This is a genomic window from Glycomyces sp. NPDC048151 (assembly GCF_043202775.1).
Taxonomy (GTDB): Bacteria; Actinomycetota; Actinomycetes; order Mycobacteriales; family Micromonosporaceae; genus Glycomyces.
Map to the genome: position 1 here is coordinate 1 of NZ_JBIDBB010000002.1, position 56,548 is coordinate 56,548.

Sequence of the window (56,548 nt, forward strand, 5' to 3'; positions counted from 1 at the left end):
ACGACCGGGAGCGACGCGCCGTAGGTGAGGACGACGGCCATCTGGAGGAGCGTGCGCATGTTCGCGAGGACGTGGTGCTCGGTGTTGTCGATGAAAGTCTCGGCGCAGTCGCCGCCCTGCATGAGGAAGGCGCGTCCCTCGCAGACCTCGGCGAGGCGCTCGCGGAGGTGCTCGACCTCGTAGGGGGCGACGATCGGCGGGACGGCGGCGAGCACGCCGGTCACCTCTTCGACCTCGGCGTAGTCGTCCCACGGGGGAACCTGCTCGCGGGGCAGGTTCCGCCAGGCGTCGAGCTGATAGCGCTCGGCTTCCTCCGCGTCGGCGACGACGGGGACGAGGCCAGGGTTTCGCAGGTCATGCCATTGGCGGTTCACGCGGTAATGGTACGTGGCGGCGGTGCGGGCCAACCACGATGATTTGCGTGTCTCATTGGGTGAACCCTCACAGGTCCGGGACGGGCGGCGCGACACACCGGGACGAGCGCAGACATCCCACCTTTACTGCCGCGTCTAGGCTGGCCGGGTGCGCAAGACGACTATCGAAGACTGGCTGACCGACCTCGCCTCGGAGCTTCCGGCGCCCGGCGGCGGCGCGGCGGCGGGGATGAGCGCCGCTACGGCCGCCGCCCTGGTGTCCATGGTGTGCAACCTGACCATCGGCAATCCGAAGTTCGCCGAGCATGACGCGGTGATGCGGGAGGCCCTGGCCGAGGCCGAGCGGCTGCGGCTGGAGGCGCTGCAGCTCGCGGAGGACGACGCCGAGGCGTTCTCGGGCGTGATCGCGGCCTACAAGCTGCCGAAGTCCTCTGACGAGGAGAAGGCGGCGCGGACCGCGGCGATCCAGGCGGGCCTGGTCGAGGCCGCGGCGGTGCCGCTCGCGGTGGCGCGGGTGTCGGCCGAGGTGATCAAGCTGTCGGGCCGGATCCTGGAGGGCTCCAACCCGAACGTGATCTCCGATGTGGCCGTGGCCGCGTCGGCGGCGAAGTCGGCCCTGGAGTCGGCGGCGCTGAACGTCGACATCAACGTGGTCGCGATCAAGGAGCCGGCGGAGCGGGAGCGGCTCGCGAGCACGCTCAACGAGGCGCTCCAGGCGAAGGTGCAGGCAGAGGCGATCATGCAGATCGTGGCGAAGAGGATTCGGGCATGAGCGACATCGACGGGCGCGCGGTCGCCTCGGCCATCCGCGCGGAGGTCGCCGCGGACGCGGCGCGGCTGCGTGAAGAGGGCATCGTGCCGACCCTGGCGGTCGTGGTGCCCACGGACGACGAGGGCACGGCCTGGTACGTGCGCTCCATCCGCAAGGCCGCGGAGAAGGAGGGCATCGACTGCAGAGTCGAGCACCTGAAGGACCCGGGCAAGGACGAGATCGTCGCGAAGCTCCAGGAGCTGTCGGCTGATCCGGCGGTCCACGGGATCATCTGCCAGACCCCGCTCCCCGAGGGCGTGACCCTCTCGGAGGTCGGCGGGTACATCAGCCCGTACAAGGACGTGGACGGCGCGAACTCGGAGAGCCTGGGCCGCTTGGCCGCCGGGCTGCGGACCTTCGCTCCCGCGACGGCCGCGGCGGTCCTGGAGCTGCTCAAGCGCGAGGACCTGGTCCTGGAAGGCGCGAAGGCGGTCGTCGTCGGACGGTCCACTGTGGTCGGCAAGCCCGCGGCGCTGCTGCTGCTGGGCGAGTCCGCGACGGTGACCGTGTGCCACTCCCGCACGAAGGACCTGGCGGCGGTCTGCCGCGAGGCCGACGTGCTCGTCGCGGCCGTGGGCCGCGCCGGGATGATCACCGCGGACTTCGTGAAGCCCGGCGCGACGGTGATCGACGTGGGCACCAACCCGACCGACGACGGCGGCCTCGTCGGCGACGTCGACTACGACGCGGTCGCCCCCATCGCCGGAAGGCTCACCCCGGTCCCCGGCGGCGTCGGCCCCGTGACCACCGCGCTCCTGCTGCGCCACACCGTGGTCGCGGCGGAGCTGCCGAAGACCCACGGCTGAGCCCCGGAAATCGCTTTGCCGGCGAGGCCGATTGCCCTTTCGGGCAGTCGGCCTCGCCCTTTCCTCTCGCCTAATGTCGTATTCCCGACACAAGTGCAACGCAATTGTCGACGTTCCATGGAATTGCCCGGAACCGCCGGGACCCGGTCGGCCGAATAATGCACCGGGAAAAAGCGCTGGTCTCGTTATGCTCCAAGCATGAGCGACTCCCCCTCGAAGAACTTCTGGACAGCCGTCGGCTCAATGGCGGCGGTAGCCGGCGTCATCGTCACCGTCATGATGTGGCAGGAACGAGAAGCAGACGGCGAAGAACCGGACGCGAACGCATCCACGAGCGACGACAACGGCGGCGAAGACCCGAATCCCGGTGGAGGCGGCGACCCCGACCCCGAGTCCACCGACGACGGAAGCGAAGGCACCTGGGAGGTGTCCGACTCCTACACCGTCTACCTTGAAGCGACCGTCCAAGAGGACCACTGCTGGGACTTCCACTACGACCTCGACGACAGCTACGGCGAAGCGGCCGACGGCAGCAGCGAGGCCCCCGAGTCGGTGGACCTCGTCTGGTACTCGTGCGGCGGCAACAACGACGCCTACCTTTATGCGGCCTCCGAAGTCTCGGCCGCGGTCCCGAACGGAGAAAGCCAGGACGCCTCGGTCTGCTCCGAAGCTGTCGGCGACGATTCGGAATTCGGCGTCTACGTCAGCCCTAACTACCAACCGGATGCCGAAGGGTGCCTGCTCACCGACACCGGCGCGATGGCCGGAGTCGCAGTCACCTATACGCAGTTCTACAACGACGCGGTCGAGGCGGAATTGACCGTGACCCTTTGGAAATGGACCGAATAGCGATCCGGCCGGAGCGGCCGCGCTATTCGGCCGCTGCGCTGTCGAGGCAGTCCGCAAGGGCGGGAACGAAGTCCATGAAGCGGGTGCGCTGCTGGTGCGTGTCCGCGCCGGTGCCGTCGCTCTTCCAGGTCACGAGCCAGCCGTCCTTCGCGGCCCAGGACCAGCGGAACAGGTCCAGGCCCGCGAGCTCGGCGGCCGCCGCGACGGCCCCGGCGTGGACCGGGTCGTCGGTGTGGAGCTGCCGGGGCACCGGCCGGAAGAACCGGTCGAGCGCGTCGGCGGTGAACCGGCCGATGCGGCCGCGCTGGCGCGGCTGCGGGCGCGGCAGGTCCGGCAGCACCACGGTCGTGTACCGCGCGCGGTGCGGATGCCAGTTCGCGGCCATCGCGGCGTCGCCGTCGAGGAGCCGGTGCTGCACCACGTCGGGGCCGTTGCGCCGCAAGCGGACGGCCTGGCACCGCAGCTGGTAGATCGAGCCCGCGGCGGTCGCGTCCAGCGCGCTGAACCCGTATCCGGGCCGCCCGCCCCACACGCCGTGCGTCCACCCGCGCACGCGCGCGACCGGGAACCCCAGGCGCCCAAGGGCATCCAGGACTTCGGCGGTCTCGCCGCCCAGGTCCTCGGGCTGGAGTTCCGCTCGGAACGCGAGCCGGTACTTGCGGGCGAACTGCTGCCATCCCGCGAGCGCCGCACGGGCCTCGCGTTCCGCCGCCGGGGCGAGCCCGGTCCCGGTGTCGAGCACAGCACCTGCCCCGGTGCCGCTCTGGCCGACCTGACCCACCACAGGTTCCTCCCACTGTCGCTTCACGAGCACTGTATGGCGGCGCGGCAAGGAGGTCCTCCCCCGTTTCGGGCCGGGCGGAGCCCCGGAACGGGCCGTCCTCGCGACCACCGCCGACCACGGCCCCGTGGCCTCGGAAAATAACCCCAAGTGGCGGATACCCGACAGACATGGGCGACTACCGGACGTAGCGTTAAGGCTTCCCACGCAGAGGAGGTAGCGCATGACACGTCGTCTCGCATTCGTGGCGACCGTCGCCGCCATGATCGTCTCGGTCTCGAGCCCGGCGATGGCGCTCCAGCACGACAGGGTGCAGAACCCCGTGGTGCACTGGGCACTCGACATCGCGACCCTCGCCATCGTGGTGGCTCCGATCTGGACGGCGCTGCTCTGGGGCAAGGGACGCAGCAAGTGGCTGCTGGTCGGACTGATCGCCTTCGTGCAGCTGCCCGTGGCGATCCTGGGGTTCTCACCGCAGGCCTCGGCACTGTTCGCCGGCACCGGGCTGTACCTCGGCCTCGGCATCACGGCCGCGGCGATCGTCTACACCCGCAGGGTGACCCGCCAGGAGCGGGCCAGAACGGCCCTGCTGCAAGAAGAAGCTCCGGGCGAGCACGCCTGAGCCGAGCTCGAAGCCGCGGAGGCGACCGCGCTCGCGCACGAGCCGGAACACGGGGCAGCCCTGGAAGGGGCCGTCGAAACCGCCGGTCGCGGGGTTCCTGTAGGCGTGCCATGAGCAGTGCTCTTCGCCGACCCAGCCCCAGGCCCGGTGCGTCTCGGCCCCGCCGAAGCGGTACACGCCGACACTGAGCGTCCGGTCGCCGACCGGCCTCCGGTAGAACTCGGCGTCCAGGCCCGGCACGGGGACCGACTCGAAGTCGATGTCCGGCAGGGTCTTGTGATACGTGAAATCGGCGAGATGCGGGATCTCGCCGATTTCCTCTAGAGAAGCCACGGGCACACCTGGTCTAACGACCGGGCGTGCCCGTGGTTGCGCTCTGACAGTGCTTTATGGCCGGTCCGGCTTCAGCTCCCCTTCAGGTTTCCACCGCTACCGTTGAAAACCGGGGGCCCTTACCCAGTCGACCGCACCGCTGTTGGAGTGCCCGTCGGCTAGACGCCGAAGAAGACCTCGGCGTCGGCGTACCGCTCGACCGGGACGGTCTTCAGGACGTCGGTGCCCTCGTTGATCGGGATGCGCACGACGTTGGTGCCCTGGAGCGCCATCATCTTGCCGAAGTCGCCCTCGTTCACGGCCGCGGCGGCCTCGAGGCCGAGGCGGGTCGCGAGCACGCGGTCGAACGCGGTCGGGGTGCCGCCGCGCTGCAGGTGGCCGAGGATGATCGCGCGCGTCTCGATGTCCGCGCGCTCCTTGATCTCCTTGGCGACCCAGTCGCCGACGCCGCCGAGCTTGACGTGGCCGAACGCGTCGACCTCGCCGTCCTTGAGGACCATGCCCTCCTTGGCGTGCGCGCCCTCGGAGACGGCGACGATGGTGGCCTTGCCGGCCTCCTTGCGCTCCTTGACGAAGTTCGCGACCTTCTCGATGTCGAACTCGACCTCGGGGATGAGGGTGGCGTTCGCGCCGCCGGCGATGCCCGCGTGCAGGGTCATCCAACCCGCGTGGCGGCCCATGATCTCGACGACAATGCAGCGGTCGTGTGAGTCGGCGGTCGTCCACAGGCGGTCGATGGCCTCGGTCGCGATGTTCACCGCGGTGTCGAAGCCGAAGGTGTAGTCGGTGCCCGAGAGGTCGTTGTCGATCGTCTTCGGGACGCCGACGCAGTTGACGCCGTCGGCGGTCAGCTTCGTCGCGACGCCGAGGGTGTCCTCGCCGCCGATGGCGATGAGCGCGTCGACGCCCAGGTCGGCCATGTTCTTCTTGATGGCCTCGACGCCGCCCTCGATCTTGTAGGGGTTGGTGCGCGAGGAGTGGAGGATCGTGCCGCCCTGGTCGAGGATGTTCTCGACCGTGTCCCAGTTCAGCTCCTGGGTGATGCCCTCGATGGGGCCCCGCCAGCCGTAGCGGAAGCCCACGAACTCGTGGCCGTATTCCTTGCTGCCCTTGCGGACCGCGGCACGGATGACCGCGTTGAGACCGGGGCAGTCCCCGCCGCCGGTGAGCACGCCAATGCGCATGTGTCTTACTCCCTGGAGTCAGGACTGTCTGGAGTCAGGACTGTTAACTGGGCGGCCCCATTGCCGAAACAAGCCCAGCCTATATCGGGGTCCGGGGGCGGCGACCTGGGGTTCGGCGAGGTGTCTAGTGGTGGGATTCGACCGGGCCGTACGCGGCGCGCTCGGCGCGGTACGACTCCAGGGCCTTCCAGCGGGCGAGGTTGAGCTTGGCGTCCGTGAGGGCGTCGTGCATGTCGGCGTCGGGCGTGGTCGGCAGCTCGGGGCGGCCGAGGTCCTCCCAGCGCTGGCGCAGGTCCTTGGTCATGCGCGGCAGCGCCCGCGGCAGCTCCGGCATCGTGCCCCACAGCTGCGCGAACACGACGTGGTCGTACGCGCCGATCCAGGCCCACAGCTCGACCCGCTCGCCCGGGTGCGTGCCGGTCTTCCTGCGCACCGGGGAGACGAGGAAGTCGTAGAGCTCGTCGCGGATGGTCGCGCGGTCCTTCCACAGGGAGCTCGCCGGGGGCGGGAGCTTGTCGAGGACGTTCCGGCGGACCCAGTCGATCGCGCGGGAGGGGTCGAACTCGGTCGACACGGCGTAGTACTCGCGCCCTTGCTCGTCGACGACGGCGATCGAGACCAGGTCGATCGTGCGACCGTCCTCGATGAACTCGCAGTCGTAGAAGTATCGGTACGCCACGCATCGGCCTTTCGTATGATCACGAGCGGTCTTTTCGGCCGTTCTTGGCCGCCGCCCGTATGTCGCCGGACTGGAGTCGACGCTACGCCATACGATCGGGCAGCCGGAATCTGACCTCGTGCTCCGCACGCGGGCGATGCTATACCGGACAATCGATGTGAAAGCACGTAGACTTGATCGAACACTCGGCCGAGCGACAAGTGCGCCGTCTGGACACACGGCCCAACGGAGCGTGAAGTTTCCGACACCCGGCTCTGTACAACGACGGAAAAGACAGCGATCATCGGAGGGAACCCGCGGACCCGGGACCCACCGAAGGGGGAGAACTATGGGTGTCAGCCCATCTGAAGACCCGCTTGCAGGCGTCGCCATGTTCGCCGGCCTCGACCCGCAGGCACGGCGGCAGATCGCGGGGGTGGCGGTACAGCGCCACTACCGGCGTGGGCACCTCCTGTTCTTCGAAGGCGAGCCGGGCGAGTCGCTCATCATGATCCGGTCGGGGGCGGTGAGCGTCTTCCGGACCGCCGCAACGGGCGAGCGCGCGATGCTCCACGTCGCCCGCGCGCCCGAAGTGCTCGGCGAGGTCTCCCTCCTGGACGGATCGCCCCGGTCGGCCAGCGCGGAGGCCCTGGAGGACACGTCGGCGCTGGCTTTGGCGCGGTCGTCGTTCCTGGAGCTGGTGCACGGGAATCCGAAGATGCTGGACGCGGTGCTGCGGTCGATGGGCATGATCGTGCGGCGGCTGACCGAGCAGTCTTCGGACCACGTGTTCCTGGATCTGCCGGGGCGGGTGGCGAAGACGCTGGTGCGGCTCGCGGAGCAGCACTCCTCCCCCATGACCACGATCGAGTTGAATCAGACGCAGCTGGCGGAGATGGCGGGCGGTTCGCGTCAGAGCGTGAACCAGGCGATCGGGATCTTCGCGAACCGCGGCTGGCTGCGCACGGAGGGCCGCAAGATCGTCGTGGTGGACCTGCCCGCGCTCAGGCGGCGGGCAGGCTTCGGCGGAGCCGAATAGAAGGCACAGTGGCGGAGCCGAGTAGAAGGCACAGTGGCGGAGCCGAATAGAAAGCGCAGGGGCGGAGCCGAATAGCGGGCACACGGACAGAGCCGACCTGGAAGCGAGGCAGCAAGCCCGTGCGGCTACTGCTTTCCCTTGTCCTTGAACTTCGCGGCGTACTCGTCGACGTAGTCCTGGCCGGAGAGTGCCCGGAGGGCGTCCATGACCTCGTCGGTGACGGCGCGTTCGATGAAGCGGTCGCCGACGAGTTCGCGGTAGCGGTTGAAGTCGAGCGAGGGCCCGAACCTGATCTTGACGCGCCCGATCTTGGGGATGCGCTTCCCGATGGGCTGAAGTTCGCCGGTGTTGAGCATGGCGACGGGGACGACCGGGGAGCCGGTCTGGAGGGCGAGGCGGGCGACGCCGGTCTTGCCGCGGTAGAGGCGGCCGTCGGGCGAGCGCGTCCCTTCGGGGTAGATGCCGAAGAGGCGGCCTTCGGAGAGGACGCGTTTGCCGGTGTCGAGGGAGGCGGTGGCGGCGTCGCCTCCGGCGCGGTCGACGGGGATGGCTCCGACGGCGTTCATGAAGGTCCGCACGAACCAGCCTTTGAAGCCGGTGCCGGTGAAGTACTCCTCTTTCGCGATGAACGTGACCCGGCGTTTGACCACGAGGGGCATGAAGAAGGAGTCGGTGACGGCGAGGTGGTTGGAGGCCAGGATGGCCGGGCCGTCCTCGGGCACGTGTTCGAGCCCTTCGACCTGGGGTCGGTAGACGACCCACAGCAGCGAGCCCAGCGTCGCCTTCAGCACCCAGTAGATCACGCGCTCAAGCGTATCGGTACCGGTCAATCCGTCTGAGGGGGAACGCGCGGGGCGGCGGACCGGGGCGGCCGGGGCGGTCCCGCGCGGTGGCGACGGGCCGCGGACGCGTGCGAGAATGGGCAAGCGGCGCGAAAGGGGACCGCCCGGCCGCCGGTTCGACCGGCTGGCTGTGAAGGAGCCCAGGCGATCCCGCGCCACGTCATTCATCGACCCGGGAGGCGACGTGACGAACGATTCCGAGGAGTTCACGTTCGACCTCGGTGCCGACGCCAAGGCCACGATGGTGCTGTGCCACGGTTTCACTTCTGATCCGGCGAGCATGCGCCCGTGGGGCGATTACTTGCGCGACCAGGGCTTCAACGTGGTCGCGCCGCTGCTGCCGGGCCACGGCGACACGTGGCAGGTGCTGGCGAAGGCGACGTGGCAGCAGTGGTATCGGCGGCTCGAGGAGGCGCTGGACGAGGCGCTGGCGCTGGGGCGGCCGGTGTTCGCGGGCGGCCTGTCGATGGGCGGGTCGCTGTGCCTGCGGCTGGCGGAGCAGCGCGGCGGGGACCTGTCGGGGCTGGTGCTGGTGAATCCGGCGATCTTCGACGACAAGCCGCAGGGTTTCCTGGCGCCGCTGCTGCGGTACGTGATGCCGAGCGTGTCGTCGATCGGGTCCGACTTGAACAAGCCGGATGTGCGGGAGAAGACGACGTCGCGGACGCCGGTGGCGGCGTACGCGTCGCTGCGGCGGCTGTGGGCGGTGACGCGGCCGGAGCTGGCGCGGGTGACGGTGCCGCTGCGGATCTTCACGAGCGCGGAGGACCACGTGGTGAGTCCGCGCAACAGCGCGGTGATCCGCGCAGGTGTGCGTTCCAAGGACGTCGAGTCGACGGTGCTGCCGCGGAGTTTCCATGTGGCGACGCTCGACTACGACGCCGAGACGATCTTCTCCGGGAGTGTCGAGTTCATGAACCGGCAGCTGGTCAAGACCCGAGGTGTCCATGACTGACCGCAGCGAGCAGGACGGCAACGGCGAGCCCGAGAGCGGCGAGCAGGACGGCGGGAAGCCGGAGCTGCGGCCCGAGGACGTCGACCGGCGGTTCAACGAGCTCGTCAAGGGCTTGGGGGACGGCGGGACCGGGCTCGTGAAGGGGCTCGACGCCGAGGAGCACCCGACTGAGGTCGTGCCGATGACGCCGCCGGTGGTGTCCTCGGACAAGGACGAGCCGACGCTCCTGGACCTGTGGGACGCGGAGCTGCCGGACGACGACGAGGACGACTACGAGCCGCCGGAGCCGCCTCCGGTGCCGTGGCCGAGCCTGCCCGCGATCGGCGGGGTGCTGCTCATCATCGGCGGTATCGCGCTGCTGGTGAACCCGGGCATCGCGCCGCTGGGCACGAACCCGGGGCGGCTGGTCGGTTTCGTGGGGTTCCTCATCGGCGTGTGGCTGCTCATCAGCCGCCTGCGCCCGGACAAGGAGCCGGACGACCACGACGACGGCGCGGTCGTCTGATCCGCTCCCGCGTCACCGCTTCTGCGAGTCGAGCCAGGACAGGACCGTGTCGAGGAGCGCTTCGGCGGCGGCGCCTTTGAAGACGTCGTCGGGTGCGCCGGCGTAGGTGAGCGGCGTGATGCCGTATTCGTCGGCGAACGCCTGGGTCTCTTTCGACTGAGTCTCCGATTCGCTCACGATCAGGAGCACCGGCGGTTCGCCGACGGGTTTCGGCAGCTGCTTCGGGGCTTTCTGCGGGGAGACGAGCACCAGGCCGGCCGCGGGGTAGCGTCCGGCGGCGAGCGCGGCCCAGGCCGCGCCCTCGCGGTGTCCGATGAGGACGGTCTGGCGGGGGACGGTGACCGCGGCCTGCACGACGTCGTGGGCGCGGGCCACTTGGGCGCCGTCGGCGGCGGGCGTGCCGCCCTGGCCGCGCACACTCACTGCCGCCGCGTACCGGCCCGAACTCGCGATCCGCTTGAGCCACAGGGCGTTGAACGCCGCGGCGCCGGCCGGGTCGCCGGTGCAGCACAGCACCGGGTTCGTCTCCGGGTTGTCCTTGATCTCGATGTCGAACAGGTCGGCGGGCTCGAAGACGGCGATCTCGCGCCGGACCGGGGACGGCTCGGGGGTGCGGGCGCGCCGGACCCAGGCGGTGAGGCTCATTTGGCGGGCTCCTGTTCGAGGGTGTCGATGATGCGGCCCAGGCTGGCCAGGTACTCCTCGGCGTCCACGACGAGGCGGCGGCGCGGCGACGAGTCGCCCGAGCCCGTCGCGACGTGGCCCGACTCGGCGTTGACCTGCTGCTTGAAGCTCTCGGCGCGTTCGGGGTCGCTCTTGCGGACCTGGAGCCAGCGCGCGATCGCGTGCGTCTGCCAGTGGACGATCGGGAGGACGCCGACGCCCGGTTCGACGAGCCCGGCGACCGCGAGGGTCTGGGCCTTCGGGGAGAACATGCGCGCGAACAGCTTCGGCGCGGGCTCCTCGCGGGTGCCGCCGAGGAGTTCCGGTGCGACGCAGGCGATCTTGGGCTGATAGCCGGTGGCGAGGACGACGAGGTCGGGGCGGATCTCTGTGCCGTCGGCGAACGCGACGTCGAAGCCGTCGAAGCGGGCGACCTCGCCGCGGCGCTTGATGGAGCCGTCGCCGACGTGCTCGAGGTAGCGGCCGTTGCGGACGGGCTCCTCGTCGCCGGGGCCGTGGCCGGGGGTCTCGATGCCCATGCGCGCGGCGAGCCGCTTGGGGCCCTTGAGGATCCGGTCGGCGAGGAAGCGGCGCAGGAGCTTCGGGCGGGAGGCGAGGCGGGCGAGCGCGTAGTCGGAGGGCTCGCCGCCGAGGTACTTCGGCAGGTGCCAGGAGCCGCGGCGCACGGAGTGGACGCAGCTGGCGGCGTTCACGGCGGCCTCGCAGGCGATGTCGACGCCGGAGTTGCCGCCGCCGATGACGAGGACGTGCTTGCCGCGCAGGCGGGACGGGTCCTTGAGCTGCGAAGAGTGCAGGACGGTGCCGCGGAAGTCGTCCAGGCCCGGGTAGGAGGGCAGGTTCGGCGCCCAGTGGTGGCCGGTCGCGATGATGACCGCGCCGTAGCGGAGGCGGCGCGCGGCGCTCCCGGCGGCGGGTTTGACGACGACTTCGAAGCGGGCGCCCTCGACCGGTTCGAGGTGGGAGATCTCGGAGCCGTACCAGATGTGCTCGGAGAGGCCGAAGTGCTTGGCGTACGAGGTCAGGTACTCGAGCATCTGCGCGGCGGACGGGTAGTCCGGCCAGTCGTCCGGCATCGGGTAGTCGGGGATCTCGGTCTGGGACCGGGAGGTGACGAGATGGGTGTTGGGGTAGAGGGGGCTGTGCTGGTTCTGCGGGTTCCACAGGCCGCCGAGCACGGTGTCGCGCTCGTAGCAGTCCACTTCGAAGCCGTTCTCGCGGAGGTTCTTGACGGCGATGAGGCCGGACGCTCCGGCGCCGATCACGCAGACGGCCTCGCCGCGGTCGTAGGCGGCTTGGGAGGAGTACTCCTGCAAGGGACGGTCTCCTTCGGTGGGCATTCAGTCAGGTGCCGGACGGCGGCCCGCGCGGGCGGCCGCCGGGGGGCGGGTCGCGGTGCGGGACGCCGAAAGACTGAGAGCAGATTACCGTGAACGGGACTCGTACTTTCGGGGGAGGTAGGCTGCGCGCGTGCTCTTCGAGCTGTGGAAACATCCCCGACCCGACGCCCCGGTCATGCGCCGCGACGGGCAGGTCGTGGTGTCTTCGCACCGTCTCGCCAGGCAGGTCCTGGCCGACCGCGAGCGGTTCTCGGCCGCGAACGCCCTCGACGCGGTCACCCCGATCCCCACTGACGCCCTGCGGGAGCTGGCGCGGCACCGGTTCCGGCTGCCCGCGACGCTCGCCAACAACGACACCGACTCGCACGAGCGCATCCGGGCCGCGTTCGGCGAGGTCTTCGCGCCCGCGAACGTCGAGGCGCTGCGCCCGTGGCTCACCGGACTGGCCCGGCGGACCGCCGCGGGGGTCGCGTGGCGTCTGCGGGCGGGCGAGGCGGTGGACGTGGACGCGGCGGTGTCCTCGGAGGTCCCGCTGGCAGCGCTGGCTCGATTGCTGGGCATGGAGGTCGAGGCGACCGCCGAGGTGAAGCAGTTCAGCCGTGCGGCGCTGGAGCTGTTCTGGGGCGAGCCTTCGCCTGAGCGCCAGCGCGAGCTGGCGGCGCTGGTCGGACCGTTCCATGCGCGGCTGCGCGCCTGGACGGCCGGGTCTTCCGGGGCGACGCGAGCGATGCTCGACGAGTACGGGGAGGACGCGGCGACTGCCGCGCTGTTCTTCCTGCTCGTGGCGGGCCAGGAGACGACTTCGCAGTTCCTGACGCTGCTGCTGCACCGTCTGGTCGAGGAGCCGGAGCTGCTGGGCGCGGCGCCTGCGGCGGTCATCGAGGAGGGGCTGCGGCTGCTGCCGCCGATCACGTCGTGGCGGCGGGTCGTGAAGCGGGACACGGACATCGACGGGTTCGCGGTGCGGGCGGGCGAGTCGGTGCTGGTGTGGCTGGCGGCCGCCGGCGCGGACGAGGGCGTCGCCGAGTGTCCTATGAAGATGGTTCCGGGACAGCGGGGCTCGCGGCGGCACCTGGCGTTCGGGGCCGGGGCGCACCGGTGCCTCGGGAGTCAGCTGTCGCGCATGGAGGCGGAGGCGGTCGTCGCGGAACTGGCGCCGCTGCTCCCCCGCTGCGAGGTCGTGGCCGCGCCGGTGAGCGACCCGAACCTGTCGTTCCGGATGCCGAGCCCGCTCGTGCTGCGGCTGCGGGGCTGAACCGGGCGGTTATTGCGTTGCGTTGCGGCGCGGGTGGTTGCCAGGCTGGCGGGATGCGCGAATTCCTGGACTTCCGTCAACGCGCCGCCTCATATGTGATGCGGCGGCTTCCCGAACGTTCCGAGATCGAGGTCCTGGTAATCCTGCATCGCGACAGTCCTGAGGCAGGCGTGCAGATCCCGGGCGGTGGAGCCCTGCCGCACGAGACGATCGGCGAAGCTGCGGTGCGGGAGGTGCGCGAGGAGACCGGGGTGGCGACGCCGGTGTTCGGGGAGGTACTGGGAAACCTGCTGTTCCGCGGGCCGATGTACGAGCACGGACATCAGGTGACGAGCTACAGCTGGCTGCGGACGATGGACGCGCGGGACGCCTGGGACCACACGGTAGTCAGCCACGACGAGGACGACGGCCTGCGGATGCGATGCGAGTTCCGGCCGGTGGACAGGGCGGCGATCGGGTTCGGCATGGACCGGTTCCTACCGCTCGCTGCCGCGCGGTTCGCGGCCGCGTTCCCGGTCGCGGCTCTCGGACGCGGGTAGAGCGATGCGGGCGCCGGGGGTAGGGGCGCCCGCATCGCACTGATTCGGCACCTAATGGGCCGGTTCGCTGACAATGTACTGGGCGGCGTCAACACCGGTGGGAGCGAGTGCGAGCGTTGTGACGGCGCGGGGTGGATTCGTCGCGTAGTCCTCTGCGGCGCAACGGGACCGGGCCGGGACGCGGTCCACGCTCCGGTGCGGAGCGGTCGGCGTCTGACCGGCGTCCGGTGCGGGCCGCGCTAGCCGCCTTGGCTGAAGCGCCGGAGGTCGCCTTCGAGGTCGAACCATTCGGAGGCGCTGAGGCGGAACACTTCGGGGGCGAGTCCGGCGGCTCCCGCGGGGATCCAGCCGAGGCGGCGTCCCGGGAGGTCCTTCAGGTTCTCGTACTCGGCGAGGCCGGGTTCGAGCGGCCATGATCCGATGAGGACGGACGCGTCGACGCCGCGCCGTTCGAGGGCTTCGAGCGTGAGCGCCGTGTGGTTGAGGGTGCCGAGGCCCGCGCGGGCGACGACGACGGCCGGGCAGCCGAGCTCGACGGCGAGGTCGCGCGCGGTCCAGCCGCCCGCGCCGAGCTGGACGAGCAGGCCGCCCGCGCCTTCGAGGAGGACCACGTCGGACTTCGCCGCGTCGACCTGGTCGGCGACCTCGTGGAGTTCGAGCAGCGGCAGCCCGCTGCGCCGCGCGGCGGCGAAGGGCGCCAACGGGTCCGGGTAGGCGGCGAGAGCGCGGGCCGGCGCGCCGGAGAGGCGGGTGACCTCGGCGGCGTCGTCATCGTCGCCGGTCTGGGCGATCTTGATGACTTCTACGCTGCGGCCCTCCCGCATGAGGTGGGCGGCGAGCGCGGCGGTGGCGACGGTCTTCCCTACCCCGGTGTCCGTGCCGGTGACGAGCACCGGGCCTTCGAAGGCGATCATCCGCATAACGTAACGGTCCGCCAGGAGCCGTGCCCGCTGCCCGGCCTCGTCGCTTCGACGACCGCGAGCGCGCGGTCGAAGTCCGCCGTGTCGACGCCCGTGTTGATCGTGATCCTCAGGCGCGAGCGGTGGTCCGGGGTCGAAGGCGGCCGGAAGCAGCCGACCGCGATCCCTTCGGCGGCGCAGCGCTCGGCCCATCTCGTCGCCGCCTCGGCATCCCCGGCGACCGGTGACAGCACCCCCGCAGCGGGCACCGGCATGCCCAGGACCTCCGCCGCGCGGGCCGCTCGGCGCGCGAGTTCGGTCCGGGCGCCGTCGGCGTCACGGGCGATCGCCAGCGCCGCACCGGCTCCGGCGATCACGGCGGGCGGCGGCGCGGTGTCGAAGATGAACGTGCGGCCGGTGTCGTGGAGGTGTCGGCGCAGTTCGGCGGGTCCGGCGATCACGCCGCCCGCCGCGCCGAGCGCTTTCGACAGGGTCGCGGTGACGACGATCCCGGGGTCGCCCGCGAGTCCGGCGGCGGCGACGCCGCCCGCGCCGTGCGGGCCGACCGTGCCGATGCCGTGGGCCTCGTCGACCAGGAGCAGTGCACCGAACGCGCTGGTGAGGGCGTGGATCTCCCGCAGCGGGGCCGCGTCGCCGAGGACCGAGTAGACCGATTCGACCGCGACCAGTGAGGGCCGCAGTTCCCGGAGTCGGCGTTCGAGGTCGTCGAGGTCGTTGTGCGCGAAGGTGTCCGAGCGGCCGCCCGCGAGGCGGGCGGCGTCGTGGAGCGAGGCGTGGGCGTGCGCGTCGAGCAGTACGGGCCCGGCGAGCGCGGCGACGGCGCCGAGGTTGGCCATGTACCCGGAGGAGTACAGGACGGCGGTCGCGGTGCCGGTGTGCCGGGCGAAGTCGGCTTCGAAGGCTTCGTGGATCCCGGTGGTGCCGCGCACGAGCCGCGAGCCGCCCGCGCCGAGCCCGTGTTCGGCGAGCGCGGCGGCCGCTGCGGTCAGGACGGCCGGGTCGCGGGAGAGTCCCAGGTAGTCGTTTCCGGCGAGGTCGATCGCGGCGGTCCGGAGCCGGGCGGTGCGGGTCAGTCCGGCTTTGGAGCGCAGTGCCGCCTTGCGCGCCAGGCGGTCCCAGACGGCGCCGATCGTGCCCCGGTCGCTGATCGCGGCCCCGCGTGCGGTGCCCGCCGGGCGGTTGTCGTCCTCGGTGGCGGTGTCGTCGCCCGGTGCGGTGCTCGCCTGCGGCGACTGCGTCACGCGATCACCTCGTCGATCGCCTCCGCCAGCGCGCCCACGAGGAGGTCGGTCTCGTCCTCGCCGAGGGTCAGCGGCGGCATGAGCACGACCGTGTCGCCCAAAGGCCGCAGCCAGACGCCGCGTTCGCGGGCGGCCTGGCAGACCGCGAAGCCCGCGCGGTCGCGGACCGGGGCGACTTCGACGCCGATCATCGTCCCCAGCTGCCGGATCTCGACGACGCCGTCCTTGGCGCCCACCGGCTCCAGGAGTTTCGCGAGCCGGTCGCCGAGCCGCGCGGCCTGGCCGACGACGTCCTGCTCCCTCATCACGCGCAGGTTCGCGAGCGCGGCGGCGCAGCACAGCGGGTTCGCGGTGTAGGTGTGGCCGTGGAAGAACGTGCGCGGCGACGTGTCGCCGGGCCGGGTCAGGAACGCCTCGTAGACGTGCTCGGCGGCGAGCACCGCCGAGAGCGGCAGGTACCCGCCGGTGATGCCTTTGCCGCAGGTGAGGAGGTCGGGGACGACGCCGGCGTGCTCGGCGGCCCACATTTTCCCGGTGCGGCCGAAGCCGGTGGCGACCTCGTCGAAGATGAGCAGCGCACCATGGGTGTCGGCGAGTTCCCTTGCGGCGCGCAGGAACGCGGCGTCGTAGTCGAGCATGCCGGCCGCGCCTTGGATCATCGGTTCGAGGATGATCGCGCAGACCTGGTCTCCTGAGGCCTCCATGACGCGTCGCAGGTCGGCGACGGCGGCGGCGTTGCGGTCGGGGCCGAGGGCCCGGTCGCCGGGCGAGGCCACGCCGATCGTGTCGAGCAGGAGCGGCTTGTAGGCCTCGTGGAAGAGGTCGTGCCCGCCGACGGCGACCGCGCCGAGGGTGTCGCCGTGGTAGGCGTGGTCGAGGCGCACGAACTTGGGCCGCGCGCGGCCGGTCTGCGTCGAGTACTGGTAGGCGATCTTGAGGGCGGCCTCGACCGCCGAGGAGCCGTCCCCGGCGTAGAAGACCTTGGTCAGCGGCGGCCCGTCCGCCTTGGGGGCCAGGGCGACCAGGGCTTCGGAGAGCTCGATGCCGGGGGTGTGGGTGGTGCCGAGGAACGTGGAGTGGTCGAGCTTGGCGAGCTGGGCGGCGATCGCGGCGTTGATGTCGGGGTGGCCGTGGCCGAGGGTGGTGGTCCACAGTGAGGAGACGCCGTCGAGGTAGCGGCGGCCGTCGACGTCGACGAGCCACGGCCCTTCGGCGCGGTCGACGACGACGGGACGGTCGCCGGTCCAGGTGGAGTGCTGCGTGAAGGGGTGCCACACGGCGGAGGCGTCGCGGGCGATCCATTCGGCGCTGGCGGACATCGCTCGTCTCCTTAGATGGTTCCTACAAAACTGGTTGGAGGATAGCGCCCGGTCCGGTGGGCCCGGCACGGGCGCGCGGCCGTGCCCGCCTCGTGCGACGGCCTTGACTCCACCGTTATCGAACCGAGGCCGCCGCCGTCCTCTTGCGGCGGCAGGCGTAGTTTTGGGCGGTCATAACGGACCCTCCGGCTCCGTCCGGGTTTTTACACTTTGAACACAGTGGGACGCTTGACAACCACATGCGCCACGGGCAGACTAGTGACACTTGCGGCAATCGCGGAGGATTGTCACTTACCGCCCTTCAGGTATCGGAGTCTCGGCGATTCCCTGCGCCGAAACGGCCCCTACCGTCGCCGACGCCTGCGGCGCCGCAGACCGACCGAGGCGGACTGCTGCAACGGTGCAGACCGGTGCCCCGAGGCCGACGCTCGCGGAGCCGAGAACGAGGAAGGCCCTGTGTCGAACCAGAACCCCCCGACGGCCCCGGCCGGACCTGCCGACGACGCGTCCGAGTCCGACCGCAGGCCGTCCTTCTCACAGGTCTTCGGCGACCGCGAGGCCGCCGGGTTCCTCCTCGCGTTCTGCCTCTCCAACGCCGGCGCGATGCTCAACCGCGTCGCCGTCACCTTCCTCGTCTGGCAGCAGACCGGGTCCTCCGCGCTCGCCGCCGCCTCCTTCGCCATCAGCTTCGCGCCCTACCTCGGCCTCGCCCAGGTCCTCGGGGCCATTGTGGACCGATACTCCTACCGCAACGTCATGATCGTGTGCGACGTCCTGCGCGCCGCCCTCATCGCGCTCCTGCTCATCCCGGGCCTCCCGGTCCCGGCAATGATCGCGATCGTCTTCGCCGTCGCCTCCGTGACCCCCGCCTACAACGCCGCCCGCGTCGCCACCCTCGCCCAGATCCTCACCGGCGACGCCCTCTCCGTCGCCATCGCGCTCACCTTCAGCGCCGCCGCCACCGCCCAGATCCTCGGCTACCTCGCCGGCGGCCTCCTCGCCGCGATCGACCCGTACACCGCGCTGGCGATCAACGCCGTGCTCTTCGTGGTCAGCGCCGTCGCGATCTCCCTGCTCGTGCGGCACCGGCCCTCGGTGAACAAGCGCGAAGAACGCCGCCACGTCCTCGCCGAGACCGCCGACGGCCTGCGGATGCTGCGCGACAACAAGGTCCTGCGCACCGTGTCCTTCGGCATCTGGGGCCTGTTCGCGCTCACCGCCGTCCCCGAGGGCGTCGCGGTCCTGTGGTCGGCCCACCTCGGCGGGGACTCCTCGACGCAGGGCCTCATCATGGCCGTCGACGCGGCGGGAGCGGTCGCAGCGACCCTCCTGTTCACCCGGTTCGTGCGGCCCTCGGTGCGCGACAGGCTCATCCGGCCGCTCGCGTTCATCGGACCCATAGTCCTGACGGCCGCGTTCCTCGACCCGCCGATCGCCGGAGTCCTGCTCATCGCGGTCGGCGCGGGCGTCGCCAACATGATCATGGCCCCGATGAACGCGACCCTCGCCCAGTGCATCCCCGACGGCTGGCGCGGCCGCGTCGTCTCCGCCGCGAACTCCGGGCTGCAGCTCAGCCAGGGCATCGCCATCGCCGGGATCGGCCTCGTCGTCGAGTTCGGGGCGTCCCTGCCGTACGTCGTGGGCGCCTGGGGACTCGTCGGCTTCCTCATCCAGTACCTGGTCACCCGCAACTGGCCCACACCCGAGGAGATCGAGGCCGCCAAGGCCGCAGCCGCGCCGCCGCCCGCCGCCGTCTGAACCCCGCCGGCGAGAGCTAGGCTCGTCTCGGCGTCCCCGGGCTGCGGGCGCCCGCGGCGACGAGCCGTGGATTGGCACAGTGGGCCGGGAGCAACAGGAGCACCAAACGTGGAACACCAGAAGACCGTCGAGCTGCGTGGACACCTCATCGACCAGGGCATCTTCGCCCGGGTGATGGACGACGTCCTCGAGTACTCGGGGGCCTACACGATCGACCGCTTCGACGTGGGCCGCCACCACACCGACGAGTCCTACGTCCAGCTCACCGTCTCCGCCGAGACGCCCGAGCAGGTCGAACGCATCATCATGCGCCTCCAGACGCACGGCGCGAACCCGCTCGACCCCGGCATCGCCGTCCTCAAGCCGGCCCCGCGCGACGGCGTCTTCCCCGAGGACTTCTACTCCACCACCAACTTCGACACCCAGATCCGCCTCAACGGCAGCTGGATGGACGTCGAACCCTCCGAAATGGACTGCGGCATCATCGTCGCCGACGACCGCGCCAGCGCCAAGACCCTCCCGGTCTCCGACGTCAAGGCGGGCGAGCTGGTCGTGTGCGGCGGCGAGGGCGTCCGGGTCCTCCCGCTCCCCGAGCCCGAGCGCAAGAGCCCCGAGTCCTCGAACTTCGAGTTCATGAGCGGCGGCGTCTCCTCCGAACGGCCCCAAGCGCTCCAGGTGCGCCAGATCGCCGAGCGCATGCGCGAGGTCAAGGCCCGCGGCGAGAAGATCCTGTGGGTAGGCGGCCCCGCGATCGTCCACACCGGAGCCGGAAAGGCCCTCGAAGCGCTCATCAACGAGGGCTACGTCGACGTCATCTTCGCGGGCAACGCCCTCGCCGCGCACGACATCGAGTCGAACCTGTACGGCACCTCGCTGGGCGTCGACCTCGACAAGGGCCACGGCGTGCCGCACGGCCACGAGCACCACATCCGCGCCATCAACAAGATCCGCACCTGCGGCTCGATCGCGGAAGCGGTCGAGCAGGGCGTCCTCAAGGGCGGCATCATGCACGCGATGGTCAAGAACAAGAAGGAGTTCGTGCTCGTCGGCTCCGTGCGCGACGACGGCCCGCTCCCCGACGTGTACACCGACGTCATCGACGGCCAGCGCGCCATGCGCGAGGCGCTGCCGGGCGTGGGCTTCGCGATCATGGTCGCGACGATGCTGCACTCCATCGCGACCGGGAACATCCTGCCCGCGAAGGTGCCGCTCGTGAGCGTCGACATCAACCCGGCGACCGTGACCAAGCTCGCCGACCGGGGCTCGGCGCAGGCGATCGGCGTCATCACCGACATCGGCCTGTTCTGCGAGCAGCTGGCGGGCGAGCTCGTGGTCGGCTACAAGCGCGACTGAACGTCCGAAAGGGGCGGTCGGGTCCTCCCGGCCGCCCTTTGGCGTTACCAGCGGCGATGATTGACATCACATTGACAAGCGTTTATATTTGGGCGACCAACTAACTCCCGGCATCCCCTTCGGCGACATCGGTTCTCGCCCCTCGACGGCGCCTCCCCAGGGCCCGGCCCGGTCGGCGTCCTCCCCTTCTCGCCTTCGATGCCGCACGCCAGCCGTGTTCCGGCACAGGAGGAAACGAGTCCCATGAAACGAACGAGAGCCATAGGCCTCCTCACGGTGGGAGCGGTTACATTGGCGACCGCGGCCGTCGCCACCGTGACCGCCCACTCCCAAGAGGTCGAGGCCCAGGCCGAGACCTACACCTGGAGCAACGCCCAGGTCGCCGGCGGCGGCTTCGTCCCCGGCATCGTCTTCAACGAGACCCAGGCCGATCTCATCTACGCCCGCACCGACATCGGCGGCCTCTACCGCTGGCAGCAGTCCAGCGAGACCTGGAAGCCGCTGCTCGACTGGGTCGGCTGGGACGAGTGGGGCTACACCGGCGTCGTCTCCGTCGCGACCGACCCCGTCGACCCCGAGCGGGTGTACGCCGCCGTCGGGACCTACACCAACGACTGGGACCCGAACAACGGCGCGGTCCTCTACTCCGACGACTACGGCGAGACCTGGGGCGTCGCCGAACTGCCGTTCAAGCAGGGCGGCAACATGCCAGGACGCGGCATGGGCGAGCGCCTCGCGATCGACCCGAACGACAACTCCACGCTGTACCTGGGGACCCCGAGCGGCAACGGGCTCTGGAAGTCCATCGACTACGGCCGCACCTGGGCCGAGGTCGCGAGCTTCCCCAACCCCGGAAACTTCGTCGTCACGCCCGGCGACTCCTACCTCGGCGACAACGTCGGCGTGGTCTGGACCGAGTTCTACGGCGACAACGTCTATGTGGGCGTTGCCGATCCGGACAACCCCGTCTACGTCTCGACCGATGACGGCGCGACCTGGGCGCCGCTCGCCGGAGCCTCCCAGATCGGCTCCGTCGACGGCCACGACAACATTCCCAAGCAGGCGGCGATCGACGCCGTGAACGGCTACATGTACATCATCACGTCGTGGGACCCCGGCCCCTACAACGGCAACCCGGCCACCGAAGGCGCCCGCGGCGGATCGGTGTGGCGGTACGCGATCGCGACCGGGACGTGGACCGAGATCCACCCGGGCCCGAACGGCGCGTCCTACGAGGGCTTCGGCTTCGGCGGCTTGACCCTGGACGCGCAGGACCCGGGCACGCTCATGGTCACCAGCGTCAACGCCTGGTGGCCCGACGAGACCACGTTCCGCTCCACCGACTCCGGCGCGACCTGGACCCAGTCGTGGACGTTCGACGGCTGGCCCAACCGCGTCGACCGGTTCGCCATCGACCACTCGTCGGTGGGCTGGCTCGACTGGGGCGTCACCAACCCAGCGCAGGGCGAGAAGAGCCCCAAGTACGGCTGGATGATCGACTCGATGGCCATCGACCCGCACGACTCCGACCGGGTCATGTGGGGCACCGGCGCGACCATCTACGGCTCGGAGAACCTCACGAACTGGGACGCGAACCAGACGTTCGACGTGACGCCGATGGTCCACGGCCTGGAGGAGACCTCGGTGCAGGACCTCGCCGCGCCGCCCACCGGGCCCGAGCTGTACAGCGCCCTCGGGGACGTCGGCGGGTTCGCGCACACCGACCTCGACGCCGTGCCCGACGCGTTCTACGACGCGCCGAGGATGACCACCGCCCGCTCGGTCGACTTCGCCGAGCTCAACGCGAGCGTCGTGGTCCGGGTCGGCGAGCTCGACGGCACCGTCAACATGGGGATCTCCTCCAACAGCGGCGGATCGTGGTGGGCCGGGCAGCTCCCGAGCGGCGCGACCGGCGGCGGCACCGTCGCCGTCACCGCGAACGCGGGCGCGATCGTCTGGGCCCCGGACGGTCTCGCACCGCAGCGGTCCACTACGTACGGTTCCACGTGGACGGCCGTGACCGGGCTGCCGACCGGGGCGCGCGTCGAGTCCGACCGCGCTGACGCCAACCGCGTGTACGGCTTCTCGGCAGGGAAGTTCTACACCAGCACGGACGGCGGCGCCTCCTTCACGGCCGCCTCGTTCACGGGATTCCCCGCGACCGGCAACGTGCGCTTCGGCGCCGTCCCGGGCAAGGCCGGGCACGTGTGGCTCGCCGGCGGAGCGGACGACGGCACGTACGGCATGTGGCGCTCCACCGACGGCGGGGCCACCTGGACGCAGGTCGCCGGATTCGACGAGGCCGACACCGTCGGCTTCGGCGCGGCGGCTCCCGGACAGGCCTACCCCGCGATCTACGCCAGCGCCTCGCGTTCGGGCGAGCGCGGCATCTGGCGTTCGGTCGACCAGGGCGCGACGTGGGTGCGGATCAATGACGACGAGCATCAATGGGGCTTCACCGGCGCGGCGATCACCGGCGACCCGAACGTGTTCGGCCGCGTCTACATCGCCACGAACGGGCGCGGCGTCATCGTGGGCGAGTCCAGCGACTACGAACCGGGCCCGACGGGTACGGCGAGCGCGACCCCGACCGGGTCGGCCACGCCCACGTCGAGCCAGACGCCGAGCGAGCAGCCGACGACCGGCGGGCCCTCGGGCGGGTGCACGGCGACGTGGTCGTCGACGAACGCGTGGCCCGGCGGGTACCAGGGCAGCGTGGTCGTGAAGAACGACTCGGGCTCGGCGAAGACCGGGTGGACGCTGACGTGGACGTTCCCGGGCGGCGAGCAGGTCGGCAGCCTGTGGGGCGGCCGGTGGTCGCAGTCGGGCGCGGTCGTGACGGTGACCAACGAGAGCTGGAACGGGTCGCTGGCGAGCGGCGCTTCGGCCACGGTGGGGTACACGGCGACGATGCCGGGCAGCACCCCGGCTCGCCTGACGCCGACGTGCACCCTGCGCTGATGCGATGACGGGGCGGGAAGCTCGGCTTCCTGCCCCGTTTCGGGGGATTCGGTTGCAGTGCTTGGATAATGCGATTTGTCCGGGGTAGCGCTTTCCAAATCTCGCCGCGCCCGCTATGATCCCGTTAGATCGATTCATATCGATGTCTCAATTGAATCGTTTCATCGGAACCATGCACAGGAGCACCAATGTCCCTCGCACCGAAGCGAAGACTCCGCACGCTCGTCGCGACCGCCGCGGCACTCATCGCGGGCGCCGCCAGCGCCGTCGCACTCCCGGCACTGGACGGCGCGGCCGTGGCGCAGGCCGCGTGCGGCGCGAACTCCCCGCACGCCACCGTCACCGGCTCGAGCGGCGCCTACGTCACCAAGGAGGGATCGACCACCGTCTACTCCGGCAGCGACTACCGCGCCGCCGTCCAAGCGGGCGTCGACACCATCTCCAGCGGCCAGCGCGTCGCCGTCATGGCCTCGGGCTCCATCGGCGCCAGCACCATCACCATCCAGAGCGGCAAGACCTTCGAGGGCTGCGGCACCATCAACGTCGCCAACCGGTCCGGCCGCGGCGCGATCGAGGCGATCAACACCACGAACGTCAACATCGCGTTCCTGAAGATGAGCGGCAACCCGTACTTCGGGCTGCGATTCTCCGGCACCAACGGCCTCAAGCTCGGCGACATCGACCTGACCCTCAGCGGCGGCCTGGGCATCCGGTTCGACCGCGACGCCGCCTGGAACTACAACGTCACGATGAACGACATCTACGTGTCGGGCGCAGGCAGTCACGCCGTGGAGACCTGGAACATCGACGGGTTCAACATCACGAAGGTGACGGCGCGGAACGTCGGCGAGTCGGGCCTGCTGATCCAGAACTCGCGCAACGGCTGGGTCGGCACCGTGGACGGCAACAACGTCGCCACCGGCACCGGCTACGCGACCTTCCGGATGGCGAACACCAACGGGAAGACCGCGAGCGGCGGCTACGCGACGAACATCTGGGTGGACAACGTGATCTCCCGAGGCGGCGGGCGCGGCATCTTCTGCGTCTCGCAGTCCGGCGGCGTGGTCATCAAGAACGTCGACCTGGCGAGCAACGGGAACAACTCGATCCTGATCGAGAACTGCTACAACGTGTCGATCAGGGGCGGGACGGTCAACGGCGGCGGCGAGGTGCGCCTCGCGGCCCGCACGGAGTTCCCCAACAACAAGGACATCTGGATGATCATGACGGTGAACAACACGTCGGTCCGGGAGTCGCCCTGCGGTGAGAACACCAACTGGACGATCTCGGGCAACGCGTCGATGAACGTGTGCTGACAGCGGTAGACGCAGCAGGGCCGGAGCGGAAGCTCCGGCCCTGCTCGCGTCTTCAGTCCTTAGGGGACGATCTCGCGGTGGCGGGCGAGGTCGGCCGCGCCGATCACGCCGGCCTTGGAGCCGAGCTCGGCGGCGCGGACCTCGGCGACCGGGATCTGCGCGCGGGAGGCGAGCGCCTCCTTGTAGTGCTTGCGGATCGGGTCGAGGAGGAGGTCGCCCGCGTCCACGACGCCGCCCGCGATGAGGATGACGCCGGGGTCGATGAGGTTGACCATGTCCGCGGCGGAGTTGCCGAGGTAGAAGCCGATGAAGTCGAAGGCGCCCAAGGCGACCTCGTCGCCCTGGCGGGCGGCCTCGGTGACCTGGCGGCCGGTGATCGACTCGGGGTCGCCGCCCGCGAGCTTGAGGAGGACCGCGGCCTTCTCGGGGTGCTCGGCGGCGCCATCCTGGGCGGCGCGGGTGAGGGCCCGGCCGGAGGCGTACTGCTCGAGGCAGCCGTTGCGGCCGCAGCCGCACTTGCGGCCGTCGGGCATGACGGAGCGGATATGGCCGATCTCGGCGGCGACGCCGTGGGTGCCGCGCAGCAGGTTGTCCTTGACGACGATGCCGCCGCCGACGCCGGTGCCGATCGTGTAGAGCACGGAGGAGCGGTGGGCCTTGGCCGCGCCGAAGCGGTGCTCGCCCCAGATGGCGACGTTGGCGTCGTTCTCGACGACGACGGGGAGGTCGATGGCCGCGGCGACCTTGTCGCGCAGCGGCTCGTCCTTCCAGGAGAGGTTGGGGGCGAGCATCACCGTGGAGCGGTCGGAGGAGATCCAGCCTGCCGCGCCGATGCCGACGGCCTCGACCTCGTGGCCTTCGCGCAGCTCCTCGACGACCTCCTTGACTGCCTGGATGACGCCGGAGGTGTCGTCCGCCGGGGTGGGGCGCCGGGTCGTGGCGAGGACGTTGCCGTTCTCGTCGACGAGGCCGCCGCCGACTTTGGTGCCCCCGATGTCGACTCCGATAGTCAGACTCACTGCTGTACCCTCCAGCGGTTCACGGTTTGAGGCGTGGGATGCCGCGCGACGCTGCGGGCCACCGAGGACTTTACAGCGCGATGACCTGGAGATGAAATCGGCCGTTCCGTCCCACTCGGCGAAGGTATCACCGGCTGCAAGCGGATCGGGCCGCTTGGGTGACTGTCCGCAGCCGTCGTTCGCCGGTCGCACCCCTGCTCCGCTAAGCTGCCCTTAGCATCATGGTCTGCCTCACAGTCCCTCTTCCGTCGGAAGTTGACCCACCGGTAACATGATCTGTGAGCCACTTTACAAAGCCGTGAACATGGCGTCTTGAACGGAGCATTTCCATGCGCGAGTTCGCCGTCCCCCCCGTGGTGACTGTGCCCGACGACGACAACACCCTCACCGCGCTGTGGGACGCGGCCGAGAACCACCCCGCCTCGGTCCTCTTCATGCGCACCTTCGACGACGGCGCCACCTGGCGCGACGTCACGTCAGTCGAATTCCGCGCCCAAGTGATTTCCGCAGCGAAGGGCCTGGCAGCGGCCGGTATCCAGCCCGGCGACCGGGTCGCGATCATGTCGGCCACCCGATACGAGTGGACCCTCCTCGACTACGCGATCTGGGCCGCCGGCGGCGTCACCGTCACCATCTACGAGACCTCCTCCGCCGACCAGGCCAAGTTCATCCTCGAAGACTCCGGAGCGGTCGCCGTCATCGTCGAGGACACCGAGATGACCGCGATGGTCGAAGGCCTCGGCACGCAGGTCAAGCACGTGTGGACCATCGACGCCGAGCAGGGCGCCATCGACGCCCTCGACGCCCTGGGCGCCGACGCCGACGTGGACATCGAGGAGCGCCGCACCTCCCGCAAGGCCGAGGACCTGGCCACCATCGTCTACACCTCCGGGACCACCGGCCGCCCCAAGGGCTGCATGCTCACCCACCGGAACCTCCTGGCCGACATCCGCAACATCATCCCCGAAGTACCCGGCGTCCTCTACGACGGCGCCCGCATGCTGCTGTTCCTCTCCCTCGCCCACGTCCTCGCCCGCATCCTCCAGCTCGCGGGCATGGAATCGCGCACCACCATCGCGCACGCCGACCGCACCAAGCTCACCGCGGTCATGCCCGTGGTCAAGCCGACCACCCTCCTCGCGATCCCCCGCGTGTTCGAGAAGGTCTACGCCGGGGCGTACCAGAAGGCCGTCGACGGCGGCAAGGGCCACCTGTTCGAGAAGGCCACCGCCACCGCCAAGGAGTACAGCCGCGCACTCGACAAGCCCGGCGGGCCCGGCCTCGGCCTCAAGCTCCGCCACAAGCTGTGGGACGTGCTCGTCTACGGCAAGATCCGGGCCGCCATCGGCGGCGAGTGCGACTCCGCCGTCTCCGGCGGCGCGGCGCTCGGCCCCGAGCTCGGCCACTTCTTCCGCGGCATCGGCGTCACCATCTACGAGGGCTACGGCCTCACCGAGACCTCCCCGGTCCTCTCGCTCAACCTCCAGACCGCCATCAAGGTCGGCTCCATCGGCCGCCCCACCCCCGGCACCGCCCTGCGCGTCGCCGACGACGGCGAACTCCAGGCCAAGGGCCCGCAGGTCTTCCCCGGGTACTGGAACAACGACGCCGCCACCGCCGAAGTCCTCGACGCCGACGGCTGGTTCTCCACCGGCGACATCGCCGAGATCGACGACGACGGGTACGTCACCATCACCGGCCGCAAGAAGGACATCATCGTCACCGCCGGCGGCAAGAACGTCGCCCCCGGCCCGCTCGAGAAGATCCTCGACGCCCACCCGCTCATCGCGTACGCCATGGTCGTCGGCGAGGGCCGCCCCTACATCGGCTGCCTCATCTCCATCGACGGCGAGATGATCAAGGACTGGCTGACCAGGCACGGCAAAGACCCGAAGACGCCGATCAGCGACCTCACCGAGGACCCCGAGCTGCTCGCCGAGCTCCAGGCGAAGGTCGACGAGGCCAACCAGACCGTCTCCCGCGCCGAGCAGATCAAGCAGTTCCGGGTCATGCCGGTCGAACTCAGCGAGGACGCCGGGGAAATCACCCCGTCAGTCAAGGTCAAACGTCACGTAGTCATGGAAAAATACTCAAGCGAGATCAACGCGCTCTACGACACGGCGAAGGCGCGACGAAACGAGTAAGCGAGGTGCCCGCATGGGCGATGAGGCGGTGCTGGAGCGCCAGTGGCGACTGCCCGCCGTCGCGCTGCGAGGCGTGCTGTTCGCGCTGGTCGCGGTCTTCGGATGGGCTTCCCAGGGGCTCGCCGACGCCGCGACCTGGTGCGGCATCCTCGCGCTCGCGGCGCTCCCCGGCGTCGTCCTCCCCCGGCACCGGCTCCTGGCCCCGGCCGGGCAGCTCGCCGAGGTCGCCGTCGTCGTCCTCGGCACCCTCGCCACGGACGGCCTCCCGGCCTGGATGCTGCCGTACCTGATCGCGCCGTTCGCCACGGCCGCGTTCGACGCCGCCGACCAGACCGGCGACGACGACCGGTACCGGCGGGTCCGCACCTGGGTCCCGCCCGTCCTCGTCGCCGTCGCCGCGATCGGGCTCGTCGCCCTGACCCCGCGCGTCTCCCCCTACGACCGCGGCACGTACGTGACGACGGTGGCCGTGGCGCTCGCCTTCGGGCTCGCCTCGGCCGTCGGCGCCTGGTGGCTGCGCCGCTCCCGCTCCTCCGACCTGCACCACTCGCAGCTGCCGTACGCCGAGGCCGCGGCCCTGCTCACGCAGCTGCGCGTCGTCGCCCGCCAACTGCCAGGGTCCACACTGGACCCGGGCGGGATCGCCACCGAGATCGTCGACACCGCTTCGCGCATACCGGGAGTGGCCCGCGCCGCCGTGCTCTCCGCGGCCTCCGGCAGGCGGCTCGTCGTGCTCGCCCAGCACGCCGACCAACGCGTCGACTGGGAGACGTCGCCGCAGCTCAACTCGCTCCTCGCCGACGCCTGGGCCGGGCAGAAGCCCCAGGCCGGGCAGGTGCCGCTCTCGCGCTCCACCCAAGGACCCGTCGCGTCCCTGGTCATCCCGCTCGTCGCCGAAGGCCGCACGGTCGGCCTCGTCGCCATCGAGTCCGACGACCCGGCCGCGTTCGGCCCCGAGGCCATCACCGCCGCCGAGGACCGCACCAAGGGCGCGGCCCTGCGCCTGGAGACCGCGCTCCTGTTCGAGGACGTGCGGTCCATGGCGACCACAGAGGAGCGGCAGCGCCTCGCCCGCGAGATCCACGACGGCATCGCCCAGGAGCTGGCGATGCTCGGCTACGGCATCGACAACGCCATGGCGATCCTGCCGCCCGAGGCCGGGGAGGCCAAAGGCGAGCTGGAGGACCTCCGCTCCGAGGTGACGCGGCTCGTGACCGAGCTGCGGTTCTCCCTGTTCGAACTGCGGTCGAACGTCGACCGTCAGGGCGGGCTCGCCTCCGCGATCGCGGACTATGCTCGTACTGTGGGCGCTTCCGCCGGCCTCAGAGTGCACTTGTCGCTCGACGAGGGCGGGGCGAGGCTGCCCGCGAGTACCGAAGCGGAGCTGCTGCGGATCGCGCAAGAGGCGATCACCAACGCCCGCAAGCACGCCCGGGCCGAGAATCTGTGGGTGACGTGCGAGGTGGACCCGCCTTACACGCGCATCGAGGTGACCGATGACGGCCAGGGCCTCTCCGGGGAGGCCTCGGAGGGGCGCTACGGGCTGGCGATCATGAGCGAGCGGGCGGAGCGGATCCGCGGATCTCTGGAGATCCGGCCGCACCAGCCGCACGGGACGACGGTGGCGGTGGTGCTCAACGCGGGAGCACGGCCGACGCCCCGGGCCGAGACCCCGCGCCCGGGCTCCGCGGCGTGGGCGGCCGCCGACCCCGCTTCGAGAACTGGACAGCCGCCCCGACGGCCCGACCGCGACGACAATTGAACAGGCTTGCAAGCTGCGCCCTGAGTGGCCGCGGCAGCCGATGAGGAGAGAGACGAGATGAACGCTGAGGCGCAGGAGACGACCGGTCAGACGACCGTGCTCATCGTCGACGACCACGACCTGATCCGCAAGGGTCTCCGGCATGCCTTCGACCGCGACCCCGAGTTCGAGGTGGTCGGCGAGGCCGACACGGCCGCTGACGCGCTGCGGCAGGCCGCCTCCCTCATGCCGTCGGTGGTGATCATGGACCTGCGCCTGCCCGACGGCTCGGGCCTGGACGCGACCCGCAAGCTCCGCAAGGCGCACCCGAACATGGGGATCGTGGTGCTGACGATGTACGCGGGCGACGACCAGCTGTTCGGCGCCCTGGACGCGGGCGCCTCGGCGTTCGTGCCGAAATCGGCCCCGGCGAACGACGTGGTCTCGGCGGCGCGGCACGCCGCGGCGAACCCGACGGCGTTCAGCGCCGCGGACCTGGCCGAGGCCATGCAGCGGCGTCTCACTCCGACCGGCCCGCAGCTGTCCCCGCGCGAGTCGCAGGTACTCAAGCTCCTCGCCGACGGCCTGTCGGTCGCCGGGATCGCGAAGCAGCTGTACGTATCGGAGTCGACCGCGAAGACGCACATCTCGAAGCTCTACGAGAAGCTCGGCGCGGGCAACCGCGCCCAGGCCCTCATGACCGCCCTGAAGCTCGGCCTCCTGGAAGCCCCGGACCAGCCGAAGTTCTGAACGAAGCGGCCGCTGTCGGACCCTTGTGGGAACGTGGTCCTTTTCGGTTGGTCGGAGGCGGACAGCGGGCGGGTACGGGGCATCCCCTACGCCCGCCGCGCAGCGGCCGACCGGCCGCCGCCGCGCCCCGGACGCCCCTCGGGCGGCTCACGCGAGCCGCCCGCTTTCGCGTCCCCGCTAGACCGTCTCGCCGTAGAGCATGCCCTCGAGGCGCTCGGCCTGGCGGTCCCAGGTCCATTCGCTCAGGGCCCATTCGCGGCTGGCCTCGCCGAGCTTCCGCGCCAGCGAAGGGTCGGCGAGGACCTGCGCGAGCCGGAACGTGATCTCGCCGAGGTCGCGGCCGTCGACCACCCACCCGGACTGGTCGTGCAGCACCGTGTCCGGCGCCCCGCCCGAGTCCCCCGCGATCACCGGCAGGCCGCACGCAGCCGCCTCCAGGAACACCGCGCCGAGCCCCTCCACGTCGAGGCCGCGGCGGCGGGTCCGGCACGGCATCGCGAACACGTCCCCGGCGGCGAAGTGCGCCGCCAGCTCGTGCTCGGGAACGCCGCCGGTGAACACGACCTCCCGCTCCACGCCGTGCATCCGCGCGAGCGCGCGCAGCCGCGACTCGTACGGGCCCTGGCCGACGATGAGAAGCCGCACGTCCTGGCCGACCTGCTCGCGCACATGCGGCAGAGCCGCGATGAGCATGTCCTGGCCTTTGCGCGGCACGAGCCGCGAGACGCACACGATCACCGGGAGGCCTTCGAGGCCGTGGCGCGCCCGCACGGTGGTGCCGTCGACGCCCGGGTGGAACGTCTCGGTGTCGATGCCGAACGTCAACTGCTCCAGCCGGGTCAGGTGCCCGGCGACCGGCGCGATCCGCCGGTGCGTGTAGTCCCCCAGGTAGGTCATGACGTCGAGCGATCCGGCGATGCGGCGCAGCGCGCCCCGCGTGCCGGGCATCATCGCCCACCCGACCTCGTGGCCGTGGGTGAGCGCGATGGCCCGCTCGATCCCGGTGTCGTGCTTGAGGCCCGCGGCGAGCAGGCCGAGCGGGGCGGCGGCCCCGAACCAGACGCGGTCGCAGCGGTGCTCGCGGGCGACGGCGGTGACGGCGCGGGCGACCCGGGGCGTCGGGACGAGCATCGCGCTGCGGTCGCGCACGACGGTGAAGGGCTGCGCGGCGTCGAACTCGGCCCACCCGGGCGACGTCGAGGTGTAGACGACCAGGTCGTCGGAGGGCAGCCGCAAAGCCATGCCGTGCACAAAGGTCTGAATGCCGCCCCGGCGTGGCGGGAAGTCGTTCGTCACCAGCAACGTCCTGCTCACCATGACCCCCTTCATGATCACGCCAGTCTGACACGCGTCCCTGGGCGTGCGCGGCGATCCGCGATGACCGGGCGGTGAAGACCTGCGGTCGGCAGTCCCGGCCTGTGACGGCGGTGGCACACTGGTGCCTATGTTGAGCGGCCAGGAAAGCGGCGACGAAGCCCCTGAACCGACGGCCTCCAAGGCCGCGGACGGGGCGTCCGAAGAGGACCCCGCCGAATCCGGGGCCGGGACGCCGGAGGGCGACGGCCCGGCGGTGTTCCTCACCGAGCCGGTGCGGCGCAGGGCCGTCGAGATCGCCGCGGTGGCGATGCCGGGGCTCGGCCCGGGGAAGGTCCCGGCGCGGCTGCGCCGCTTCCTGAAGTTCAGCCCGGTCAAGCGGGCGAAGCTCGCGAAGGCCGAGCTCGTCGTCGCGCTCGCCTCTGACAGCGCCTTCCGCGAGGGCCTCGCCGAAGTGCTCACGGCGACCGATTCGTCGCTGATCGCGGCCGTCGCCACCGGCGACGAGGTCTCGCCGATGGCCGACCCGGCCGAAGTCGCCGCGCTCGCCTACCTGATCCGGCCCGAGGGCTGGCGCGAGCTCATCGCCACCGCCGCGCAGGCCGTGGCCGAACCGCCCGAGGTCCAGGAGGCCCCGGCCGCGGAGGGCGACGCGAAGCGGTTGGCGGCGTTGGAGAAGGAGAACGGGAAGCTCCGCGCGGCGCTCGCCGAGCAGCGGTCAGCGGCCGCGGCCCTGCAGGAGGAGCTGCGGCGGATCCGCCGCGAGACGAAGGACGCCGAGGACCGGGCCGCGAAGGCCGCCGGGGACCTCGCCGCCGAACGCGGCCGCCTCAAGCACCTGGAGACCGAGCGGCGCTCGGAGCGCCGCCGCCTCGAAGCCGAGGCGGAGTCGCTGAAGACGCAGCTCGAACGCGTCCGCAAGGCCGACCGCGAGCAGGAACGGCTCATGTCGGCGCGGCTGTGGCTGCTCTTGGAGACCCTCTCGGGCACGGCCACCGGGCTGCGCCGCGAACTCGGGCTCGAACCGGTCGTGGAGCGGCCCGCCGACTACATCGCCGACGAGCTCTGCGCGGAACCGGAGGAGCGCACCGCCGAGGGCTCGCGGGGGCTGGAGCAGACCGACCCGCAGCGCCTCGACCACCTCCTGTCGCTGCCGAACCCGCACCTGATCGTCGACGGCTACAACGTCACGATCTCGGCCTGGGGCGAGACGCTGACGCTCGAGCAGCAGCGCAACCGGCTCGTGCACGGCCTCGGCGCGGTCGCGGCGCAGACGAACGCCGAGATCACCGTGGTCTTCGACGGGGCCGACGCGATCTTCGGGGCCAAGCCGAGCGCCCGCGGCGTGCGGGTCCTGTTCAGCGCCAAGGGGCAGATCGCCGACGACGTCGTGGTCGAACTCGCCCGGGTCGAACCGGAGGGCAGGCCCGTGATCGTCGTGTCGTCGGACCAGGAGGTCGCGACGCGGGCGCGGCGCGAAGGCGCCTACCCGGTGCCGTCGCCGCTGCTCGTCCGCTGGCTGCAGCGGACCTGAGGCGGCGCGGGCGGTCCTAGGCCCTCGGCGGGACCTTCAGCATCACCGATCCGGCGGCCAGGTCGTGCAGGCCCCGGTGGTACGGGTGTGCCAGCGCGGTCAGGGCCGGGAGCACGATCGAGAGCAGGACCGCGCGCACTGCGGACCGCCACAGGCCGATGCGGCCGCCGTGGTCGGCCGAGACGCAGGCGATGCGCATGAGCCACATGCCGAGCGTCTGGGTACCGAAGGCGAGGAAGGCCGTGCAGTAGGCGGCGAAGAGGACCGCGCGCACGAGCGCCTGGCCGAAGGGGTCGGCGGTCACGAGGTCGGCCCAGCTCAGGCCGATCGCGAGGACCGTGCAGGCGATCCAGTCGATGAACAGCGCGACGAAGCGCGCGCCGAGAGTGGCCAGGTCCTGGCCGGAGCCGGTGGTTTGGGGGGTGTTCGCACCGCGTTCGCTCGTCATGGCGCGAGTCTACGGGTCGGCCCGAATCGCGCCTTGTGCACCGCCGTGAGCAGTGGTTTCGGTCAATGTGGAACAGGCTTGAACAACGCAAGTAACACGCACGAAACATTTGATTTACGGTGGGGCAATTGATCGCGGTTAGCGTTTCGCCTAATAAGCTTAGGCGTCGACAGCGAGGTCGGCCTGACTTGAACGGGGGGACTGCCCGCAGGCCCTCCGGCACTCACCTACCGAGAGGAATACCTTCGTGTTCTCCAGCCCTGAAGAGCTCCTCGGCTTCGTCCGCGACAACGACGTGAAGTTCATCGACGTCCGCTTCTGCGACCTGCCCGGCGTCATGCAGCACTTCAACATCCCGGCCGCGTCCTTCGACGACGACCTCCTCGAGGAAGGCCTCGCGTTCGACGGCTCCTCGATCCGCGGCTTCCAAGAGATCCACGAGTCGGACATGCTGCTCCTGCCCGACGTGGCGACCGCGTTCGTCGACCCCTTCCGCGAGCAGAAGACGCTCGCCCTGAACTTCTTCGTGCACGACCCCTTCACCCGCGAGGCCTACAGCCGCGACCCCCGCAACGTCGCCAAGAAGGCCGAGCAGTACCTGGCCGGTTCCGGCATCGCCGACACCGCGTACTTCGGGGCCGAGGCCGAGTTCTACATCTTCGACTCGATCCGCTTCGACCAGAACGCCCACGAGGCCTACTTCCACATCGACTCGGTCGAGGGCGCCTGGAACACCGGCGCGGTGGAAGAGGGCGGCAACCTGGGCTACAAGCCGCGCCACAAGGGCGGCTACTTCCCGGTCGGCCCGGTCGACCACTTCGCGGACCTGCGCGACCGCATGGTCACCAACCTCATCGAGGGCGGCCTGACCATCGAGCGCGCCCACCACGAGGTCGGCACCGCGGGCCAGTCCGAGATCAACTACCGCTTCGACACGCTGCTCCACTCGGGCGACGACGTGCAGAAGTTCAAGTACATCATCAAGAACACCGCGACCCAGGCGGGCAAGACGGTCACGTTCATGCCGAAGCCGCTGTTCGGCGACAACGGCTCGGGCATGCACACCCACCAGTCGCTGTGGGCGAACGGCGAGCCGCTGTTCTACGACGAGACCGGCTACGCCGGGCTGTCGGACACCGCCCGCCACTACATCGGCGGCCTGCTGCGCCACGCCCCGAGCCTGCTCGCGTTCACGAACCCGTCGGTGAACTCCTACCGCCGCCTCGTGCCGGGCTTCGAAGCCCCCGTGAACCTGGTCTACTCGCAGCGCAACCGCTCCGCTTGCACCCGCATCCCGGTGACCGGTTCGAACGCGAAGGCCAAGCGCGTGGAGTTCCGCGTGCCGGACCCGTCGAGCAACCCGTACCTGGCGTTCTCGGCCATGCTCATGGCGGGCCTGGACGGCATCAAGAACAAGATCGAGCCGCCGGCGCCGGTCGACAAGGACCTGTACGAGCTCGGCCCGGAGGAGTACGGCGACATCCAGCAGGTCCCGGGCTCGCTGGACCGCGTGCTCGACAACCTCGAGGCCGACCACGACTTCCTCACCGAGGGCGGCGTGTTCACCGAGGACCTGATCGAGACGTGGATCTCGTACAAGCGCGAGAACGAGATCGACCCGATCCGCCTCCGCCCGACCCCGCACGAGTTCGACCTGTACTACGAGGTCTAGGGTTTTAGCGCTGCGAGGGGCGCGGCCGGTGTGTGACGCACCGGTCGCGCCCCTTGAACGTTTGTTCGGCCCGCAGGACGCGAGGGATACTCGCCCGGTGCCTCCCCGCTTCCTCCCCGAACGCGACCGCGACGTCTGGCGCGACGCCCTCGCCATGTCGATCGGCATCTGCATAGTCGGCGTCTCCTTCGGCGCCCTGGCCACCTCGGCCGGGCTGCCCTGGTGGATCCCGGTCGCCATGTCGTTCCTGACCTTCGCCGCCACCTCCCAGTTCGCGATGCTCGCCGTCGTCACGGCCGGAGGCGGCATCGTCGCCGGTCTCGCCGCCGGGGTGCTCGTCCACCTGCGGCACGTCCCCTACGGCCTCGCGGTCGGGAACCTCTACTGGGACAAGTGGTGGACGCGGTTCCTCGGCACGTTCATGCTCATCGACCAGTCGACCGCGTTCGCGCTCGCTGCCGGGGACGACCGGCGGCGCGCCAAGGCCGCCTACTGGATCACCACGTCGGTCATGTTCGTGGCGTGGAACGTCGGGACCGTGGTCGGCGTCCTCGCGGGCGGCTTCATCCCCGACCCCGACGTGTTCGGCCTCGACGCCGCCTTCCCGGCGCTCCTGCTCGCCCTGGTCATGCCCGCGTTGAAGGACCGCGACACGCTCCTCGCGGCCCTGGTCGGCGCGGGGATCGCCGCCGCGACCGCGCCGTTCCTGCCCACCGGCGTCCCGGTCCTGCTGGCCCTGCTCGGGCTCGTGGCGACCTGGCCGCGCCGCAAGCCGAAGGAGGACGCGGCATGACCATGACCGCAGTACTCGCCCTCGCCGTCGGCGTCTTCCTGGTCCGCCTCGCCGGGCCGCTCATGCGCAGCCGCATCGATGTGTCCGAACGGACCGAGACGCTGATGAAACGCGGCGCGATCGTCGTCCTCGCGGCCCTCGTCATCACCGGCGCCCTGTTCGCGGACGGCGGCTTCGCGGGCTGGGCGCTCCCCGCGGGCGTCCTCGTCGGCGGGCTGCTCGCGTGGCGACGCGCGCCGATCCTCGTCGTCGTCATCGCCGCCGCAGGAACCACGGCGCTGCTGCGCCTCGCCGGGATCGCCTGACGGGCAATGCCAAAGGGCCGCACCGTTGCCGGTGCGGCCCTTCGTCTTACTCGGCTAGAAGCCCTGTTCCCTCGACGGGACGGGGTCTACCAGTCCTGCGCGGCGCGGCGGCGGCGCATGATCAGGAAGATCGCGGCGGCGGCCACGATGAGCGCGGCGGCCGAGCCGATCATGATCGTCATCGAGCTACCGGTGGTGGGCAGCTGCGGCTGAGCGGACGGGGTGCCGCTGGGCGAGGGGGACTCCTCGTCGCAGGGGATCCACTGGACGCCGCCGCTGGTGGCGTCCTTCGGGGTCTCGATGTAGTAGTCGACCCAGAGTTCCTCGTCGGCCACGGCCTTGAAGGTGCGGGACTCGGTCTCGCCCGGGTTCAGCTCGATGGTCTCGCCCTCTTCCGAGAGGCTGGTCCACAGGTCGAAGATCGTGGTCTCGCCGTCGGCGGGCACGGTCAGCGTGAAGATCAGGCCCTCGCAGTCGGCCTCGACCGCGACGTAGGAGCACAGCTCGTTGTCGACCCATTCGATGGTGTCGACCAGCTCGTCGTTGACGTAGATGTCGACGCTCAGCTCGTCGGCGCCCTCAGGGAGGAGGAAGTGCTCGTAGAGGTCCTCATCGGTACCGGGGGTGCCGGAGACCTCTTCGCCAGAGCTCGACACGAAGGTGAACTCGGCCAGGTCCTCGGAGTTCTCGTTCCAGGCCCAGACAGCGATGCCGACGCAGTCGACGTCGCCGCCCCAGCCGGGCACGGGGCCCTCTTCGCCTTCGCAGCCGTCGACCGGCGGGCCGACTGGCAGGCTCTCGGTGGTGCCCTTGGCGCCGTTGTCCCACTCGGCGGAGACCGAAAGGGTGACTTCCGCGGTCTCTTCGGCGGTGAAGGACTGCTCGGCGACCAGGACCTGGTCGGAGCCGTACTCGGGGAGCACGGCGCCGACGACGATGTCGCCGCCTTCATCGAGGTCGCCCTCGACGGCGGTGATCGTGCCGACCGCGTCCTGGGTGCCTTCCCAGTCCTCGACCATCCAGGTGACGATCCAGCCGCCGTCTTCGGCGCACGAGGCGAAACCGGAGACGGTGGGGTGGTGGGCTTGGGCGGCGGACGCGAAGGTGACCGCTCCTGCGAGGCCGAGGACGACGCTGCCGCTCAGTCCCAGCACCCGCTTGAGGGTACGGTTCATGGTTCTCCTAAGGATGGCAATTGCTTTGGGGGGATTCGGAGCCGCGCGGCCGAGGGTGTGAGCGCTCGTCCGGCTTCGGCAACTTACCAAATGAGACACGCCGGGACTCGAGGAGAGGTCGCATAACGATCGCATAACGGGGCGGTTGCGACCGGAAGTGGCGCAACGAGAACCAAGTGCACACAGTGAAACGGCCGGGCTCGCGCCCGGCCGTCGCCGTTCTCGTCCGCTCAGGCGGCTCAGCCCTCGTCGGCGGGGGCGCTGTCGATGTCCTCCTCGGTGGTGTACTCGGAGTCGACGACGATCTCCTTGTAGTTCTCGGCGGTCACGTCGACCGGCTCGAGGAGGTAGGAGGGGATGAACTTGAAGCCGTTGTCGTAGGTGCCCTGGTCGTTCACCTCGGGGGTGGAGCCCTCGACGATGGACTTGACCATGTTCACCGCGACCTCGGCGAGCTGGCGAGTGTCCTTGAAGACCGTCTCGGACTGGCCGGTGCCCTCCTTGATGGCCTTGAGGGACCGCAGCTCGGCGTCCTGGCCGGTGATGACCGGGAAGTCGTCGGAGCCGGGCTCGATGTCGGCGGCGACCAGGGCCTCGACGATGCCGCGGCTGATGCCGTCGTAGGGCGAGAGCACGGCGTGGAGGCGCTCGTCCTTGTAGTGCGCGTCGAGGAGCTCGGCCATGCGGGTCCGCGCGATCGTGCGGTCCCACTGCTGGGTGGCGGTCTGCTCCTGCTCGGTCTGGTTGGAGGGGATGAGGATCTGGCCGCCGTAGATGTACGGCTCGAAGGTGTCGAGGGCGCCCTGGAAGAAGTACTGGGAGTTGTTGTCGTCCAGGGAGCCCGAGAACAGCTCGATGTTGAACGTCTCGGTGGACTCGTGGGTGAGGCCGAGCTTCGTGATGATGTGCTCGGCCTGGAGCACGCCGACCTGGTGGTTGTCGAACGAGGCGTAGTAGTCGACGTCGGGGGTGTCGAGGATCAGCCGGTCGTAGGCGATGATCGTGACGCCCTTGTCCTTGGCCTTGCTGAGGACTTCGCCGAGCGAGGTGTTGCCGATCGCGCCGACGATGAGGAACTCCACGCCCTTGTCGATCATCGACTGGATCTGCTGGATCTGGGCGGGGATGTCGTCGTCGCCGTACTCGAGGATGGTCTTGTAGCCGAGGTCCTGGAGCCGCTTCTCGAGGTCGGCGCCCTCCAGCACCCACCGGTCGGAGGTCGTGGTGGGCATGGCGATGCCCGTGTAGCCGGTGAGCGGCTTCGCGTCCTCGCCCGCGCCGCAGGCGGTGAGGGCTCCGGCTGCGACGCCTGCCGTTCCGAGCAGCAGGCCGCGACGACTGAGGTGCATGAGGGCGGTACTCCTTCGTACAGGTGAGGGGGTTCATTTCACCCTCGAAACTTACACGAGTGGAAAGCTCGCCAAAACGGGTCATTCTGTGATCGAAACGTGTCCTGGAGGGAGTGACGAAACGGGATTCAAAGGAGCATCGCGCCTTATCTTCCCGCTGCGTTCAAGGACTGCGCCCGATGATTCGGCGGACTTGCCCAACGAACGTAGAACCTGCCGGAAACACGGTTTCCAGCGGCCCCTCCGCAAAGCGACGGGACTCGCTCCCCACGAATCACTCTGATCACCGTCGATATGTTCGGGCGGCGACCGCATACCATTGCGCCCATGAGTGATCGGTGGATCGAAGTCGCCCCTCGCGTGTGGGTGCGGCGCCTGGAGGAACTGGACCAGACCGTGGGTCTCGTCATCGGCGACGACTGCTGCCTGGTGATCGACACCGGCGTCGACGCCGAGGCGGGGTTCGAGCTGGCCACCGCGATCCGCGAGAAGACCGACCTGCCGTGGCAGATCGCGTACACGCACGACCACTTCGACCACTGGTTCGGGACGGCCGCGTTCGGCGAGTCCGCGATCTGGGCGGTCGGGGACGGCGCGCACTACCTCCGCGTCGGCGACGAGGCCCGCAAGATCCGGGCCGCGTCGTACCGCCGCGAGGGCCGGGAGGAGGCGGCCCGCCGCGTCTCGCGGACGAGTCTGGTGCCGCCGAACTGCCGGGTGAACGGCGCGATCGGGCTGAACCTGGGCGGCCGGACGGTGGTGCTTCGCCAGGCCGGCTTGGCGCACAGCGACACCGACATGGTCGTCGAGGTGCCCGACGCGGGCGTCCTGTTCGCCGGTGACCTCTTGGAGAACGGCGCGCCGCCGTCCTACGACGGCGCGTTCCCGTACGAGTGGCCGCAGGCGGTCGAGTACCTGCTGAGCTGGAAGCCGCAGATCGTGGTCCCGGGCCACGGCGACCCGGCCGACTACTGGTGGGCGCGTGCGCAGGTGCGCGACATGGCCGAGGTGGCGCGGATGTGCGCCGAGGTGGCGTCGGGGTTCCTCACCGAAGAGGAGGCGTTGGCGCACAACCCGTTCGGGGAGAAGACGATGCGTGCGGCGCTGGACCGGTGCAAGGCCCTGACCCCGCCTCCTCCGCCGGAAGCGCCCGAGTCGAGGCCGCAGACGCCGCCTCCCCCGGTGATCGTGTACGACGTCTTCGATTACCACATCGACCTGACGCAGCGGTGAGGCTAGTCCTCGAAGGGCTGGTCCTCGAAACCGAGGTGGAGCTTGCGGAGCAGGTCGCTGAGCTGCGACCGCTCCTGCGGAGTGAGCACTTCGAGGGTTTCGAGCTGGAGGTCGACGCCGGTGCGCACGGCCTCCTCGATGACCTCGCGGCCGAGTGCGGTCATGCGCACCTTCAGGCCGCGCCGGTCGGCGGGGTCGGGCAGGCGCTCGACGAACCCGGCGGCCTCCAGCTTGTCGAGGCGTCCGGTGAGCCCGCCGGAGGAGAGCATCATGGCGGCGCCGATCTCCTTGGGCGAGAGCGTGTACGGCTCACCTGAGCGGCGGATGGTCGCGAGCACGTCGAACTCGTTGCGTCCCAGGCCCTGCCGGGCCCGCAGCTCGTGCAGGCGCGCGCCGAGCTTCTGGGAGATGCGGTGGATGCGCCCGTAGAGGGCCATCGACTCCAGCTCGAGGTCGGGCAGCTCGCGGTGCCACTGCTCGGCGATCCTGTCAACGGCGTCGCGTTCCACGGCGTCTTCGGTCATGGCAGTCATTCTGGCCCACCGGCCTTCCGGTCGCTGACTTACCTCGGGGTGATCTAACTCAACCCCAAGCATCTTGACTAAAAATAGCTTGAGAGTAAGCTACTTCTTATCAAGCTACCTCAGGGAGTCACGATGAACCGCAGCACCAGGGACCTCCTCCTCACGGCCCTCGCCCCCGTCATGTGGGGCACCACCTATGTGGTGACCACCGAGTTCCTCCCCGCCGACCGGCCCTTCCTCACCGCCCTGCTCCGGGCGCTCCCCGCCGGGCTCCTGCTCATACTCCTGTCACGAAAGCTTCCGAGGGGCTCGTGGTGGTGGAAGTCCGCCGTCATCGGCACGCTCAACATCGCCGCGTTCTTCGCGCTGCTCTTCATCGCGACCTACCGCCTCCCCGGCGGCGTCGCGGCGGTGGCCGCGGCCGTCGGCCCCCTCGTCACGGCCGCGGCGACGATGCTGATCCTCCACCAGAAGGTCCGCGTCCGCACGTGGCTGCTGGGCATCACAGGCGTCGCGGGCGTGGCGATGGTCGTCCTCACCGCCGAAGCGGAACTCGACCTCCTCGGGGCGCTCGCGGGCATCGGCGGCGCGGTCTCGATGGCCGTCGCGGTCGTCCTCACCAAACGCTGGGGCATCCCGAAGGAGGCGGGCCCGGCAGCCCTCGCCGGCTGGCAGCTCACCGCGGGCGGCCTGCTGCTCATCCCCCTGGCCTTCGCGGCTGAAGGCGCCCTCCCGGCGTTCACCGGCACGAACGTGCTCGGCTACCTCTACCTCGGCCTCGTGAACACCGCGCTCGGCTACTGGCTCTGGTTCCGCGGCATCGGACGGCTCTCGGTGGTGCCGTTGAGCTTCCTCGGGCTGCTCTCCCCGCTGACGGCGGCGACCGTGGGCTGGATCGCCCTCGGCGAGACCTTCACGCCCTGGCAGACCGCCGGTTTCGCAGTGGCCCTCGCTGCGACGGTCACCGCCCAGCTCCAGGCCCGCCCCAAGCCCGCCGCGCCGCAACTCGACGAGCCCAAGACCCTCGCCCGCGTCTGACCGGACCGGTGGCCCGCCGCGCCCCGCGGCGGGCCGCCACCGTTCTACTACTAAAGGATCGCCATGCGCATCATCGTCTTCGGAGCCGCCGGAAGCGTCGGCCGCCGCACCACCCTCGAGGCGCTGTCACGCGGCCACGAGGTCACCGCCGTGGTCCGCAGCCCGAACCGCGAACTCCCCCAAGGCGTCACGGTGTCGATCGGCGACGCCGCCGATCCGGTCCGGGTAACCGAGCTGACCAAGGGCTTCGACGCGGCCGTCGGCGCGGTCCGCGCCCCCAGCGAGCACGAGCAGGTCGCTGCCACCGACGCCCTGCTGAAGGGTGTCGCCGAGACCGGCGTGCGCCTCCTCGTCGTCGGCGGCGCAGCCACGCTCAAGGTCCCCGACAGCGGCAAGCTCGTTATCGACGACCCGCGCTACATCGGCGAGGAATGGCGCACGGCGGCCGAGGCCAGCGCGTCCCAGCACTACCGCTGCATCGCCGAGCCGACCGCCGACTGGACGTACCTCAGCCCGCCGGCGATCCTCGAGCCCGGCGAGCGAACAGGCAAGTACCGCAAGGGAACAGATGACCTACTGGTCGACGCCGAGGGCATCTCGCGGATCTCGGTCGAAGACCTCGCCGTCGCGGTAGTCGACGAACTCGAACACCCGAACCACCGCCGCGCACGCTTCACCGTCGCCGACTAGAGCACGGCCCCGCCGCCCGGTCCCCCGGACTGCGGGCGTTCGGGGCGGGTAGCCTCTGGGGCTGTGAGTGAGCCGGAGTTCTTGAGCACCACCCGAAACGGGTACGACAAGCGGGCCGAGGAGTACCACGACCTCGTGCGCGAGACCTGGGGCGAGAACCTCTTCGACCTGGCGATGCTGGAGGTGTTCGCGGGCCTCGTGCGGGCCGTCGATCCGCCTCTGGTCGCCGACATCGGCTGCGGCCCCGGGCATGTGACGGCGCATCTGCGCGGCCTCGGTCTCGACGCGGTCGGCATCGACCTCTCCCCCGAGCTGCTGGCGATCGCGCGCCGCGAGTATCCCGGGGTGGCGTTCGAGGAAGGGACGATGACGGGCCTCGACCTCGCCGACGCGTCGTTGGGCGGCGTGCTCGCGCGGTGGTCGATCATCCACACGCCGCCGGAGCGGCTGCCCGAGGTCTTCAGTGAGTTCAACCGGGTGCTCGCGCCCGGAGGCGTCCTGATGCTGGGGTTCTTCGCGCACACCGACGACTCCAGGCTGGGCTGGCAGTTCGACCACACGGTCGCACCGGCGTGGCGGCTCTCGACGAACCGGCTCGCGGGCGTCCTGCGGGAGTGCGGGTTCCAGGAGAAGGCGCGGCTCATCGAGTCGGCGTCGCCGCACAGCAAGCGCGGCTTCGAAGCGGGCCACCTGATACTGCACAAGCGCGGGGACGAGGAGTCCTGAACGGCGAAGGGCCGCAACCGTTCGGTTGCGGCCCTTCCTGGTCAGACCATCTTGCGTTTGTAGGCGCGCATGGCGAGCGGGGCCGTGACGGCGAAGATCGCGACGGCCCAGACGAACGTCCACATCAGCGGCTCGGTGATCGGCCCGAAGGAGAGCAGTCCGCGCATCGCGTCCGCGAGGTGCGTGACCGGGTTGACCTTGGCCCAGGCCTGCATGAAACCGGGCATCGTGTTGATGTCGACGAAGGCGCTGGAGGTGAAGGTCAGCGGCATGATGATGACGAACGCGTAGATCTGGACCTTCTCCTCGGAGTCGGCGACCACGCCCATGAGGACCGAGATCCACGAGATGGCGAGCGCGAAGACGACGAGGACGAGGGTCGCGAGGAACGCGCCCGCGACGCTGCGCAGCTCGAACCCCATGAGGAGGCCGAGGCCGAGCATGACCACGATGGACCAGACCTGCTTGAACATGTCGGCGAAGATCTTCCCGGCTAGCGGCGCGGAGCGGGCGATCGGAAGCGAGCGGAAGCGGTCGTAGACGCCCTTGCGGAGGTCGGCGTTGATGCCGGTGCCGGTGTACATCGTCAGGAAGATGGCGTTCTGCGCGATGAGGCCGCCGAGGACGTACTGAAGGTAGTCCGAGGTGGATCCGGCCATCTGGCCGCCGAAGACGTAGACGAACAGCAGCAGGAACATGATCGGGCTGAGGCTGAGGTCGACGAGTTCGAACGGATTGTGCTTGATGCGGACCATCTGCCGCCAGGCCATGGAGAGGGTCTGGCTGACGGTGGCGCCGATGCCGGGCCGGTGGACGACCGGGGCTTCGATGGTTGCGGCGGTCATTTCGCGGGCTCCTCGTCGGTCGCGTCGTCGTCGTCTTCGGTCTCGGTGCGGCGGCCGGTGAGGGTCAGGAAGACCTCGTCGAGGCTGGAGAGTCCGAGGTGGAACTCGGTGAGCGCGATGCCGCGGTCGCGGAGGTCGGCGGCGAGGGCGGGCATGATGCCGTCGTCGTTGACGCCGATGGTGATCGCTCCGGCCTCGACCACGGGTTCGAGGTCGGGGAAGCGGTCGGTGACGAGGAGGCGCACGGCGTCGAGCATGCCGTGGTCCTCGGGCTGGATGCGCAGGCTCTGGCCGCCGATCTTGGCTTTGAGCTGGGTCGGCGTGCCGGTGGCGATGACCTTGCCGTGGTCGATGACGGCGATCTCGTGGGCGAGCTGGTCGGCCTCTTCGAGGTACTGCGTGGTGAGCAGGACGGTGGTGCCGTCTGCGACGAGGCCGCGCACGAGTCCCCAGAGTTCGCCGCGCGCACGCGGGTCCAGGCCCGTGGTGGGCTCGTCGAGGAAGAGGATGCGGGGCCGTCCGACGAGGCTCGCGGCGAGGTCGAGGCGGCGGCGCATGCCGCCGGAGTAGGCCTTGGCGGGCTTCTCGGCGGCGTCGGAGAGGTTGAACTGGGCGAGCAGTTCGCGGGCGCGGGCCTTGGCGTCGCGGGTGGGCATGCCGAGGAGGCGGCCGATGAACCGCAGGTTCTCCTCGCCGGTGAGCAGTTCGTCGACGCCGGCGAACTGGCCGGTGAGGCCGATGAACGTGCGCACCTGGGCGCCGTCCTTGACGATGTCGTAGCCGCCGACGCGGGCGGTCCCGGCCGTGGGCTGCGAGAGCGTGGCGAGCATGCGGACCATGGTGGTCTTGCCCGCGCCGTTGGGTCCGAGGACGCCGAGCACGGTCCCGGCCCGGGCCGCGAGGTCGACGTGGTCGAGTGCGACGAGGTCGCCGAAGTGCTTGGTCAGGCCCTCGGTTTCGATGGCGTTGTCTTGCGACACTTCGTCCTCCTTGGAGTGGTGTCGAGGAAGGGTTCTGGTTTCCGGGCGCGATGGGCCCAAGCTCATGATGTCATATTGATGCGTGCTTGACATCACCTTTGTGGCGGCGATCTGCCGTACCGTGAACGGCGTACGCCGGAACTCGATCATGCACCCCGGGTGTGACATCCCGGGAGCGAATCACGTCAGAGGGTCTGCAGGAGCTTCCTGATCCGCTTCTCGCTCACCTGGTAGCGGGTGCCGAGCTGCTGCGCGAAGAAGCTGACGCGCAGCTCTTCGAGCATCCAGCGGACCTCGCGCCCCTCGCCGGAGCGCAGCGCGGCGGGCCGGGCGCGGGCGAGCGCGTCCCGCTCGGCCTCGAGGGACTGGATGACGTCCATCTTGCCCTTGTCCCCCGCGATGTCGGCGACCGCGCGCTTGGCGCGGAAGCTGATCGCCTTCACGTAGCGCAGCAGGTCGTCCAGGCGCCACCAGCCGGTCGAGCCGACGAAGCCGTCCGCGCCGACGAGCCCTTCGAGCTGGCGGCGCATGTCGCTCAAAGCAGGGAGCGCCCGCAGATCGAACTTGCCCTCGAGGAGCCGGGACGCCTCGCGCGCCTCGGTCAGGACCGCCGCGATCTTGCGGGCCACCGCCGCGGACTCGCCCGCGACCTCGGGCTTCGCGCGCTTGAGCAGCGCCTCGAAACCCTCGCGGTCCCAAGCGGGGCCGCCGCCTTCGATGAGGACCTTGTCGAGCACCGTGCGCACGCAGTCGGCCAGGAGCGCGTCCACGTTCGCGTAAGGGCCGGTCGCCAGCGCGAGCTGCTCGTTGCGGGTGAGCGCGTCCTTGAGCCGGGGGTCGGGCGTGTTCAGGCGCAGCAGGCGGCGCGTGCCCGCCCACATGTTCGCGGTCTGCGAGGCCGGGTCCGGGAAGGCCTTGACGCCGACGGAGCCGCCCTCGTCGACCAGCGCCGGGTACGCCTTCGCGGTGTAGCCCTTGCGCGGGGTCTCGTGGAGCTTCGGGAGGGCGTCGAAGTCCCAGGTCTTGAGGCCGGTGCGTTCGAGGTCGAAGGCCTCCTGCGCGGCTTCCTGGGTCTTGGGGGCGAGCTGGCGCTGCAGCGCGCCGAGTTCCTTGCCTTCGGCGAGGACCGTGCCGTCCTCGTCCTTGACCTGGAAGGTGACGAGGAGGTGCCCGGGGACCTTGGTGAGGTCGAACGCGTCGGCGGGGACGTGCACGTTCGTCATCGACTTGAGGGTGTCGGCGAGCGCGGCCATCATCGGCCGGCCCGGGGCGGGAGCCATGCGGGCGACGGCGGCCTTCGCGAAGTCGGGCGCGGGCACGAAGCTGCGGCGCAGGGACTTCGGGAGGCTCTTGATGAGCGCTTCGGCGAACTCGGCGCGCAGGCCCGGGACCTGCCAGGTGAAGGCATCCTGGTCGAGCTGCTGGAGCGCCGGGAGCGGGACGGCGACGGTGACGCCGTCGCGGGCGGAGCCGGGCTCGAACTCGTAGTCGAGTTCGAGGTCGGCGCCTTCGGAGGTCCAGACCTCGGGGTAGGAGTCGCCGTCGACGCCTTCGGCGCGGTCGCCCAGGAGGAGGGCCTCGTCGAAGTCGAGGAGGGTCTTGTCCTTCTGCTTCTTCCACCAGGAGTCGAAGTGGCGGCCGGAGACGATGTCGGCGGGGAGGCGCTCGTCGTAGAAGTCGAAGAGGGTCTGCTCGTCGGCGAGGAGGCCGCGCTGGCGGACCCGGCTCTCGAGCTCTTCGACCTCGCTGATCTTGGCGAGGTTCTGCGCGAGGAACTTGTGGTGGGTGTCCCATTCGGCCTGGACGAGGGCGTGGCGGATGAACAGCTCGCGGCTGGTCTCGACGTCGATGCGTCCGAAGTTGACCTTGCGGCGGGCGACGATCGGGACGCCGTAGAGCGTGACGCGCTCGAACGCGAGCACCGCCCCGGCTTTCTTGGACCAGTGCGGTTCGGAGTAGGTGCGCTTGCTGAGGTGCTCGCTGATCGGCTCGACCCATTCGGGTTCGATCTTCGCGCAGACGCGGCCCCACAGGCGGCTGGTCTCCACGAGTTCACCGGCGACGACCCAGCGCGGCTGCTTCTTGGCGAGGCCCGAGCCGGGGAAGATCGCGAACTTGGCGCCTCGGCCGCCGAGGTACTCGCGGGTGTCGGCCTCTTTGACGCCGATGTGGGAGAGGAGCCCGGCGAGGAGCGCGGTGTGGACGCTCTTGGGGGCGGGCGTGATGTCCGGGGACTCGACCGGGATCTTCAGGCTCTTGAGGACGCCGAGGATCTGCCGCACGAGGTCCTGCCATTCGCGGATGCGCAGGTAGTGCAGGTACTCCTGTTTGCACATGCGGCGGAAGGAGCTCGACGAGCGGGTCTTGCGCTCCTCTTCGAGGTAGCGCCACAGGTTCAGGTACGCCGAGAAGTCGGAGTCGGGGTCGTTGAAGCGCGCGTGGGACTGGTCGGCCTGGGCCTTCTTGTCGGCCGGGCGCTCCTTCGGGTCCTGGATGGACATCGCGGCGGTGATGACGGCGACGGCGTGGACGCAGCCTTCGTCGCGGGCCTGGAGGATCATGCGGGCCAGGCGCGGGTCGATCGGCAGGCGCGCGATGTCGCGTCCGGCCCTCGTCAGGCGCCGCTCGCCGCTGCGCACGTCCTCAAGCGCCCCTAGTTCGACGAGGAGGTCCATGCCGTCCTTGATGTTCCGCGAGTCGGGGGCGTCGACGAACGGGAAGGACTCGACGCGGCCGAGCTTCGCGGCGGTCATCTGCAGGATGACGCTGGCGAGGTTGGTGCGCAGGATCTCCGCGTCGGTGAACTCGGGGCGGGAGTTGAAGTCGTCCTCGGAGTAGAGGCGGATGCAGATGCCTTCGGCGACGCGGCCGCAGCGGCCCGCGCGCTGGTTGGCGCTGGCCTGGCTGATCGCCTCGATGGGGAGGCGCTGGACCTTGGTGCGGGCCGAGTAACGGGAGATGCGCGCGTATCCGGCGTCGATGACGTACCGGATGCCGGGCACTGTCAGGGAGGTCTCGGCGACGTTGGTGGAGAGGATGATCCGGCGGCCGGTGTGGGAGGAGAACACGCGGTGCTGCTCCTGCGCGGAGAGCCGGGCGTAGAGCGGGACGATCTCGGTGTGGCGGAGCTTCGCGCGTTCGAGGACGTCGGCGGTGTCGCGGATCTCCTGCTCGCCGGAGAGGAAGACGAGGATGTCGCCGTCGCCTTCGCGGCCGAGCTCGTTGACGGCGTCGAGGATGCCGTCGGTCTGGTCGCGCTGCTCCTCGCCGTCCTCGTCGCGCAGCGGCCGGTACCGGACCTCGACGGGGTAGGTGCGGCCGGACACCTCGAGGATCGGGGCCGGGGCTTCCGGGGTGCCGAAGTGCTTCGCGAACCGCTCGGGGTCGATGGTCGCGGAGGTGACGATGACCTTGAGGTCCGGGCGCTTGGGGAGGATCTGGCGGAGGCACCCGAGGATGAAGTCGATGTTGAGGCTGCGCTCGTGCGCCTCGTCGATGATGATCGTGTCGTAGGCGCTCAGGAGCCGGTCGTGCTGGATCTCGGTGAGCAGGATGCCGTCCGTCATGAGCTTGACGTAGCTGTTGTCCGAGACCTGGTCGGTGAAGCGGACCTTCCAGCCCACGGCCTCGCCGAGCGGCGAGCCGAGCTCCTCGGCGATCCGTTCGGCCACGGCGCGGGCGGCGATGCGCCGCGGCTGCGTGTGCCCGATCATGCCGCGCACCCCGCGGCCGAGTTCGAGGCAGATCTTCGGGATCTGCGTGGTCTTGCCCGAGCCGGTCTCGCCGGCGATGATCACGACCTGGTGGTCCCGGATGGCCTCGAGGATGTCGTCCTTGCGCTGCGAGACGGGCAGGGCCTCGGGGTAGACGATCTTCGGGACACCCGCCGCGCGGGCCGCCAGCGCGGCCTCCTTGCGCTCCACGTCCGCTTCGAGCTTCGCGAAGGCCTCGGTGCGGGCCGGGCCTTCGAGTTCGCGGGCTTCGCGCAGGCGGCGGCGCAGCGCACGCTGATCGGCCGCGCGCAGGGCGAAGACGCGCTCGCGCAGGTTGGTGCGGGTTTCAGGGACGCTGCTGGGCATGACGATCGTCAACGATACTTGGGCACCGCGCCCGGCCGCCACGCATTATCGGCAGCAGTGGCCTGCGTCAGGAGTCGGAACGACTCACGTGTCCTCGAGGTCGCCGCACAGGACCCGGTCGGAGTCGAGGCTCTCGGAAGTGGTGAGCGCTTCGGGCGCGTGCACGACGACGCTCTCCGCGCGGTCGTCGAGGATGAGGTCGCTCGAGTCGGTCGCGGAGCCGATGCCGGTCTCGGAGGTCGTGAACGACAGCTCGATGATGTTCCCGGCCGCGTCCTCGCCGTTCGGGTCCTTCAGCCAGTGGCCGCCGCCGGGCGGGTTCTCGTCGCATTCGCCGTCGTGGACGTGCGCGGTGTACTCGGTGCTCGGCGCGAGGCCCGCCACGGCGAGCTGCACGGAGGTGCTGCCGGTGGAGGAGATCGTCGCGGTCCCGGTCGCGTGCGGGGCGACCTGCTGCCAGGTGCTCGTGACCGCGAGCGTCGCGGTCCAGGCCCCGCCGAGGTCCTCGTCTTTGGGGTCCTCGCCGCCGCAGCCCGCGAGGGCTCCGGCGAGGACGACCGCGGCGGCGGACAGTGCTCGGATGGACGGCATCGGCGCTCCTTCTTCTGTGGGCGCACCCAGTATCGGTCCGCCGATGCCGTCTGTCCGGTATTCCACGCCGGTCGCTACGCGGCGACCGGCACGTCGACCGCGATCCCCTCCCCGCGCGTCAGCTCGACCCGGCGCGTCAGGCCCAGCCCGTCGAGGAACGCCTCGTCGTGGCTGACGACGACGAGCGCGCCGCGGAACGCCGTCAGCGCCTGCTGGAGCTGCCGGATCGAGCTCATGTCGAGGTTGTTCGTCGGCTCGTCGAGCAGGAGCAGCTGCGGCGCGGGCTGCGCGGACAGGACCGTCGCGAGGGCCGCGCGCAGGCGCTGCCCGCCCGAGAGCGTGGAGACGACCTGGAACACCGAGTCGCGGCGCATCCCGAAGCGGGCCAAGCGGGTCCGCAGGACCTTCTCGTCGGCTTCGGGGGCGCTCGCGCGCACGTTGTCGAGCACGCTCGCGTCGTCGTCGAGCAGTTCCAGCCGCTGGGTGAGGAACCCGTGCGGGACGCGGGCGGCCGCGGCGATCGCGCGCAGCAGCGTGGTCTTGCCCGCGCCGTTGTCCCCGGTGACCGCGACGCGCTCGGGACCGCGCAGGTGCAGTCCGAGGCCGTCGCCGTAGAGGCCGTTGACGTCGAGCCCCTTGATGATCGCGATGTCGCGGTGCGAGGAGACGCTGGTCTCGGGCAGGTCGACGTTGATGCCGTCGCCGTCGCGCAGCGCCTCTTCGGCCTCGTCGAGGCGTTCGCGGGCCTCGGCCACGTCCTCCTGCTTCGCGATGAGGATCTTCGCGGAGGAGGCTTCCCCGGCGTTCTTCTTGGCGTTGAGCAGGATCTTCGGCGTGCCGCCGCGCCGCTGCTCGCGCCGCCAGGACGAGGCGCCCTTGTCGTTCTGGATGCGGGTCGCGATGAGCTCCTTCTTCTGGCGGGCGAGGTCCTGCTTGGCGTCGCGGACCATGCGGGCCGCGACCTCCTGCTCGGCCTGGAGGACCTGCTCGTAGACGCTGAAGTTGCCTTCGATGGTGCGGATCTGCCCCTTGTAGAGCTCGGCGACGGCGTCCACGTGCTCCAGCAGGGCCCGGTCGTGGCTGACGACCACGAGCGTGCCGTTGAAGCGCCGGATCGCCTGGTACAGGCGCTTTCTCGCCGAACCGTCGAGGTTGTTCGAGGGCTCGTCGAGGAGCAGCACGTCGGGGCGGCGCACGAGGCGGCCCGCCAGGCCCACGAGCATCGACTCGCCGCCGGACAGGGTCGCGACGGTGCGGTCGAAGTCCACGTGGTCGAGGCCGAGTTCGTCCAGCGCGACGCGGGAGCGGTCCAGGAAGTCCCAGTCCTCGCCGATCACGTTGAAGTGGGCCTCGTCCACGTCCCCGGCCTCGATGGCGAGGAACGCCTTGCGCTTCTCGGCGATGCCGAGGAGGTCGGCGACGGTGTCGCCCAGTCGAAGCGGCAGCTCCTGCGGCAGGTACTCGATGAGCCCGGAGGCCGCGATCGTGCCGGACTCGGGTTTCAGGAGGCCTGCGATGAGCTTGAGCAGGGTCGACTTGCCGGTGCCGTTGTCGCCGATGAGCGCGGTGCGCCCGTCGGAGAAGACGACGTCGAGGCCGTCGAAGACCCGGGCTTCGCCCTCGGGCCAGATGAACTGGAGCTGCTGGACGTTGATATAGGTGGTCATGAGACCTCTCTCAGGTCGATGCGGAACGGAATCGAGATGAGAGACATCGCGCCGGAGACGGCGAAAAGGGATCGTTCCCGGAAATGGGCACCCTCTTGATCGAAGACACACCGGTCACGTGCACAGAGACGTGATGGCGCGATGTCTACGACCTAGAGCTTCAAGTGAGTGCCTAACGTCGGGAACAAGGACTCGTCAAGGGTAGGCCAGGGCCGCAACGGCGTCAAGCGAGATACGCGACACGGGCCGCCCCGCTCCACGCGGGGCGGCCCGTGCCGTTCGGGTGTTCGGTCGGCTAACAGGCGGCGGTCTGCTTCCAGACGCCCCACTCGCCGGTGGTGCCCGGCTCCTCGCCGGTGGTCCACCAGCCGGCGCGGTAGGTGGTCCCGTTGTGGGTCACCGTGTCGCCAGCGGTGTAGACGGCGGCCGCGTCCCAGGCGGCGCAGTCGGTGCCGCCCGTGGGCGTCTCCGTCGGCGTCGAGGTCGGGGTGGAGCTGGTCGGCGCGGTAGTCGGGGTCCCGCCGCCTCCGCCGAAGTCGACGTCCACGCAGGAGTAGAAGGCGTTCACGGTGTCGGCGATGTTCCAGACGCTGAGGATCAGCTGCCGGCCGCTGCGGTCGGGCAGGGTCACGTCGTGGGTCATCGTGTGGTCGGGCTTCGCGCCGCCCATCTCGAAGGACGCGAAGGGCTCCGGCTCGAGCATGGCGCGGGTCAGCGGCTTGGTCGGGTCGTAGCTGTCGTTGGTGATGTAGTAGTCGAAGGTCGCCGTGGAGTGCGCGGCGGTCATCGTCCAGGTGAAGGTCTGGGACCCGGAGTTCACCGAGGTCGTGGGCCAGTTGCCGCCGCGCGGGTCGTCGAGTTCGGCGAACTCGGCGTGCCCGCCCGAGCAGATCTCGCCGTCGGCGGGACCGGCCGCCGGGAAGCCCTTGGGGCCCTCGACGCTCTGGGGTTCGTAGGAGATGGCGCCGCAGTTCGAGACTTCGCCGCTGGCGCAGAGGGCCGAGCGGCTCGGCGGGTCGGAGGTGTAGCCGTGGCCCCAGGCCAGGGCAGCCATGGACGCCGAGACCGCGAGGGTTCCGGCGCCGGCGATGGACAGGATGATTTTGCGCTTGGTGCGCATCTTCGTCTCCTATCGACGATGGGTCAGCAATGCTTCGGCGTTCCGGTGGAACCGGTTTGGGGAGCCGAATTAAAAAGGAACCTAACAGTTAACCCTGCTCCACACAAGGGGCAAGCGCTGACCAATCACCAGAACCCGCATAAGCGTTCTCTTTTCGTACGCAACGACAATGGCCGCACACGAACCGTGTGCGGCCATTGTCGACTCATGCCTGCGGGCGGCTCAGTCGTCTTCGGGCTCGTCGGGGTGCGTCATGAGCACCGACGCCGAGACGACGAGTCCCCCGCCGATGATGACGATGGCGATGATCATCATCGTGATCGCGATCGGGCTCATCGGGCCGCCTCCTCTCGGGCCTCTTCGTCCTCTTCGGATTCGAGGACGGGCACGTCCTTGCTCCGCAGGAGCAGCGCCATGATGACGCCGAACGCGAGCGCGCCGCCCGCGAGCGCCCATCCGTACGCCTGGTACTGGTTGTAGGTGAACAGGCCGTCCTCCTCGGACGTCGCGCGCAGGAGGTCGCGGACGTTGAAGAACAGGATGCCCGCCAGCATGACCGGCGTGATGACGCCGAGGCACACGAACCAGACCGGCCCGACCTTGAGCGTCGAGGTGGCGTTCGCGTTGTCGCGCAACTCCATCCACTTCCACAGCACCCACACGACCACGACGATGCTCACCAGCGCCGCCACGACGATGCCGTATTGGTTGATGTAGTAGTCGGAGACGTCGAGAAACATCAGGCCGCTGGCCGTCGGCAGCAGCAGCAGCGACACCACGGCCATCAGCCCGCCGACCACGACCGTGGCCTTGATGCGGCCCCAGCCGAAGCGGTCCTCCATGGCCGCGACCGGGACCTGGACGATGCTCACCATCGAGGTCCAGCCCGCGACGACGAGCGAGGCGAAGAACAGGACGCCGAACAGCCCGGCCAAGTACGGCAGGGTGTTGATGATCGTCGGGAACGCGATGAACGCCAGGCCGACGCCCGCGTACGACTGATCCGCGATCGGCACGCCGGTCTGGAACGCGATGAAGCCGAGCGCCGCGAACACGCCGATGCCCGCCAGGATCTCGAACGAGGAGTTCGCGAAGCCCACGGTGAACGCAGAGGTCGTGATGTCGGACTTGCGCTTGAGGTAGGACGCGTAGGTGATCATGATGCCGAAGCCGATCGACAGCGAGAAGAAGATCTGGCCGTAGGCCGCGAGCCACACGCCGGGTTCGAGGACCTTGTCCCAGTCGGGCGTGAAGAAGGCGTTGAGGCCCTCGACCGCGCCGTCCTGGTTCAGGGCCTGGACGACGAGGACGCCGAACATGACCAGCAGCAGCGGGATGAAGATCTTGCTGGTGGTCTCGATGCCCTTCTTGATGCCCGCGCCGATGACCAGGAGCGTGAACGCCCAGACCACGACCATCGCGATGCCGATGTCGGGCAGCCAGGTGGTGAAGTCGCCGAAGCCGCCGCTGTCCTTGAGGAAGTCAGCGAACAGGAACGTCGCCGGGTCGGCGCCCCACTGCTGGGAGATCGAGAACCAGCCGTACCAGCCTGCCCAGGCGATGATGGCGGCGTAGTAGACGGCGATGACGATCGAGATCGCGACCTGCCACCAGCCGATGACCTCGGCGTTCTTGTTCATCCGGCGGAACGCGACCGGGGCGGAGCCCTTGTAGCGGCGGCCGATCGTGAACTCCATGATCAGGAGGGGGATGCCCGCGGTCGTCAGGGCCACGAGGTAGGGCACGAGGAACGCACCGCCGCCGTTCTCGTAGGCGACGCCGGGGAAGCGCCAGATGTTGCCGAGTCCGACCGCCGAGCCGATGGCGGCCAGGATGAACCCGATCCTGGATCCCCAGTTCTCTCTCACATTCGGTTCTCTCGCCATGAGCAAATTCTCCAAGTACATCGGGGTCGGGGCACAGATATCGGCCTATACGGTAGCGAAGCCCGTCTTGATGGAGCGCACTAGTGCGGGAAATCCGCTGTGCGCACGGTCTCCGCGTTCGATCCGGCAGGAGACGCGGCCCCGGTGAGAGCGGTAAGGTTGATCAGTTGCGCCCTACTGCAGGCCTCGGCGACGCTGGCGACGCTTTTTCGCAGCGCCCGGGCCTTTCGCGCACCTTCGTCTTGAATCCCGTCCGCTCCGCATCAGAGGAGAGCCGTGTCCGCTGCCATCACTCCGGCCGTCCAGTTCGAGCAGCAACGCCTCTACGAGCTGTACGCCCGCCTCGACCGGCTCCGCGACGACGCCGCCGAGCGGCTCGGCGAGTCGCGGCTCAAGCATGTCGAGAACGACCAGGAGCGCTCGCAGCGCGACGCCGAGACGCACCTGTACCGCCGCCGCATCGCCGAGCTCGACGCCGTCGAGGAGGGCCTGTGCTTCGGGCGGCTCGACTACCTCGACTCCGACGTGCCGATGTACTTGGGCCGCATCGGCATCCACGCTGAAGGCGGCGAGCAGCTGCTCGTCGACTGGCGCAGCGAGGCGGGCCGCCGGTTCTACCTGGCGACCGCCGCCGCCCCGGCCGGAGTCCGCCGCAGGCGCCACCTCCACACCAAAGGCCGCCACCTGCGGCACGTGAACGACGAGGTCCTGGACCTGGACGCGGCGGGCGAGTCCGGTTCGACGATCGGGTCCGAGGGCGCGCTCATGGCCGCGCTCGACGCCGCCCGCACCGGCACGATGCAGGACATCGTCGCCACGATCCAGGCCGAGCAGGACCGGATCATCCGCGCGCCCTTGGAGGGCGTCATGATCGTCGACGGCGCGCCGGGCACCGGCAAGACCGCCGTCGCGCTCCACCGCGCCGCGTACCTGCTGTACGAGCACCGCGAGCGGCTCAAGCGCCAGGGCGTCCTCATCATCGGCCCGGGCAAGCAGTTCCTGCGGTACATCTCCGAGGTCCTGCCGGGCCTGGCCGAGACCGACGTCCTGCTGCGCACGCCCGCGCAGCTGTTCCCCGGCGTCGTCGCCGACCGCCCTGAGACCGAGGCCGTCGCCGCGCTCAAGGGCCGGGCCGTGATGGCCGGGGTCATCGCCAGCGCGGTCGCCGACCGCCAGGTGGTGCCGCGCGAGCCGGTGCCGGTGGACTACGAGGGGCATGAGCTGTTCCTGCGGCCGGAGCGGATCACGGCGGCGCGGGACGCGGCGCGCGAGACGGGCCTGCCGCACAACGAGGCGCGTGAGACCTTCCACAAGCGGGTGATCGCCGACCTGGCGATCCAGTACGCGGACATCATCGGCGAGGACCCGCTCGGCGGGGAGAACCTGCTGGGCCTGGAGGACCGGACGCAGTTCGCGGTCGAGATCGCGTCGGACCCGGTGATCCGGGGGCAGATAGAGGTGCTGTGGCCGGAGTTGACGGCGAAGGAGCTGCTGGAGGACCTGTTCTCGTCCCGGGAGCTGCTCGCTTCGGCGGCTGCTGTCCTGAAGAAGGAGGACAGGGCGCTGCTGCTGCGCCAGCCTGGCGGCTGGAGCGAGGCTGACGTGGCGCTGCTCGACGAGGCCGCCGAGCACCTGGGCGAGATCGAGGTGAAGCAGCGCGCGAGCGAGCTGACGGCCGAGCAGGTGGCGTACGCGCAGGACGTCCTGACGATCGCGGCCGGTTCGGCCTCGTTCGACTTCGAGGACGAGGAGTCGGAGATCCTGCAGGCCACCGACGTGATCGACGAGTTCTGGCTGAGCGACCGGCAGGTTGACGAGGCGTTCGTCTCCGTGGCGGAGCGGGCCGCGCGCGACCGGCGCTGGATCTTCGGGCACGTGATCGTCGACGAGGCCCAGGAACTGTCCCCTATGGAGTGGCGGGCGCTACTGCGGCGGTGCGTGACGCGATCGTTCACCGTGGCCGGGGACCTGGCGCAGGCCGCCGGGCCGACCGCGCCGACGAGCTGGGCCGAGGTCTTCGGGAACTCCGGGCTCGACTGGCGGGCCGAGCAGTTGACGGTGTCGTACCGGACCCCGGCCGAGATCATGGAGGTCGCGGTGCGCGTGCTCGACTCGATCGACGTCGAGGCGGCGCGGCCGCGCTCGGTGCGCGAATCGGGTCACCGGCCTTGGCTGGAGATCGCGCAGGAGGACTTGGACGGGCGGGTCGAAGAGCTCGTCGCGGCGGAGAAGTCGTTGGTCGGCGACGGCAGCGTGGCGATCGTGACGACCGCGGAAAGGGCCGCGGGGCTCGCCGGGATCGCCGACGCGTCGGTGCTCACCGTGAAGCAGGCCAAGGGCCTCGAGTTCGACAGCGTGATCGTGGTCGACCCGGACGCGATCGCGGCTTCGGGTCTGCGGAACCTGTACGTCGCGTTGACGCGGGCGACCAAGCGGCTCGGCGTTGTGGCGCCCGACAAGCCTGTGTTCCCCGGCGCAGAGGT

At 70.1% G+C, this 56,548-nt stretch carries 50 protein-coding genes and 1 pseudogene (1 of these 51 cut by a window edge); 26 read left to right on the forward strand and 25 right to left on the reverse strand.

The genetic code is table 11. The annotated features are described in order from the left end of the window. Positions 1–374, reverse strand: a 374-nt coding sequence (locus ACGGCP_RS03410; RefSeq protein ID WP_392960444.1) for a 3-deoxy-7-phosphoheptulonate synthase, incomplete at its 3' end; no start/stop codon positions are given. A gap of 148 nt (positions 375–522) precedes the next feature. Between ACGGCP_RS03410 and ACGGCP_RS03415 the strand changes: the two genes are divergently transcribed. The 3 genes from ACGGCP_RS03415 (at position 523) to ACGGCP_RS03425 (ending at position 2,840) form a co-directional block, all read left to right on the forward strand. After that, positions 523–1,146 carry a cyclodeaminase/cyclohydrolase family protein gene (locus ACGGCP_RS03415; RefSeq protein WP_392960446.1) on the forward strand — a complete coding sequence of 208 codons (624 nt, stop codon included), beginning with the start codon at positions 523–525 and terminating at the stop codon, positions 1,144–1,146. Then, positions 1,143–1,991, forward strand: a complete 849-nt coding sequence (locus ACGGCP_RS03420; RefSeq protein ID WP_392960448.1) for a bifunctional 5,10-methylenetetrahydrofolate dehydrogenase/5,10-methenyltetrahydrofolate cyclohydrolase — start codon at positions 1,143–1,145, stop codon at positions 1,989–1,991. Before ACGGCP_RS03415 ends, ACGGCP_RS03420 begins: the two co-directional genes overlap by 4 nt. Positions 1,992–2,189: 198 nt before the next feature. Then, on the forward strand, positions 2,190–2,840 hold the full coding sequence (locus tag ACGGCP_RS03425) for a hypothetical protein (RefSeq protein WP_392960451.1): 651 nt from the start codon (positions 2,190–2,192) through the stop codon (positions 2,838–2,840). 22 nt (positions 2,841–2,862) lie between these two features. Here the strand turns inward: ACGGCP_RS03425 and ACGGCP_RS03430 are convergent, their stop codons facing one another. Further along, entirely contained in the window at positions 2,863–3,621 is a 759-nt protein-coding gene (locus ACGGCP_RS03430; RefSeq protein WP_392960453.1) for a hypothetical protein, read from the reverse strand. Between the two features lie 223 nt (positions 3,622–3,844). Here ACGGCP_RS03430 and ACGGCP_RS03435 point away from each other — a divergent pair, with 223 nt between their 5' ends. After that, a complete protein-coding gene (locus tag ACGGCP_RS03435) occupies positions 3,845–4,243 on the forward strand; it encodes a hypothetical protein (RefSeq protein WP_392960456.1) in 399 nt (132 codons plus the stop codon). Between the two features lie 117 nt (positions 4,244–4,360). Beyond that, complete coding sequence (locus tag ACGGCP_RS03440; RefSeq protein ID WP_392960459.1) at positions 4,361–4,567, forward strand: hypothetical protein; 207 nt, start codon at positions 4,361–4,363, stop codon at positions 4,565–4,567. A gap of 167 nt (positions 4,568–4,734) precedes the next feature. Here the strand turns inward: ACGGCP_RS03440 and ACGGCP_RS03445 are convergent, their stop codons facing one another. Together ACGGCP_RS03445 and ACGGCP_RS03450 are read right to left on the reverse strand one after the other, a co-directional pair. Further along, positions 4,735–5,760, reverse strand: a complete 1,026-nt coding sequence (locus ACGGCP_RS03445) for a 6-phosphofructokinase (RefSeq protein ID WP_392960461.1) — start codon at positions 5,758–5,760, stop codon at positions 4,735–4,737. Positions 5,761–5,884: 124 nt separating this feature from the next. Further along, positions 5,885–6,439 carry a polyadenylate-specific 3'-exoribonuclease AS gene (locus ACGGCP_RS03450; RefSeq protein ID WP_392960463.1) on the reverse strand — a complete coding sequence of 185 codons (555 nt, stop codon included), beginning with the start codon at positions 6,437–6,439 and terminating at the stop codon, positions 5,885–5,887. A 328-nt stretch (positions 6,440–6,767) separates the two neighbouring features. On the opposite strand from ACGGCP_RS03450, the gene ACGGCP_RS03455 reads away from it, so the two are divergent. Then, positions 6,768–7,457, forward strand: coding sequence for a Crp/Fnr family transcriptional regulator (locus tag ACGGCP_RS03455; RefSeq protein WP_030158415.1), 690 nt, complete (start codon positions 6,768–6,770; stop codon positions 7,455–7,457). A 125-nt stretch (positions 7,458–7,582) separates the two neighbouring features. Here the strand turns inward: ACGGCP_RS03455 and ACGGCP_RS03460 are convergent, their stop codons facing one another. After that, on the reverse strand, positions 7,583–8,260 hold the full coding sequence (locus tag ACGGCP_RS03460) for a lysophospholipid acyltransferase family protein (protein ID WP_392960466.1): 678 nt from the start codon (positions 8,258–8,260) through the stop codon (positions 7,583–7,585). 223 nt (positions 8,261–8,483) lie between these two features. Here ACGGCP_RS03460 and ACGGCP_RS03465 point away from each other — a divergent pair, with 223 nt between their 5' ends. Next, positions 8,484–9,254 carry an alpha/beta hydrolase gene (locus ACGGCP_RS03465; RefSeq protein ID WP_392960468.1) on the forward strand — a complete coding sequence of 257 codons (771 nt, stop codon included), beginning with the start codon at positions 8,484–8,486 and terminating at the stop codon, positions 9,252–9,254. Continuing rightward, entirely contained in the window at positions 9,247–9,759 is a 513-nt protein-coding gene (locus ACGGCP_RS03470; RefSeq protein WP_392960470.1) for a DUF308 domain-containing protein, read from the forward strand. Before ACGGCP_RS03465 ends, ACGGCP_RS03470 begins: the two co-directional genes overlap by 8 nt. 12 nt (positions 9,760–9,771) lie before the next feature. Here ACGGCP_RS03470 and ACGGCP_RS03475 read toward each other — a convergent pair whose 3' ends face one another. After that, positions 9,772–10,404, reverse strand: a complete 633-nt coding sequence (locus ACGGCP_RS03475; protein WP_392960473.1) for a hypothetical protein — start codon at positions 10,402–10,404, stop codon at positions 9,772–9,774. Then, positions 10,401–11,756 carry a flavin-containing monooxygenase gene (locus ACGGCP_RS03480; protein ID WP_392960475.1) on the reverse strand — a complete coding sequence of 452 codons (1,356 nt, stop codon included), beginning with the start codon at positions 11,754–11,756 and terminating at the stop codon, positions 10,401–10,403. Before ACGGCP_RS03480 ends, ACGGCP_RS03475 begins: the two co-directional genes overlap by 4 nt. A gap of 199 nt (positions 11,757–11,955) precedes the next feature. On the opposite strand from ACGGCP_RS03480, the gene ACGGCP_RS03485 reads away from it, so the two are divergent. Together ACGGCP_RS03485 and ACGGCP_RS03490 are read left to right on the forward strand one after the other, a co-directional pair. Beyond that, on the forward strand, positions 11,956–13,035 hold the full coding sequence (locus ACGGCP_RS03485; protein WP_392962000.1) for a cytochrome P450: 1,080 nt from the start codon (positions 11,956–11,958) through the stop codon (positions 13,033–13,035). 53 nt (positions 13,036–13,088) lie between these two features. Further along, on the forward strand, positions 13,089–13,574 hold the full coding sequence (locus ACGGCP_RS03490; RefSeq protein ID WP_392960478.1) for an NUDIX domain-containing protein: 486 nt from the start codon (positions 13,089–13,091) through the stop codon (positions 13,572–13,574). 239 nt (positions 13,575–13,813) lie between these two features. On the opposite strand, the gene bioD is transcribed toward ACGGCP_RS03490, so the two are convergent. The 3 genes from bioD to bioA form a co-directional block, all read right to left on the reverse strand. Continuing rightward, the gene (bioD, locus tag ACGGCP_RS03495; protein WP_392960481.1) at positions 13,814–14,488 is read right to left on the reverse strand and encodes a dethiobiotin synthase; all 675 of its coding nucleotides are present in this window, start codon (positions 14,486–14,488) and stop codon (positions 13,814–13,816) included. Continuing rightward, positions 14,485–15,624, reverse strand: a complete 1,140-nt coding sequence (locus tag ACGGCP_RS03500; protein WP_392962003.1) for an aminotransferase class I/II-fold pyridoxal phosphate-dependent enzyme — start codon at positions 15,622–15,624, stop codon at positions 14,485–14,487. The genes bioD and ACGGCP_RS03500 overlap by 4 nt, the downstream gene beginning before the upstream one ends. Positions 15,625–15,731: 107 nt before the next feature. Further along, on the reverse strand, positions 15,732–17,054 hold the full coding sequence (gene bioA, locus ACGGCP_RS03505) for an adenosylmethionine--8-amino-7-oxononanoate transaminase (RefSeq protein ID WP_392960483.1): 1,323 nt from the start codon (positions 17,052–17,054) through the stop codon (positions 15,732–15,734). A gap of 456 nt (positions 17,055–17,510) precedes the next feature. On the opposite strand from bioA, the gene ACGGCP_RS03510 reads away from it, so the two are divergent. From ACGGCP_RS03510 to ACGGCP_RS03525, 4 genes are all read left to right on the forward strand, one after another. Further along, a complete protein-coding gene (locus ACGGCP_RS03510) occupies positions 17,511–18,812 on the forward strand; it encodes an MFS transporter (protein WP_392960485.1) in 1,302 nt (433 codons plus the stop codon). 108 nt (positions 18,813–18,920) lie between these two features. Further along, a complete protein-coding gene (locus tag ACGGCP_RS03515) occupies positions 18,921–20,165 on the forward strand; it encodes a TIGR00300 family protein (RefSeq protein WP_392960487.1) in 1,245 nt (414 codons plus the stop codon). 243 nt (positions 20,166–20,408) lie between these two features. Continuing rightward, entirely contained in the window at positions 20,409–23,126 is a 2,718-nt protein-coding gene (locus ACGGCP_RS03520) for a cellulose binding domain-containing protein (protein ID WP_392960489.1), read from the forward strand. 188 nt (positions 23,127–23,314) lie between these two features. Continuing rightward, entirely contained in the window at positions 23,315–24,442 is a 1,128-nt protein-coding gene (locus ACGGCP_RS03525; RefSeq protein WP_392960491.1) for a right-handed parallel beta-helix repeat-containing protein, read from the forward strand. Between the two features lie 59 nt (positions 24,443–24,501). On the opposite strand, the gene ACGGCP_RS03530 is transcribed toward ACGGCP_RS03525, so the two are convergent. Beyond that, a complete protein-coding gene (locus tag ACGGCP_RS03530) occupies positions 24,502–25,461 on the reverse strand; it encodes an ROK family glucokinase (protein WP_392960494.1) in 960 nt (319 codons plus the stop codon). Positions 25,462–25,790: 329 nt separating this feature from the next. Here ACGGCP_RS03530 and ACGGCP_RS03535 point away from each other — a divergent pair, with 329 nt between their 5' ends. From ACGGCP_RS03535 to ACGGCP_RS03545, 3 genes are read left to right on the forward strand one after another with little or no spacing between them, the layout of a single operon-like run. Further along, positions 25,791–27,605, forward strand: coding sequence for an AMP-dependent synthetase/ligase (locus ACGGCP_RS03535; protein WP_392960497.1), 1,815 nt, complete (start codon positions 25,791–25,793; stop codon positions 27,603–27,605). Positions 27,606–27,618: 13 nt separating this feature from the next. After that, positions 27,619–29,367, forward strand: a complete 1,749-nt coding sequence (locus ACGGCP_RS03540) for a GAF domain-containing sensor histidine kinase (protein ID WP_392960500.1) — start codon at positions 27,619–27,621, stop codon at positions 29,365–29,367. Between the two features lie 57 nt (positions 29,368–29,424). Further along, entirely contained in the window at positions 29,425–30,096 is a 672-nt protein-coding gene (locus ACGGCP_RS03545) for a response regulator transcription factor (protein ID WP_208493911.1), read from the forward strand. A gap of 177 nt (positions 30,097–30,273) precedes the next feature. Here the strand turns inward: ACGGCP_RS03545 and ACGGCP_RS03550 are convergent, their stop codons facing one another. Continuing rightward, complete coding sequence (locus tag ACGGCP_RS03550) at positions 30,274–31,413, reverse strand: glycosyltransferase family 4 protein (protein WP_392960503.1); 1,140 nt, start codon at positions 31,411–31,413, stop codon at positions 30,274–30,276. Positions 31,414–31,540: 127 nt separating this feature from the next. Between ACGGCP_RS03550 and ACGGCP_RS03555 the strand changes: the two genes are divergently transcribed. Continuing rightward, positions 31,541–32,944, forward strand: a complete 1,404-nt coding sequence (locus tag ACGGCP_RS03555) for an NYN domain-containing protein (RefSeq protein WP_392960506.1) — start codon at positions 31,541–31,543, stop codon at positions 32,942–32,944. Positions 32,945–32,960: 16 nt separating this feature from the next. On the opposite strand, the gene ACGGCP_RS03560 is transcribed toward ACGGCP_RS03555, so the two are convergent. Continuing rightward, entirely contained in the window at positions 32,961–33,392 is a 432-nt protein-coding gene (locus ACGGCP_RS03560; protein WP_392960509.1) for an RDD family protein, read from the reverse strand. A 247-nt stretch (positions 33,393–33,639) separates the two neighbouring features. Here ACGGCP_RS03560 and glnA point away from each other — a divergent pair, with 247 nt between their 5' ends. From glnA to ACGGCP_RS03575, 3 genes are all read left to right on the forward strand, one after another. Next, positions 33,640–35,064 (forward strand): type I glutamate--ammonia ligase, encoded by a 1,425-nt coding sequence (glnA, locus tag ACGGCP_RS03565; RefSeq protein ID WP_392960510.1) that lies wholly within the window; start codon positions 33,640–33,642, stop codon positions 35,062–35,064. 97 nt (positions 35,065–35,161) lie between these two features. Continuing rightward, a complete protein-coding gene (locus ACGGCP_RS03570) occupies positions 35,162–35,857 on the forward strand; it encodes an AzlC family ABC transporter permease (RefSeq protein ID WP_392960512.1) in 696 nt (231 codons plus the stop codon). After that, the gene (locus ACGGCP_RS03575) at positions 35,854–36,162 is read left to right on the forward strand and encodes an AzlD domain-containing protein (protein ID WP_392960514.1); all 309 of its coding nucleotides are present in this window, start codon (positions 35,854–35,856) and stop codon (positions 36,160–36,162) included. Before ACGGCP_RS03570 ends, ACGGCP_RS03575 begins: the two co-directional genes overlap by 4 nt. 86 nt (positions 36,163–36,248) lie before the next feature. Here ACGGCP_RS03575 and ACGGCP_RS03580 read toward each other — a convergent pair whose 3' ends face one another. Together ACGGCP_RS03580 and ACGGCP_RS03585 are read right to left on the reverse strand one after the other, a co-directional pair. Further along, a complete protein-coding gene (locus ACGGCP_RS03580) occupies positions 36,249–37,337 on the reverse strand; it encodes an LPXTG cell wall anchor domain-containing protein (RefSeq protein ID WP_392960517.1) in 1,089 nt (362 codons plus the stop codon). A 239-nt stretch (positions 37,338–37,576) separates the two neighbouring features. After that, positions 37,577–38,686: a substrate-binding domain-containing protein gene (locus ACGGCP_RS03585; RefSeq protein ID WP_392960519.1), complete on the reverse strand. Its 1,110-nt coding sequence runs from the start codon at positions 38,684–38,686 to the stop codon at positions 37,577–37,579. Between the two features lie 327 nt (positions 38,687–39,013). Between ACGGCP_RS03585 and ACGGCP_RS03590 the strand changes: the two genes are divergently transcribed. After that, on the forward strand, positions 39,014–39,919 hold the full coding sequence (locus ACGGCP_RS03590; RefSeq protein ID WP_392960521.1) for an MBL fold metallo-hydrolase: 906 nt from the start codon (positions 39,014–39,016) through the stop codon (positions 39,917–39,919). A 2-nt stretch (positions 39,920–39,921) separates the two neighbouring features. Here the strand turns inward: ACGGCP_RS03590 and ACGGCP_RS03595 are convergent, their stop codons facing one another. Further along, a complete protein-coding gene (locus tag ACGGCP_RS03595; protein ID WP_392960524.1) occupies positions 39,922–40,443 on the reverse strand; it encodes a MarR family winged helix-turn-helix transcriptional regulator in 522 nt (173 codons plus the stop codon). Positions 40,444–40,575: 132 nt separating this feature from the next. On the opposite strand from ACGGCP_RS03595, the gene ACGGCP_RS03600 reads away from it, so the two are divergent. The 3 genes from ACGGCP_RS03600 (at position 40,576) to ACGGCP_RS03610 (ending at position 42,897) form a co-directional block, all read left to right on the forward strand. Continuing rightward, a complete protein-coding gene (locus tag ACGGCP_RS03600; protein WP_392960526.1) occupies positions 40,576–41,481 on the forward strand; it encodes an EamA family transporter in 906 nt (301 codons plus the stop codon). 63 nt (positions 41,482–41,544) lie between these two features. Beyond that, entirely contained in the window at positions 41,545–42,171 is a 627-nt protein-coding gene (locus ACGGCP_RS03605) for an NAD(P)-dependent oxidoreductase (protein WP_392960529.1), read from the forward strand. A gap of 81 nt (positions 42,172–42,252) precedes the next feature. Next, a complete protein-coding gene (locus ACGGCP_RS03610) occupies positions 42,253–42,897 on the forward strand; it encodes a class I SAM-dependent methyltransferase (protein ID WP_392960531.1) in 645 nt (214 codons plus the stop codon). 41 nt (positions 42,898–42,938) lie between these two features. Here the strand turns inward: ACGGCP_RS03610 and ACGGCP_RS03615 are convergent, their stop codons facing one another. The 9 genes and pseudogenes from ACGGCP_RS03615 to ACGGCP_RS03655 all read right to left on the reverse strand — a co-directional run bounded on the left by ACGGCP_RS03615 (position 42,939) and on the right by ACGGCP_RS03655 (position 54,065). After that, positions 42,939–43,742 (reverse strand): ABC transporter permease, encoded by an 804-nt coding sequence (locus tag ACGGCP_RS03615; protein ID WP_392960533.1) that lies wholly within the window; start codon positions 43,740–43,742, stop codon positions 42,939–42,941. Next, positions 43,739–44,722 (reverse strand): ATP-binding cassette domain-containing protein, encoded by a 984-nt coding sequence (locus ACGGCP_RS03620; protein WP_392960535.1) that lies wholly within the window; start codon positions 44,720–44,722, stop codon positions 43,739–43,741. The genes ACGGCP_RS03615 and ACGGCP_RS03620 overlap by 4 nt, the downstream gene beginning before the upstream one ends. Before the next feature lie 185 nt (positions 44,723–44,907). After that, positions 44,908–48,801, reverse strand: a complete 3,894-nt coding sequence (gene hrpA / locus ACGGCP_RS03625) for an ATP-dependent RNA helicase HrpA (protein WP_392960538.1) — start codon at positions 48,799–48,801, stop codon at positions 44,908–44,910. Positions 48,802–48,885: 84 nt separating this feature from the next. Then, the gene (locus ACGGCP_RS03630) at positions 48,886–49,392 is read right to left on the reverse strand and encodes a hypothetical protein (protein WP_392960540.1); all 507 of its coding nucleotides are present in this window, start codon (positions 49,390–49,392) and stop codon (positions 48,886–48,888) included. Positions 49,393–49,466: 74 nt separating this feature from the next. Further along, positions 49,467–51,059, reverse strand: coding sequence for an ABC-F family ATP-binding cassette domain-containing protein (locus tag ACGGCP_RS03635; protein ID WP_392960542.1), 1,593 nt, complete (start codon positions 51,057–51,059; stop codon positions 49,467–49,469). Between the two features lie 295 nt (positions 51,060–51,354). Further along, positions 51,355–51,606 carry a carbohydrate-binding protein gene (locus tag ACGGCP_RS03640; RefSeq protein WP_392962006.1) on the reverse strand — a complete coding sequence of 84 codons (252 nt, stop codon included), beginning with the start codon at positions 51,604–51,606 and terminating at the stop codon, positions 51,355–51,357. Next, positions 51,592–52,179 (reverse strand): annotated as a pseudogene (locus ACGGCP_RS03645) (lytic polysaccharide monooxygenase); the annotation flags it as partial. The pseudogene ACGGCP_RS03645 and the gene ACGGCP_RS03640, both read right to left, overlap by 15 nt. A gap of 222 nt (positions 52,180–52,401) precedes the next feature. Continuing rightward, positions 52,402–52,515, reverse strand: coding sequence for a methionine/alanine import family NSS transporter small subunit (locus ACGGCP_RS03650; RefSeq protein WP_392960545.1), 114 nt, complete (start codon positions 52,513–52,515; stop codon positions 52,402–52,404). Then, positions 52,512–54,065, reverse strand: coding sequence for a sodium-dependent transporter (locus ACGGCP_RS03655; protein ID WP_392960548.1), 1,554 nt, complete (start codon positions 54,063–54,065; stop codon positions 52,512–52,514). Before ACGGCP_RS03655 ends, ACGGCP_RS03650 begins: the two co-directional genes overlap by 4 nt. 276 nt (positions 54,066–54,341) lie before the next feature. On the opposite strand from ACGGCP_RS03655, the gene ACGGCP_RS03660 reads away from it, so the two are divergent. After that, positions 54,342–56,548, forward strand: the 5' portion of a protein-coding gene (locus ACGGCP_RS03660; RefSeq protein WP_392960551.1) for a HelD family protein. It continues 7 nt past the right edge of the window; 2,207 of the gene's 2,214 nt are visible here — the first part of the coding sequence; it begins with the start codon at positions 54,342–54,344; the stop codon falls past the right edge of the window.

Excerpts from the sequence above, each read along its gene's own strand:
- ACGGCP_RS03420 (WP_392960448.1), top strand. The coding sequence starts at position 1,143 with ATGAGCGACATCGACGGGCGCGCGGTCGCCTCGGCCATCCGCGCGGAG.
- ACGGCP_RS03425 (WP_392960451.1), top strand. The coding sequence starts at position 2,190 with ATGAGCGACTCCCCCTCGAAGAACTTCTGGACAGCCGTCGGCTCAATG.
- ACGGCP_RS03435 (WP_392960456.1), top strand. The coding sequence starts at position 3,845 with ATGACACGTCGTCTCGCATTCGTGGCGACCGTCGCCGCCATGATCGTC.
- ACGGCP_RS03445 (WP_392960461.1), bottom strand. The coding sequence starts at position 5,760 with ATGCGCATTGGCGTGCTCACCGGCGGCGGGGACTGCCCCGGTCTCAAC.
- ACGGCP_RS03455 (WP_030158415.1), top strand. The coding sequence starts at position 6,768 with ATGGGTGTCAGCCCATCTGAAGACCCGCTTGCAGGCGTCGCCATGTTC.
- ACGGCP_RS03470 (WP_392960470.1), top strand. The coding sequence starts at position 9,247 with ATGACTGACCGCAGCGAGCAGGACGGCAACGGCGAGCCCGAGAGCGGC.
- ACGGCP_RS03475 (WP_392960473.1), bottom strand. The coding sequence starts at position 10,404 with ATGAGCCTCACCGCCTGGGTCCGGCGCGCCCGCACCCCCGAGCCGTCC.
- ACGGCP_RS03485 (WP_392962000.1), top strand. The coding sequence starts at position 11,956 with ATGCGCCGCGACGGGCAGGTCGTGGTGTCTTCGCACCGTCTCGCCAGG.
- ACGGCP_RS03490 (WP_392960478.1), top strand. The coding sequence starts at position 13,089 with ATGCGCGAATTCCTGGACTTCCGTCAACGCGCCGCCTCATATGTGATG.
- bioD (WP_392960481.1), bottom strand. The coding sequence starts at position 14,488 with ATGATCGCCTTCGAAGGCCCGGTGCTCGTCACCGGCACGGACACCGGG.
- bioA (WP_392960483.1), bottom strand. The coding sequence starts at position 17,054 with ATGTCCGCCAGCGCCGAATGGATCGCCCGCGACGCCTCCGCCGTGTGG.
- ACGGCP_RS03520 (WP_392960489.1), top strand. The coding sequence starts at position 20,409 with ATGAAACGAACGAGAGCCATAGGCCTCCTCACGGTGGGAGCGGTTACA.
- ACGGCP_RS03525 (WP_392960491.1), top strand. The coding sequence starts at position 23,315 with ATGTCCCTCGCACCGAAGCGAAGACTCCGCACGCTCGTCGCGACCGCC.
- ACGGCP_RS03535 (WP_392960497.1), top strand. The coding sequence starts at position 25,791 with ATGCGCGAGTTCGCCGTCCCCCCCGTGGTGACTGTGCCCGACGACGAC.
- ACGGCP_RS03540 (WP_392960500.1), top strand. The coding sequence starts at position 27,619 with ATGGGCGATGAGGCGGTGCTGGAGCGCCAGTGGCGACTGCCCGCCGTC.
- ACGGCP_RS03545 (WP_208493911.1), top strand. The coding sequence starts at position 29,425 with ATGAACGCTGAGGCGCAGGAGACGACCGGTCAGACGACCGTGCTCATC.
- ACGGCP_RS03550 (WP_392960503.1), bottom strand. The coding sequence starts at position 31,413 with ATGGTGAGCAGGACGTTGCTGGTGACGAACGACTTCCCGCCACGCCGG.
- ACGGCP_RS03555 (WP_392960506.1), top strand. The coding sequence starts at position 31,541 with ATGTTGAGCGGCCAGGAAAGCGGCGACGAAGCCCCTGAACCGACGGCC.
- ACGGCP_RS03560 (WP_392960509.1), bottom strand. The coding sequence starts at position 33,392 with ATGACGAGCGAACGCGGTGCGAACACCCCCCAAACCACCGGCTCCGGC.
- ACGGCP_RS03575 (WP_392960514.1), top strand. The coding sequence starts at position 35,854 with ATGACCATGACCGCAGTACTCGCCCTCGCCGTCGGCGTCTTCCTGGTC.
- ACGGCP_RS03580 (WP_392960517.1), bottom strand. The coding sequence starts at position 37,337 with ATGAACCGTACCCTCAAGCGGGTGCTGGGACTGAGCGGCAGCGTCGTC.
- ACGGCP_RS03585 (WP_392960519.1), bottom strand. The coding sequence starts at position 38,686 with ATGCACCTCAGTCGTCGCGGCCTGCTGCTCGGAACGGCAGGCGTCGCA.
- ACGGCP_RS03590 (WP_392960521.1), top strand. The coding sequence starts at position 39,014 with ATGAGTGATCGGTGGATCGAAGTCGCCCCTCGCGTGTGGGTGCGGCGC.
- ACGGCP_RS03595 (WP_392960524.1), bottom strand. The coding sequence starts at position 40,443 with ATGACCGAAGACGCCGTGGAACGCGACGCCGTTGACAGGATCGCCGAG.
- ACGGCP_RS03600 (WP_392960526.1), top strand. The coding sequence starts at position 40,576 with ATGAACCGCAGCACCAGGGACCTCCTCCTCACGGCCCTCGCCCCCGTC.
- ACGGCP_RS03605 (WP_392960529.1), top strand. The coding sequence starts at position 41,545 with ATGCGCATCATCGTCTTCGGAGCCGCCGGAAGCGTCGGCCGCCGCACC.
- ACGGCP_RS03615 (WP_392960533.1), bottom strand. The coding sequence starts at position 43,742 with ATGACCGCCGCAACCATCGAAGCCCCGGTCGTCCACCGGCCCGGCATC.
- hrpA (WP_392960538.1), bottom strand. The coding sequence starts at position 48,801 with ATGCCCAGCAGCGTCCCTGAAACCCGCACCAACCTGCGCGAGCGCGTC.
- ACGGCP_RS03630 (WP_392960540.1), bottom strand. The coding sequence starts at position 49,392 with ATGCCGTCCATCCGAGCACTGTCCGCCGCCGCGGTCGTCCTCGCCGGA.
- ACGGCP_RS03635 (WP_392960542.1), bottom strand. The coding sequence starts at position 51,059 with ATGACCACCTATATCAACGTCCAGCAGCTCCAGTTCATCTGGCCCGAG.
- ACGGCP_RS03650 (WP_392960545.1), bottom strand. The coding sequence starts at position 52,515 with ATGAGCCCGATCGCGATCACGATGATGATCATCGCCATCGTCATCATC.
- ACGGCP_RS03655 (WP_392960548.1), bottom strand. The coding sequence starts at position 54,065 with ATGGCGAGAGAACCGAATGTGAGAGAGAACTGGGGATCCAGGATCGGG.